Origin of the sequence: Neisseria bacilliformis (assembly GCF_014055025.1) — a bacterium.
In the GTDB taxonomy this organism is placed as follows: domain Bacteria; phylum Pseudomonadota; class Gammaproteobacteria; order Burkholderiales; family Neisseriaceae; genus Neisseria; species Neisseria bacilliformis.
The window spans coordinates 167,678-224,178 of sequence record NZ_CP059571.1 but is presented as its reverse complement, the minus strand read 5'-3'; the positions used below and the strand labels follow the sequence as shown (position 1 = coordinate 224,178).

General features: G+C 58.8%; 50 protein-coding genes, 2 tRNA genes and 3 rRNA genes (1 of these 55 cut by a window edge). 32 read left to right on the top strand and 23 right to left on the bottom strand.

What is annotated here, in order from left to right; genetic code table 11:
- A protein-coding gene (gene gap, locus H3L91_RS01150) for a type I glyceraldehyde-3-phosphate dehydrogenase (protein ID WP_007341561.1) crosses the window boundary here: on the top strand, positions 1-372 show its end. The gene continues 660 nt to the left of window position 1, outside the view; only the last 372 of its 1,032 coding nucleotides appear in the window; the start codon falls outside the window, past its left edge; it ends in the stop codon at positions 370-372.
- Between the two features lie 150 nt (positions 373-522).
- Here the strand turns inward: gap and H3L91_RS12540 are convergent, their stop codons facing one another.
- The 5 genes from H3L91_RS12540 to ppk1 form a co-directional block, all read right to left on the bottom strand.
- The gene (locus tag H3L91_RS12540; RefSeq protein ID WP_050783132.1) at positions 523-1,458 is read right to left on the bottom strand and encodes a uracil-DNA glycosylase family protein; all 936 of its coding nucleotides are present in this window, start codon (positions 1,456-1,458) and stop codon (positions 523-525) included.
- Positions 1,452-1,901 carry a ribosomal protein S18-alanine N-acetyltransferase gene (gene rimI / locus H3L91_RS01140; protein ID WP_007341559.1) on the bottom strand — a complete coding sequence of 150 codons (450 nt, stop codon included), beginning with the start codon at positions 1,899-1,901 and terminating at the stop codon, positions 1,452-1,454. The genes H3L91_RS12540 and rimI overlap by 7 nt, the downstream gene beginning before the upstream one ends.
- Positions 1,898-2,575 carry a tRNA (adenosine(37)-N6)-threonylcarbamoyltransferase complex dimerization subunit type 1 TsaB gene (gene tsaB / locus H3L91_RS01135; RefSeq protein WP_040658524.1) on the bottom strand — a complete coding sequence of 226 codons (678 nt, stop codon included), beginning with the start codon at positions 2,573-2,575 and terminating at the stop codon, positions 1,898-1,900. Before tsaB ends, rimI begins: the two co-directional genes overlap by 4 nt.
- A gap of 341 nt (positions 2,576-2,916) precedes the next feature.
- Positions 2,917-3,567: a fumarylacetoacetate hydrolase family protein gene (locus H3L91_RS01130; protein ID WP_040659283.1), complete on the bottom strand. Its 651-nt coding sequence runs from the start codon at positions 3,565-3,567 to the stop codon at positions 2,917-2,919.
- A gap of 282 nt (positions 3,568-3,849) precedes the next feature.
- Positions 3,850-5,904 (bottom strand): polyphosphate kinase 1, encoded by a 2,055-nt coding sequence (gene ppk1 / locus H3L91_RS01125; RefSeq protein WP_007341556.1) that lies wholly within the window; start codon positions 5,902-5,904, stop codon positions 3,850-3,852.
- 403 nt (positions 5,905-6,307) lie between these two features.
- On the opposite strand from ppk1, the gene H3L91_RS01120 reads away from it, so the two are divergent.
- On the top strand, positions 6,308-6,688 hold the full coding sequence (locus H3L91_RS01120; protein WP_007341553.1) for an A1S_2505 family phage non-structural protein: 381 nt from the start codon (positions 6,308-6,310) through the stop codon (positions 6,686-6,688).
- A gap of 92 nt (positions 6,689-6,780) precedes the next feature.
- On the opposite strand, the gene H3L91_RS01115 is transcribed toward H3L91_RS01120, so the two are convergent.
- The 3 genes from H3L91_RS01115 to cyaY form a co-directional block, all read right to left on the bottom strand.
- A complete protein-coding gene (locus H3L91_RS01115) occupies positions 6,781-7,056 on the bottom strand; it encodes an oxidative damage protection protein (RefSeq protein ID WP_007341552.1) in 276 nt (91 codons plus the stop codon).
- A 134-nt stretch (positions 7,057-7,190) separates the two neighbouring features.
- The gene (locus H3L91_RS01110) at positions 7,191-7,595 is read right to left on the bottom strand and encodes a hypothetical protein (RefSeq protein WP_007341551.1); all 405 of its coding nucleotides are present in this window, start codon (positions 7,593-7,595) and stop codon (positions 7,191-7,193) included.
- Positions 7,596-7,652: 57 nt separating this feature from the next.
- On the bottom strand, positions 7,653-7,991 hold the full coding sequence (gene cyaY / locus H3L91_RS01105) for an iron donor protein CyaY (RefSeq protein WP_007341550.1): 339 nt from the start codon (positions 7,989-7,991) through the stop codon (positions 7,653-7,655).
- A gap of 58 nt (positions 7,992-8,049) precedes the next feature.
- Here cyaY and lptM point away from each other — a divergent pair, with 58 nt between their 5' ends.
- The 5 genes from lptM to metE all read left to right on the top strand — a co-directional run bounded on the left by lptM (position 8,050) and on the right by metE (position 15,332).
- Positions 8,050-8,250 carry an LPS translocon maturation chaperone LptM gene (lptM, locus tag H3L91_RS01100; RefSeq protein WP_007341549.1) on the top strand — a complete coding sequence of 67 codons (201 nt, stop codon included), beginning with the start codon at positions 8,050-8,052 and terminating at the stop codon, positions 8,248-8,250.
- Positions 8,247-9,467, top strand: a complete 1,221-nt coding sequence (gene lysA / locus H3L91_RS01095; protein ID WP_007341548.1) for a diaminopimelate decarboxylase — start codon at positions 8,247-8,249, stop codon at positions 9,465-9,467. The genes lptM and lysA overlap by 4 nt, the downstream gene beginning before the upstream one ends.
- A 159-nt stretch (positions 9,468-9,626) precedes the next feature.
- Positions 9,627-10,367: an energy transducer TonB gene (locus tag H3L91_RS01090; RefSeq protein ID WP_081458558.1), complete on the top strand. Its 741-nt coding sequence runs from the start codon at positions 9,627-9,629 to the stop codon at positions 10,365-10,367.
- A gap of 173 nt (positions 10,368-10,540) precedes the next feature.
- Complete coding sequence (locus H3L91_RS01085) at positions 10,541-12,217, top strand: formate--tetrahydrofolate ligase (protein WP_007341544.1); 1,677 nt, start codon at positions 10,541-10,543, stop codon at positions 12,215-12,217.
- Between the two features lie 832 nt (positions 12,218-13,049).
- Positions 13,050-15,332 carry a 5-methyltetrahydropteroyltriglutamate--homocysteine S-methyltransferase gene (gene metE / locus H3L91_RS01080; protein ID WP_007341540.1) on the top strand — a complete coding sequence of 761 codons (2,283 nt, stop codon included), beginning with the start codon at positions 13,050-13,052 and terminating at the stop codon, positions 15,330-15,332.
- Between the two features lie 258 nt (positions 15,333-15,590).
- Here metE and H3L91_RS01075 read toward each other — a convergent pair whose 3' ends face one another.
- Positions 15,591-16,484, bottom strand: coding sequence for a LysR family transcriptional regulator (locus H3L91_RS01075; RefSeq protein WP_040659279.1), 894 nt, complete (start codon positions 16,482-16,484; stop codon positions 15,591-15,593).
- Between the two features lie 368 nt (positions 16,485-16,852).
- On the opposite strand from H3L91_RS01075, the gene H3L91_RS01070 reads away from it, so the two are divergent.
- From H3L91_RS01070 to H3L91_RS01050, 5 genes are all read left to right on the top strand, one after another.
- On the top strand, positions 16,853-17,203 hold the full coding sequence (locus H3L91_RS01070) for a DUF485 domain-containing protein (RefSeq protein ID WP_007341536.1): 351 nt from the start codon (positions 16,853-16,855) through the stop codon (positions 17,201-17,203).
- The gene (locus tag H3L91_RS01065) at positions 17,200-18,882 is read left to right on the top strand and encodes a cation acetate symporter (protein ID WP_007341535.1); all 1,683 of its coding nucleotides are present in this window, start codon (positions 17,200-17,202) and stop codon (positions 18,880-18,882) included. Before H3L91_RS01070 ends, H3L91_RS01065 begins: the two co-directional genes overlap by 4 nt.
- A gap of 169 nt (positions 18,883-19,051) precedes the next feature.
- Positions 19,052-19,783, top strand: coding sequence for an LOG family protein (locus H3L91_RS01060; RefSeq protein WP_007341533.1), 732 nt, complete (start codon positions 19,052-19,054; stop codon positions 19,781-19,783).
- Between the two features lie 143 nt (positions 19,784-19,926).
- Entirely contained in the window at positions 19,927-20,985 is a 1,059-nt protein-coding gene (locus H3L91_RS01055; protein ID WP_007341532.1) for a S49 family peptidase, read from the top strand.
- A 261-nt stretch (positions 20,986-21,246) separates the two neighbouring features.
- Positions 21,247-21,495, top strand: coding sequence for a CsbD family protein (locus H3L91_RS01050; protein ID WP_007341531.1), 249 nt, complete (start codon positions 21,247-21,249; stop codon positions 21,493-21,495).
- Positions 21,496-21,651: 156 nt separating this feature from the next.
- Here H3L91_RS01050 and H3L91_RS01045 read toward each other — a convergent pair whose 3' ends face one another.
- Entirely contained in the window at positions 21,652-22,215 is a 564-nt protein-coding gene (locus H3L91_RS01045) for an L-threonylcarbamoyladenylate synthase (protein ID WP_007341530.1), read from the bottom strand.
- A gap of 490 nt (positions 22,216-22,705) precedes the next feature.
- Here H3L91_RS01045 and H3L91_RS01040 point away from each other — a divergent pair, with 490 nt between their 5' ends.
- Positions 22,706-23,248 carry a pilin gene (locus H3L91_RS01040; protein ID WP_040659815.1) on the top strand — a complete coding sequence of 181 codons (543 nt, stop codon included), beginning with the start codon at positions 22,706-22,708 and terminating at the stop codon, positions 23,246-23,248.
- Between the two features lie 165 nt (positions 23,249-23,413).
- Here the strand turns inward: H3L91_RS01040 and H3L91_RS01035 are convergent, their stop codons facing one another.
- Positions 23,414-24,751, bottom strand: a complete 1,338-nt coding sequence (locus tag H3L91_RS01035) for an ABC transporter ATP-binding protein/permease (protein WP_081458604.1) — start codon at positions 24,749-24,751, stop codon at positions 23,414-23,416.
- A 77-nt stretch (positions 24,752-24,828) separates the two neighbouring features.
- On the opposite strand from H3L91_RS01035, the gene H3L91_RS01030 reads away from it, so the two are divergent.
- The gene (locus H3L91_RS01030; protein ID WP_182109823.1) at positions 24,829-25,836 is read left to right on the top strand and encodes an IS5 family transposase; all 1,008 of its coding nucleotides are present in this window, start codon (positions 24,829-24,831) and stop codon (positions 25,834-25,836) included.
- A 145-nt stretch (positions 25,837-25,981) separates the two neighbouring features.
- Here the strand turns inward: H3L91_RS01030 and H3L91_RS01025 are convergent, their stop codons facing one another.
- Together H3L91_RS01025 and H3L91_RS01020 are read right to left on the bottom strand one after the other, a co-directional pair.
- On the bottom strand, positions 25,982-26,419 hold the full coding sequence (locus H3L91_RS01025) for an ABC transporter family protein (RefSeq protein WP_007341528.1): 438 nt from the start codon (positions 26,417-26,419) through the stop codon (positions 25,982-25,984).
- A gap of 98 nt (positions 26,420-26,517) precedes the next feature.
- Positions 26,518-28,776: a TonB-dependent siderophore receptor gene (locus tag H3L91_RS01020; protein WP_007341527.1), complete on the bottom strand. Its 2,259-nt coding sequence runs from the start codon at positions 28,774-28,776 to the stop codon at positions 26,518-26,520.
- 223 nt (positions 28,777-28,999) lie between these two features.
- On the opposite strand from H3L91_RS01020, the gene gluQRS reads away from it, so the two are divergent.
- The 5 genes from gluQRS to H3L91_RS00995 all read left to right on the top strand — a co-directional run bounded on the left by gluQRS (position 29,000) and on the right by H3L91_RS00995 (position 32,910).
- A complete protein-coding gene (gene gluQRS / locus H3L91_RS01015) occupies positions 29,000-29,899 on the top strand; it encodes a tRNA glutamyl-Q(34) synthetase GluQRS (RefSeq protein WP_040659277.1) in 900 nt (299 codons plus the stop codon).
- Positions 29,900-30,059: 160 nt separating this feature from the next.
- Positions 30,060-31,277 carry a bifunctional glutamate N-acetyltransferase/amino-acid acetyltransferase ArgJ gene (gene argJ / locus H3L91_RS01010; protein ID WP_007341524.1) on the top strand — a complete coding sequence of 406 codons (1,218 nt, stop codon included), beginning with the start codon at positions 30,060-30,062 and terminating at the stop codon, positions 31,275-31,277.
- 190 nt (positions 31,278-31,467) lie between these two features.
- On the top strand, positions 31,468-31,998 hold the full coding sequence (locus H3L91_RS01005) for an isochorismatase family protein (RefSeq protein WP_007341523.1): 531 nt from the start codon (positions 31,468-31,470) through the stop codon (positions 31,996-31,998).
- A gap of 11 nt (positions 31,999-32,009) precedes the next feature.
- Positions 32,010-32,513: a GNAT family N-acetyltransferase gene (locus tag H3L91_RS01000; RefSeq protein ID WP_007341522.1), complete on the top strand. Its 504-nt coding sequence runs from the start codon at positions 32,010-32,012 to the stop codon at positions 32,511-32,513.
- A 46-nt stretch (positions 32,514-32,559) separates the two neighbouring features.
- Positions 32,560-32,910 carry a hypothetical protein gene (locus H3L91_RS00995; RefSeq protein WP_182109845.1) on the top strand — a complete coding sequence of 117 codons (351 nt, stop codon included), beginning with the start codon at positions 32,560-32,562 and terminating at the stop codon, positions 32,908-32,910.
- On the opposite strand, the gene H3L91_RS00990 is transcribed toward H3L91_RS00995, so the two are convergent.
- The 6 genes from H3L91_RS00990 to H3L91_RS00965 form a co-directional block, all read right to left on the bottom strand.
- Positions 32,876-33,202 carry a ComEA family DNA-binding protein gene (locus H3L91_RS00990; protein ID WP_007343959.1) on the bottom strand — a complete coding sequence of 109 codons (327 nt, stop codon included), beginning with the start codon at positions 33,200-33,202 and terminating at the stop codon, positions 32,876-32,878. The genes H3L91_RS00995 and H3L91_RS00990 overlap by 35 nt on opposite strands.
- A gap of 175 nt (positions 33,203-33,377) precedes the next feature.
- A 5S ribosomal RNA gene (gene rrf / locus H3L91_RS00985) occupies positions 33,378-33,490 on the bottom strand.
- Between the two features lie 132 nt (positions 33,491-33,622).
- Positions 33,623-36,507 (bottom strand): 23S ribosomal RNA (locus tag H3L91_RS00980).
- A gap of 360 nt (positions 36,508-36,867) precedes the next feature.
- Positions 36,868-36,943 (bottom strand) — tRNA-Ala (locus tag H3L91_RS00975).
- 10 nt (positions 36,944-36,953) lie between these two features.
- Positions 36,954-37,030: transfer RNA gene (locus tag H3L91_RS00970), tRNA-Ile, on the bottom strand.
- 56 nt (positions 37,031-37,086) lie between these two features.
- Positions 37,087-38,627: ribosomal RNA gene (locus H3L91_RS00965) — 16S ribosomal RNA — on the bottom strand.
- The 16S, 23S and 5S rRNA genes sit together here with 2 tRNA genes alongside, the layout of an rRNA operon.
- A 370-nt stretch (positions 38,628-38,997) precedes the next feature.
- Here H3L91_RS00965 and mutS point away from each other — a divergent pair.
- Both mutS and H3L91_RS00955 read left to right on the top strand, forming a co-directional pair.
- Positions 38,998-41,676, top strand: coding sequence for a DNA mismatch repair protein MutS (gene mutS, locus H3L91_RS00960; protein WP_040658521.1), 2,679 nt, complete (start codon positions 38,998-39,000; stop codon positions 41,674-41,676).
- 388 nt (positions 41,677-42,064) lie between these two features.
- Positions 42,065-42,454, top strand: coding sequence for a hypothetical protein (locus tag H3L91_RS00955; protein ID WP_244958473.1), 390 nt, complete (start codon positions 42,065-42,067; stop codon positions 42,452-42,454).
- Between the two features lie 170 nt (positions 42,455-42,624).
- Here the strand turns inward: H3L91_RS00955 and H3L91_RS00950 are convergent, their stop codons facing one another.
- From H3L91_RS00950 to lpxC, 3 genes are all read right to left on the bottom strand, one after another.
- Entirely contained in the window at positions 42,625-42,768 is a 144-nt protein-coding gene (locus H3L91_RS00950) for a hypothetical protein (RefSeq protein WP_154647166.1), read from the bottom strand.
- 143 nt (positions 42,769-42,911) lie between these two features.
- A complete protein-coding gene (gene gnd, locus H3L91_RS00945; protein WP_007341517.1) occupies positions 42,912-44,360 on the bottom strand; it encodes a decarboxylating NADP(+)-dependent phosphogluconate dehydrogenase in 1,449 nt (482 codons plus the stop codon).
- 370 nt (positions 44,361-44,730) lie between these two features.
- Complete coding sequence (gene lpxC, locus H3L91_RS00940; protein ID WP_007341515.1) at positions 44,731-45,651, bottom strand: UDP-3-O-acyl-N-acetylglucosamine deacetylase; 921 nt, start codon at positions 45,649-45,651, stop codon at positions 44,731-44,733.
- A 378-nt stretch (positions 45,652-46,029) separates the two neighbouring features.
- On the opposite strand from lpxC, the gene ubiG reads away from it, so the two are divergent.
- Positions 46,030-46,758, top strand: a complete 729-nt coding sequence (gene ubiG, locus H3L91_RS00935; RefSeq protein WP_007341513.1) for a bifunctional 2-polyprenyl-6-hydroxyphenol methylase/3-demethylubiquinol 3-O-methyltransferase UbiG — start codon at positions 46,030-46,032, stop codon at positions 46,756-46,758.
- An 88-nt stretch (positions 46,759-46,846) separates the two neighbouring features.
- Here the strand turns inward: ubiG and tsaA are convergent, their stop codons facing one another.
- Positions 46,847-47,518, bottom strand: a complete 672-nt coding sequence (gene tsaA / locus H3L91_RS00930) for a tRNA (N6-threonylcarbamoyladenosine(37)-N6)-methyltransferase TrmO (protein WP_007341512.1) — start codon at positions 47,516-47,518, stop codon at positions 46,847-46,849.
- A 99-nt stretch (positions 47,519-47,617) separates the two neighbouring features.
- Here tsaA and H3L91_RS00925 point away from each other — a divergent pair, with 99 nt between their 5' ends.
- The 10 genes from H3L91_RS00925 to trpC all read left to right on the top strand — a co-directional run bounded on the left by H3L91_RS00925 (position 47,618) and on the right by trpC (position 56,373).
- On the top strand, positions 47,618-48,256 hold the full coding sequence (locus H3L91_RS00925; protein ID WP_040658519.1) for an isochorismatase family protein: 639 nt from the start codon (positions 47,618-47,620) through the stop codon (positions 48,254-48,256).
- A gap of 40 nt (positions 48,257-48,296) precedes the next feature.
- A complete protein-coding gene (gene waaC / locus H3L91_RS00920; protein WP_040658517.1) occupies positions 48,297-49,289 on the top strand; it encodes a lipopolysaccharide heptosyltransferase I in 993 nt (330 codons plus the stop codon).
- The gene (locus H3L91_RS00915; RefSeq protein WP_007341509.1) at positions 49,286-50,032 is read left to right on the top strand and encodes an electron transfer flavoprotein subunit beta/FixA family protein; all 747 of its coding nucleotides are present in this window, start codon (positions 49,286-49,288) and stop codon (positions 50,030-50,032) included. The genes waaC and H3L91_RS00915 overlap by 4 nt, the downstream gene beginning before the upstream one ends.
- Positions 50,033-50,042: 10 nt before the next feature.
- Positions 50,043-50,975: an electron transfer flavoprotein subunit alpha/FixB family protein gene (locus tag H3L91_RS00910; RefSeq protein WP_040658512.1), complete on the top strand. Its 933-nt coding sequence runs from the start codon at positions 50,043-50,045 to the stop codon at positions 50,973-50,975.
- Positions 50,976-51,029: 54 nt separating this feature from the next.
- The gene (locus tag H3L91_RS00905) at positions 51,030-51,659 is read left to right on the top strand and encodes an IMPACT family protein (RefSeq protein WP_007341507.1); all 630 of its coding nucleotides are present in this window, start codon (positions 51,030-51,032) and stop codon (positions 51,657-51,659) included.
- On the top strand, positions 51,652-52,203 hold the full coding sequence (locus H3L91_RS00900; protein WP_081458557.1) for a methylated-DNA--[protein]-cysteine S-methyltransferase: 552 nt from the start codon (positions 51,652-51,654) through the stop codon (positions 52,201-52,203). The genes H3L91_RS00905 and H3L91_RS00900 overlap by 8 nt, the downstream gene beginning before the upstream one ends.
- Positions 52,204-52,298: 95 nt before the next feature.
- Positions 52,299-53,693, top strand: a complete 1,395-nt coding sequence (gene gltX, locus H3L91_RS00895; RefSeq protein WP_007341505.1) for a glutamate--tRNA ligase — start codon at positions 52,299-52,301, stop codon at positions 53,691-53,693.
- 101 nt (positions 53,694-53,794) lie between these two features.
- Positions 53,795-54,667, top strand: coding sequence for an endonuclease/exonuclease/phosphatase family protein (locus H3L91_RS00890; protein WP_007341504.1), 873 nt, complete (start codon positions 53,795-53,797; stop codon positions 54,665-54,667).
- A 533-nt stretch (positions 54,668-55,200) separates the two neighbouring features.
- Positions 55,201-55,467 (top strand): DUF3079 domain-containing protein, encoded by a 267-nt coding sequence (locus H3L91_RS00885; protein WP_040658511.1) that lies wholly within the window; start codon positions 55,201-55,203, stop codon positions 55,465-55,467.
- Between the two features lie 123 nt (positions 55,468-55,590).
- Positions 55,591-56,373, top strand: coding sequence for an indole-3-glycerol phosphate synthase TrpC (gene trpC / locus H3L91_RS00880; protein WP_040658509.1), 783 nt, complete (start codon positions 55,591-55,593; stop codon positions 56,371-56,373).
- Positions 56,374-56,501: the final 128 nt, after the last annotated feature.

The window sequence follows — 56,501 nt, the reverse complement described above, 5'->3', positions numbered from 1 at the left end:
CTCGTGCTGCCCGAACTCAAAGGCAAGCTCGACGGCCTCGCCATCCGCGTGCCCACCGTCAACGTCTCCCTCGTCGACCTGACCTTTGAAGCCGCGCGCGCCACCAGTGCCGACGAAATCAACGGCCTGATGCAGGCCGCCGCCGAAACAGGCCGTCTGAAAGGCGTGCTCGGCTACAACGCCCTGCCCTTGGTCTCCACCGATTTCAACCACACCACCGTCGCCGGCACCTTCGACGGCACGATTGCCAAAGTCGTGGACGGCAACATGGTCAAAGTGTTCGCCTGGTACGACAACGAATGGGGCTTCACCTGCCAAATGCTGCGCACCGCCCTGCGCATGTTTGGCCGGGAAGTCCGCCCCTTCGCCTGACCATCGCCGTAAAACAAGAGGCCGTCTGAAAACATTTTTCAGACGGCCTTTCCTATTGTTTTCCGCCACGCAGAAAGCACACGCCGTTTTGGGTGGTGTTCTGTTTGACCAATATTTATTGGCGGCACAAGCCGTCTGAAAACGCAATTTTCAGACGGCCTGCAACATGTCGCGCAGGCATTTGAGTTCTTCCCAGGCTTCGGTTTTGAGTTTGGGCAGGCGCAAGATGCGGGCGGGGTGGGGGAGGGTGAACAGGGGGGTGCCCGCGAAGGCGCGTTCGATGGCGGCGGCGTATTGCGGCTCTTGGGCGAAGCGGCCGAGCAGGACGACGGCCTGTGCGCCGCACAGTTCGCGCTCGGCCTGCATCCGCGCGGCGGCGGCTTCGAGCCGGGCGGCGGCGGGGGTGAATTCCACGCTGTGCAGCCAGCTGGTGCGGCGCACTTCGTTTTCGGCGAGGCCGGCGGCGGCGAACATTTTGCCGAGCAGCGCGCCATCTTCGCCGCTGAACACGTGTCCGGCGGCGAGGTCTTCGGGCGCGGGGCAGATGCTGACGGCCAGCACGCGGGCGGGGGCGACGCGGCCGGCGAGGGCGGCTTTGTGTTCGGCGGCGGATAGGGGGGTGTCGGCTTCGGCGGGGGGGGCGGGGGTTTTGGGCGGCGGGGTGTGGCGCAGCGCGTCGCGTTCGCGGCTTTTGTAGTAGCCGCCGATGCTGCTGCCGACGGCGGCCATGGTGGCAGCGCGGGCGTTTTCGGCGGCGGAGCTGTGGCGGGCTTGGCCGCGCGGGGCGGTTTGGGCGGGCGGGGCGGCGTTTGCCTGTGCGGCTTGGTTGAGGCCGTCTGAAAACCCGCCGTGTCCGTTTTGGCTGTGTGCAGACGCGCCGTGTTCGTTGCCGCGCTCGTTTGGGTCGCGCCCGAACCCGCTGCGCTCGTTTTCAGACGGCCTTTCGGGGGCAGGGGCGGCGTTGGCGGGCAGGCCGTCGGCGGGCGGGTTTGGTGTGGCGGCGGGCAGGATTTTCGCGCCGCGTTTGAGCCACATCGGGCCGAGGCCGAGGGCTTGGTGCAGGTGCAGGTAGCGGCTGCTTAACATGTTTTCTCCATGACAAGGGCGTCTTCGCGCCCGCCTTCGGGCAGGGGGTAGTAGGCGTGCCGCCGCGCGGTTTCGGTGAAGCCGTGTTTGCGGTAGAGGCTTTGCGCGGCGGTGTTGCCCGCACGCACTTCCAAAAACAGGCGGCCGGCGTTTTGCGCGGCACAGTCGGCGAACCAGCGGCGCAGCAGGGTGTCGGCGAAACCGCGCCGGCGGGCGGCGGGGGCGGTGGCGACGAGGTGCAGCTCGGATTCGCCGGCCACAGTCTGCCAGACGATGAAGGCGGCGGGGGCGTGTTCCGTTTCGTGTTCCGCCAAAAGCACGGTGCAAAAGCGGGCGGTTAAGGCCGTCTGAAACTGTTTGGCCGACCAGGGCGAGGGATTGCACGCGGCATCGAGGGCGGCGAGGGCGGGGCAGTCGGCAGCGAGGGCGGGGCGGATGTTCATGCCGCCCCCGCTTTGTGCGCGGCCTGCTCGGCGGCGGTGAGGGCGATTTTGTCGCGCACATACAATAAAGACGCGTCGGCGGCGTCGCAGGCGGGGTAGCCGCCCGTTTGCGCCAAGGCCAGATAGTCCGCCGCCGTGGGCATGGCGGGTGAGCCGGGAAAGGGCGGCGGCTCGTTCAGGGCGAAGGCGTTGCCGCTGCCGTGGGTGAATTCTACGCCCTCGGGCGGGGCGATGGCGGCCGCTTTGCCGACGCAGTAGGGCGAGAGGCGGCGGCAGTTTTCGGTGTCGAACCAGGCGTAAAACACTTCGCCCATGCGCGCGTCGGCCGCCGCGAGCACGCCGCGCCCGCGCACGAGAAAGGCCGCCGCGTCGAGGCAGGGCACGCCGATAAGCGGCGTGGCAAACGGCGCGGCCAGCCCCTGCGCCACGCCCAGGCCGATGCGCAGGCCGGTGAACGCGCCCGGCCCCTGCGCGTACACGACGGCGGCCAGGTCTGCCGCCGACACGCCCGCTTCGGCGAACAGTTCGGCAATCTGCGGCAGTATCAGCGCGCTTTGGCGGCTGCCCGCCTCGGTGTGCCGCGCAAACAGGCCGCCGCCGGCGCGCAGGGCGAGCGAGAGATGGGCGGTGGCGGTGTCGATGGCGAGGACGGGGCGGGAAAAATCGGGCTGCATGACGGCGGGTTCGGCGGCTGGTGAAAGGGCGCGGATTATAGCATTTGGGGCGGAGCCCGCTTGTGCGGGGATGATGTTTCTGAAAAAACCAAAGCCCCAAATCCGGTTTTCAGACGGCCTTTCCATGCCTGCCCATCCGTAGGGCGTGTCGCCCCGCGACGCACGCGTTCTCCGCCCGCAACAGATGCCTGCGCCCCGCAAGCCCGAAACCGCGTGCGCGGCTTGCGCCACACACCCTACCTTACGCGCCGCATCGGCGTTGTCGGTGCAATGCCTGTTTTGTGTTGTTTTGCCGGATGGCGGCTTAGCCGGGCCGAAGCCCGGCCCGCACTGCTGCCCGTTTACCGCGCAATCTCGAAACGCGCCGACACCAGTCCGGCCAGATCGAGTTCCAGCACGTCGCCTGCCGAGAGCGCGCCCACGCCTTCGGGGGTGCCGGTGAACACCAGGTCGCCCGCTTGCAGGCCGTAGTCGGCCGCGAGGGTGCACAGCAGGGTTTCGACGGGGAAAATCATGTTGCGCAGCTCCCCGCGCTGGCGTATCTGCCCGTTCAGGGTCAGGGTAAAGCCGTGTGCACGGATGGTGTCCAGCGCGTGTGCGCCGACGAAATCGGACACGCAGGCGGCTTGGCGGAAGCCTTTGCCCTTCGTCCACGGCAGACCCGCCGCCTGCGCCTGTTTCTGCCAGCTTCGTTCGGTGAGATCCAGCCCCACGGCGTATCCGGCCACGGCGTCCGCGGCGTTTTCGGGGGTGAGGGCGTCGGTGTCGCGGCCGATGAGCAGCACCAGCTCGGTTTCGTAATGCACGTTGTCCGCGCCCGGGGGCAGGCGCACGACGGGGGCGGTGTTCAGGGCACAATTGGGTTTTAAAAACACCAGCGGGGCGGCGGGCGCGGCGTTGCCCAGCTCGGCGGCGTGGGCGGCGTAGTTGCGGCCGATGCAGAAGATGTTGTTGGCGCGCACGGGGCGGCCTTCGAGGGAGACGGCGGTCATGGTTGTTCCTTTCATGGTTGACGTTTGAATGCGGGGCGCAGGATAAACGCGGGGCGGGGTGGGGGCAAGGCGTGTTCGGGGCGGGGATGCGTTAGGTAGGGTGGGTTAAGACCCGCCCTACGGCTTGATTTTGTCCGACGGCACAGACCGCGTGCGCGGCTTGCGCCACACACCCTACCTTACGCACCGCATTTGCGTTGTTTCGCCGTATTGATGCTTGAGGCCGTCTGAAAAACGGTTTTCAGACGGCCTCTTGCCTTTTGCGCGCCTGCGCGGGGCGGTTTACGCGCCGTATTCCTGCCACAGGGTTTCCTGCAAGCTGCGGGCTTCGCCGCCGCCGCTTTCGGCGCGGATGTAGCCGCCGTCGGGCTGCATCAGCCAGGCCTGGCGGTTGTCTTCAAGGGCGAGGGTGAGACCCTCGCGGATGACGCGCGCTTTAAGGGCGGGGTGTTCTATCGGGGTGCAGGTTTCGATGCGGCGGAAGAAGTTGCGCCCCATCCAGTCGGCACTGGATATGTAGGTGTCTTCCGCGCCGCCGTTGTAGAAGTAGTAGACGCGGGCGTGTTCGAGCTGGCGGCCGATGATGGAGCGCACGCGGATGTTGTCCGACAGGCCTTCAACCTGCGGGCGCAGGGCGCACATGCCGCGCACGATGAGGTCGGTTTGCACGCCGGCCGCGCTGGCTTCGTAGAGGGCTTCGATGATGTGCGGCTCGATGAGGGAGTTGAGTTTGGCGATGATGCGGGCGGGGCGGCCGGCTTTGGCGTGTCCGGTTTCGCGCCGGATGCTTTCGAGCAGCATTTTGTGCAGGGTGAAGGGGCTTTGGTAGAGTTTGTTGAGACGGCCGGGTTTGCCCAGGCCGGTGATTTCCATGAAGATGGTGTTGACGTCGGCGGTGGTTTGTTCGTCGGCGGTGATGAGGCCGAAGTCGGTGTAGATGCGGGAGGTGCCTTGATGATAATTGCCGGTGCCCAGGTGGGCGTAGCGTTTCAGACGGCCTTCTTCGCGGCGGATGACGAGTGCCATTTTGGCGTGGACTTTGTAGCCGAACACGCCGTACACGACGTGCGCGCCGGCATCTTCGAGCCGCTGCGCCCAGTTGACGTTGTTGGCTTCGTCGAAACGCGCCATCAGTTCGACGACGACGGTTACCTGTTTGCCCGAGAGCGCGGCGTTCATCAGGGCACTGGCCAGCTCGGAGGCGGTGCCGGTGCGGTAAATCGTCATTTTGACGGCGACTACGTCCGGGTCGGCGGCGGCTTCGCGGATGAAGCGGACGACCGGCTCGAAAGACTGGTAGGGGTGGTGCAGCAGGATGTCGCCGCGCGCGGCGGCGTCGAGCACGGATTCGTCTTTTTTGAGGAAGGGGGGCAGGCTGCCGCTGCGCGGGGCGTATTTGAGGTCGGGCCGGTCGAGCATGTCGGGCACGGCCATCAGGCGCACGAGGTTGACCGGGCCTTTGACCTGGTAAAGGTCGGAGGGGCGCAGCTTGAAGTGGCCGAGCAGAAAGCCGTAGATGTGCGGCGGGCAGGTGTCGGCCACTTCGAGGCGCACGCCGTCGCCGTATTCGCGGTCGTGCAGTTCGTTTTGGATGGCGGCGCGCAGGTTGGTGAGGTCTTCTTCGTCCACGGTGAGGTCGCTGTCGCGGGTGAGGCGGAACTGGTGGCAGCCTTTCACGTCCATGCCGGGAAAGAGCAGGTGGACGTATTCGTGCAGGATGGACGACAAAAACACGAAGCCGTCTTCTCCGCCGCACAGTTCGGACGGCAGTTTCACCACGCGCGGCAGGATGCGCGGGGCTTGGACAATGGCCATGCCGGAGGAGCGGCCGAAGGCGTCTTTGCCGTCGAGTTCCACCGCGAAATTGAGCGATTTGTTCAGCGGGCGCGGGAAGGGGTGGGCGGGATCGAGGCCGACGGGGGTGAGGATGGGCCACAGTTCGCGGTCGAAATAGCTTTTGATCCACTCGCGCTGCGCGTCGTTCCAGGTGTGGCGGCGGTAGAAATGGATGCCCGCCTGTCCCAGCGCTGGTTGCAGCTCGTTGTTGAACAGCGCGTACTGGTCGTGTATCAGCCGGTGTGCCTCGGCCGAAGCGGCGGCGAAGGTTTCGGCGGGGGTCATGCCGCTGTCGAGGATGCGGGCGGGGTTGCGCTTGTGTTCGCGCCGCAGCCAGGCCATGCGCACCTCGAAAAACTCGTCGATGTTCGATGACACGATGCACAAAAAGCGCAGCCGCTCCAACAGCGGCACGCGCACATCCTGCGCCTGCGCCAGCACGCGGCGGTTAAAGGCCAGCAGGCTGAGTTCGCGGCACAGAAGGCGGGGGGACTGGGGCATACGGTTCTCCTTAGGGTTTGTTGACAATCAGTCTTGCGGCGGTATTTTTGGTAAAAATCCACGTCTGCCGCGTCAAAAATGCTCACAAGGTGTCCAACCTTGCTGTGCTTTTTTCCTTGCATACGCGGATTTTTCCTCAAAAAACCGCTTCGCAAGCTGAATGTCAACAGACCCTATAATGTTTGAATATTCGCGCGGGCGGCAATCGCGGCGATTGTGAAAATTTGCAAGCAAGTATAATTCCGCCTATCCGTTTTGCCAACCGCAGAGGCCGTCTGAAAGCCTTTGCGGCAAAGGGGGAAGTTCTGACGCAGGTCAAACATTCCTTTTCCCCGCACCATTTAGAATAACGGCATCCGCACAAAAAGCGGCGCAAATTTAACCAAACAATACAAGGATAACCATGAGCGTCAAACACGAAATACGGGATAACGAGATTTTTGTCTTCGGCTCGAACAAAGCCGGCAAACACGGGCTGGGCACCGCGCTGATGGCGCGGATGAAATACGGCGCGCAGATGGGGCAGGGCTACGGCCTCTCGGGCAACTCGTTTGCCGTGCCGGTGAAAGACGAAGCCCTCAAACTGCTGCCCTTGGAGGAAATCGCCGGCTATGTGCAGATTTTCCTCGATTTTGCCAAAAGCAATTTCGACAAACGCTTTTTCGTTACCCCGCTGGGCACCGCGCTGGGCGAATACCACGCGGCGGACATCGCCCCGCTGTTCAAAGACGCGCCCGACAACTGTCGCCTGCCGCCCGAATGGGAGGAAGAACTCGGGCGGTAGGCCGTCTGACAAAGGCGCAAACACAATGAAAGAGGCCGTCTGAAAACCCGTGAAACGGTTTTTCAGACGGCCTTTTATGTTTTTCAGACGGCCTATTTGGGCTCTTGCGGCACATAGCCCTGGACGGCGTCCGCGCCGTCGCCGAAGAAGTAGTTTTCCATCTGCTGCGCGAGGTATTCGCGGGCGCGGGGGTCGGCGAGGCTGAGGCGGTTTTCGTTGATGAGCATGGTTTGGTGGCGCGTCCAAGCGTTCCATGCTTCTTGGGAGACGTTTTCAAAAATGCGTTTGCCCAACTCGTTGGGCAGCGGCGGGAATTTCAGGCCCTCGGCTTCTTTGCCGAGCTTGACGCAGTGAACCATGCGGGTCATGGCGTTTCCTTTTTGTGCGGGTTTGAGACGCGCGGATTCTAGCCGACGGGGCGGGCTTTGTACAGAAAGAGGCCGTCTGAAAACACAGCCGGAAACGGCTTTTCAGACGGCCTCCCGGCCTGCGGCGGCGGGGCTTATCCGAAGGACACGGGCGCAATCTGCCACTGCGCGAACAGGGCGTTGAGGGCTTTGATTTTGACGGCGCGCACAGGGCGTCCCATCCACGAGGGGGCGTTGATGGCGAAGCGGTTGATGCCGAAGATGTAGTTGACGCATTCGCGCACCTGCATCTCATTGCCTTCAAAGCGGATTTCGGTGGCACTGGTGAGCATGCCGGTGCCCTTCTGCCACAGGCCGCCGCCCTGCGCCTTGTAGCCGTTGTCCTGCGCCCAACGCTGCCATTCGGGGCTGCTTTCGGCGTTGTCGGGCACGGTGATGCGTAAAACGGGGTATTTGTCGGCGGCGGTTTTCGAGCCGTACCACAGCACGAAAAAGGCGATGGCAAGGCCGAAAAGCAGGGGGAACAAGGTAAACATCATGGGGAAGTCCTTTCGTTTCGGTTGTGGGGAAACCGGTGGAACGGGTCTTGGTGTTTTTCAGACGGCCTGCCGGATGAAGGGCGCGATGCGCACGCTCTGCCCCGCCGCTTCGGAGAGCACCTGCGAGAGCACGGCGAAAAACTCGCGCCCGTCGCGCGTGGCGAGCCACTGCCCGCCCTGTTCGGCGAAATGGTAGCCGCCGCTTTTGGCGGCAATCCACAGTTCGCGGTTGGGCGTGTGGCGGTTGACGACAACCTGCGTGCCGTCTTCTGCGTCTATCGTCAGCACGTTGCCCGCTGTTTGGCAGTCGAAATCCGCGTCTTGGTCGTCCAAAGCGTCTTCTATATGGGCGAAGAGGCCGTCTGAATGCTGCAAAAATTCGCTTTCGGTCATCATGGTTTGTCAGATTGCGTTAAAATGCCGCGCATCTTGCCACAACCTCCGGCGAAAAACCATGAAAACACCCGTTTGCGCCCTCGCCGCCGCCCTCGCGCTGGCCGCCTGCGGCTACAAGGGCGACCTCTATCTGCCCAAAGAACAAGACAAGGCAGGCTTCGGCGCGGTGCAGACCGGCCTGAAAAAACCCGTCCGCAAAAACGCCCCCGCCGCCCAAGCCCCCCAACCCGACGCCCCGCCCACGGAAACCCGCCCATGACCCTACGCTGCGAAAACCTCAGCTACACCGAGCTGGCCGAACGCTACGGCACGCCGCTGTACGTGTACAGCCAATCCGCCCTCGACGAAGCCTTTGCCGCCTACCAAACCGCCTTTGCCGCCCTCAACCCCCTCATCTGCTACGCCGTCAAAGCCAACGGCAACCTCTCCCTCATCCGCCGCTTCGCCGAACTGGGCAGCGGCTTCGACATCGTCTCCGGCGGCGAACTCGCCCGCGTGCTGGCCGCCGGCGGCAGCGCGGCCAAAACCATCTTCTCCGGCGTGGGCAAAAGCGCGGCGGAAATGGAATACGCCCTCAAAGCCGGCATCAAATGCTTCAACGTGGAAAGCCTGCCCGAACTCGAACGCCTCAACGGCATTGCAGGCCGTCTGAACACCCGCGCCCCCGTTTCCCTGCGCATCAACCCCGATGTGGACGCGCAAACCCACCCCTACATCTCCACCGGCCTGAAAGCCAACAAATTCGGCATCGCCATGCGCGACGCCGAAGCCGCCTACGCGCGCGCCGCCGAGCTGCCGCACCTGCGCATCGTCGGCATCGACTGCCACATCGGCTCGCAGCTCATCCGCCTCGACCCGCTCATCGAAGCCTGCGAACGCATCCTCGCCCTGGCCGACCGCCTCGCCGCGCAGGGCATAGAGCTGCAACACATCGACCTCGGCGGCGGCGTCGGCATCGTGTACCGCGACGAAGATACCCCCGACCTCTCCGCCTACGCCGCCGCCGTGCAGAAACTCATCGGCAGCCGCCCCCTCGGCCTCATCCTCGAACCCGGCCGCAGCCTCGTCGGCAACGCGGGCGACCTGCTCACCCGCGTCGAATACGTCAAACGCAACGAAGACAAAAACTTCGTCATCGTCGATGCCGCCATGAACGACCTGATGCGCCCCGCCCTCTACCAGGCCTACCACCGCATCGAACCGGCCGAACCCCCCGCCGCCGCGCCCTTCACCGCCGACATCGTCGGCCCCGTCTGCGAAACCGGCGACTTCCTCGCCAAAGACCGCCGCATCGCCGCACAGGCGGGCGACCTCCTGGTCGTGCGCGGTGCGGGCGCATACGCCGCCAGCATGGCCGGCAACTACAACGCCCGCCGCCGCGCCGCCGAAGTGCTGGTCAGCGGCAGCCAAGCCCGCCTCGTGCGCCGCCGCGAAACCGTGGAAGAAATGCTGGCCAACGAGCAAGCCTGTTTGTAAACAGCGCAGAGGCCGTCTGAAAACCGTTTCGGCGCAACCAAAACGGTTTTCAGACGGCCTCTAAATTCATAAGCACCGCGAAAAACAGACTCTGCGCCAACCACGCAGATGCGGCCTATAAGGTAGGGTGTGTGGCGCAAGCCACGCACGCGGTTTCGGATGCCTGCGCAGCCAAAACGCGAAACCGCTTGTTCAAAACGTCATACCGTCTCCGCCCGCCGTCAAACGAAAGCCCGCCATGCGCGCCCGACCCTCCCAATCCTCCTGCCCGTCCTGCTCTGCGCCGCCGCCCAAGCCGCGCCGCAAGCCGCGTCCGAAACAGTAAAACTGCCGCCCCTGATCCGCCCCGCCGACACAGACGCGGCGGGCTTCCCGCAAACCGGCCGCGCCGTGTTCCTGCTCGATGCCGACAAAAAAGGCAAAGTCCTGCGCCGCCGCCAGCAGAACGCCGATGCCGCCCTTGCCAAACCGGCCGCCGCCGTCCTGCCCGGCCGCGTCCCGCCGCACACATCCTGCACCGAAGGCACACCGCGCGGCGCGTCCGGACAAGTCTGCCGCGCAGTGCCCTACACCGCCGTGCAGGAAGTCTATTTCGTGCCGGAAAAATTCCCCGCCGAAGACGACGCGCAGTTTGTCCAAGCCGTAGAAACCGCCGCGCCGCAGCCCGACTATCCCGCCGCCGCACTGGAAAACGGCGAAGAAGGCACCGTAATCCTGCGGCTCGTCGTCGGCGCGGACGGGCGCGCATACGCCGCGCAACCCGTCCAATCCTCGGGTTCACCCAGCCTCGACCGTGCCGCCGTCAAAGCCATGGACGGCGCGCGCTTCACCCCCGCCCGCTTTCGCGGCAGGCCGGTGTGGGCCGCCGCCCGCAGAAGCATCAGATTTGCCATCAAATAAGCCGAAACAGGCGCAAAGGCCGTCTGAAAGTTGCGCGTTCAGACGGCCTTTGCATGAATCCCGTTCCCCTGCCGCAGCAATATTTTTCACACACGCGCCGCGCCCTTTTCAGACGGCCTCCCTTATAATCTGCCATCCCGCAATCCCTTGTATCAGTTGAAAAAGAAAACCCCATGACCCACAAAACCGACGCCCAGATCGCCCGCGAGGCAAACATCCGCCCCATCGCTGAAATCGCCGCCAAGCTCGGCATCACCGCCGACCAACTCGAACCCTACGGCCGCTACAAAGCCAAAATCAACCCCGCCGACGCATTCGGCCTGCCCGATAAAAAAGGCCGCCTCATTCTCGTAACCGCCATCAACCCCACCCCCGCCGGCGAAGGCAAAACCACCGTAACCATCGGCCTTGCGGACGCGCTCAACCGCATCGGCAAAAACGCCGCCGTCGCCCTGCGCGAACCCTCGCTCGGCCCCGTGTTCGGCATCAAAGGCGGTGCGGCCGGCGGCGGCTACGCCCAAGTGCTGCCCATGGAAGACATCAACCTGCACTTCACCGGCGACTTCCACGCCATCGGTGCGGCCAACAACCTCCTGGCCGCCATGCTCGACAACCACATCTACCAGGGCAACGCCCTCAACATCGACCCCAAACGCATCCTGTGGCGGCGCGCCGTCGACATGAACGACCGCCAGCTGCGCCACATCATCAGCGGCAACGGCAAACCCACCGACGGCGTACTGCGCCCCGACGGCTTCGACATCACCGTCGCCAGCGAAGTCATGGCCGTGTTCTGCCTCGCCCGCGACCTGGCCGACCTGAAACAACGCCTCGGCAACATGCTGATCGCCTACGCCAAAGACGGCAGCCCCGTCTTCGCCCGCGACCTCAACGCCCACGGCGCAATGGCCGCTCTCCTGAAAGACGCCCTCAAACCCAACCTCGTGCAAACCATCGGCGGCACCCCCGCCTTCGTCCACGGCGGCCCCTTCGCCAACATCGCCCACGGCTGCAACTCCGTAACCGCCACCCGCCTCGCCCTGCACCTGGCCGACTACGCCGTAACCGAAGCCGGCTTCGGCGCGGATCTGGGCGCGGAAAAATTCTGCGACATCAAATGCCGCCTCTCCGGCCTCCAACCCGACGCCGCCGTCGTCGTCGCCACCGTCCGCGCCCTCAAATACAACGGCGGCGCCGCCAAAGAAGACCTCGGAAGCGAAAACCTCGAAGCCCTCAAACGCGGCCTGCCCAACCTGCTCAAACACATCGCCAACCTCAAAACCGTCTTCGGCCTGCCCGTCGTCGTCGCCGTCAACCGCTTCGTGTCCGACACCGACGCCGAACTCGCCCTGATTCAGACGGCCTGCGCCGAACACGGCGCGGAAGTGTCGCTTACCGAAGTGTGGGCGCACGGCGGCGCAGGCGGCGAAGACCTCGCCCGCAAAGTCGTTGCCGCCATCGACACCCGGCCCAACAACTTCGCCTACGCCTACGACGCAAACGACAGCATCCGCGACAAACTCCGCACCATCGCCACCCGCATCTACGGCGCATCCGGCGTCGAATTCAGCGCGGAAGCCCAAGCTGAAGCCGCCTCGCTGGAAAAACTCGGCCTCGACAAACTGCCCGTGTGCGTCGCCAAAACCCAATACTCGTTCAGCGACAACCCCAAACTGCTCGGCTGCCCCGAAGGCTTCACCATCACCGTGCGCAGCCTCACCCTCTCCGCCGGCGCAGGCTTCATCGTCGCCGTCTGCGGCAGCATCATGAAAATGCCCGGCCTGCCCAAAGTGCCTTCCGCCGAGAAAATCGACGTGGACGCCGAAGGCAACATCACCGGCCTGTTCTGATTGACCCTAAGGCCGTCTGAAAAACAGGAAAACGGGGTTTTAACTTCGTTGAAGCTTCGCTTTCAGACGGCCTTTTAGCAGCAGGTCGAGCATTTATGCCCGACATTTTCCAAATTCGCCGGTGTTTGTCGGGCATGAATGCCCGACCTGCTCTGTTTCCAAACGGCGTCATTCCCGCGCAGGCAGGAATCTTGGTTGGTATTCAGCAGTTTTTGAACAAACAAACTATTGCTTGAATCCCGATAAGATTCCCGCCTGCGTGGGAATGACGATGTTCGTTCAGAGAGATTCGGGGTGGCACAAAGCCGATGTAGGGTGTGTGGCGCAGCCACGCACGCGGTTTGGGAGCGGAGGAAAGAATAAGAGGCCGTCTGAAAGCGCAACTTCGGCGCAGCCGAAACCCGTTTTACGGTTTTTCAGACGGCCTCTTTATGTTTTCGGAATACCGTTTATCGCGCAAACGCAACGCCCGATAAAAAAATTTGACAAACAAGGTTTGCCAAAATCCGTTTTCCCGTGCATAATCCGCGCCCATACCGACAGCAAAACCCGCAGCAGGCTTTTAAGCCCTTAATCCCTTGGTGCAAGCCGTCTTTCCCGCTGCGGGAAACCTTTTGTTTTTGTGTATTCTCTCTGTATTTGCGCCCTCCTTCCCGAGGGCGTTTTTTTTGCCCGCGGGCACGGTTCCAGACGTGCCTCCCCTGTTTTCAGACGGCCTATTAAATCCGTTCATGCGCAAGGCCAAAATAACTCGTTTGCCTATTGCCGCCAAACAAGGCAAGATGGCATCATTACGTTTTTTCACATTCTCAAAACCAATCAGGAGACAACCATGACCACATTCCACCTCTCCGGCTACCCGCGCATCGGCGCGAAGCGCGAGCTGAAATTTGCCGTCGAAGCCTTTTGGAAAGGCGCGAAATCCGAAGCCGAGCTGCGCGAAACCGCCGCAGAAATCCGCCGTCTGAACTGGGCGGCGCAGAAAGCCGCCGGCGCAGACCTCGTGCCCGTCGGCGATTTTTCCTTCTACGACCACGTGCTCGACACCCTGTGCACCCTGGGTGCGCTTCCCAAACGCTTCGGCTTCGACGCATCCAAACTCACCCTGCCGGAATATTTCCAGCTGGCACGCGGCAACGCCACCCAGTTTGCCATGGAAATGACCAAATGGTTCGACACCAACTACCACTACATCGTGCCCGAATGGCATGCCGATACCGAATTTTCGGTCAACGCCGCCAACCTTATCGCGCAGATTAAAGAAGCCAAAGCGCAGGGCTGCGACATCAAGCCCACGCTGGTCGGCCCGCTGACTTTGCTGTGGCTGGGCAAGAAAAAAGAAGAATTCGGCTGCCGCGTCAAAACCCTGCTGCCCAAACTCTTGCCCGCCTATGCGCAACTGTTGCGCGAACTGGCTGCCGCAGGCGCGGACTGGATTCAGATCGACGAGCCGATTCTGGCCGCAGACGCCCCGCAGCCCTATCTCGACGCCTTCCCGAACGTCTATAAAGAGCTGGCCGCCACCGGCGTGCGCATCATCATCGGCACCTATTTCGCCACCGTGGCCGAGCATCTGAACCTGCTCAAATCCCTGCCCGTGCACGGCGTGCACATCGACTGCGTGCGCGCCCCCGAGCAGCTGGCCGTGTTTGCCGAAGGCTGGCCGCAGGAGCGCGTTCTGTCCGTCGGCCTGATCGACGGCCGCAACGTGTGGCGCGCCAACCTGAGCAAAGTCATCGACACCCTCGCCCCGCTGAACGCCAAATTCGGCAGCAACCTGTGGATCGCCCCCAGCTGCTCGCTCTTGCACAGCCCGCAGGACTTGGCCGTTGAAGAAAAACTCGACGCCGAAATCAAATCCTGGATGGCCTTTGCCGCGCAGAAACTGGTCGAGCTGGGCATCGTCAAACGCGCCCTCGAACACGGCAAAGACAGCGTGAAAGCTGAGCTGGCCGCCTCCGATGCCGCCGCCGCCGACCGCGCCACCAACAAAAAAATCCACAATCCCGCCGTGCAGGAACGCGTAGGCAGCCTGAAAGCCGGCGAAGACCAGCGCAAATCGCCCTTCCCCGTGCGCATCCAAGCCCAACAGGCATGGATGAAACTGCCGCTGCTGCCCACCACCACCATCGGCTCTTTCCCGCAGACCACCGAAATCCGCCAGGCCCGCGCCGCCTTCAAAAAAGGCGAACTCTCCGCCGCCGACTACGATGCCGCGATGAAAAAAGAAATCGCCTACTGCGTCGAAGTGCAGGAAAAACTGGAAATCGACGTGCCCGTCCACGGCGAAGCCGAGCGCAACGACATGGTCGAATACTTCGGCGAACAGCTGGCCGGCTACTGCTTCACCCAGTTCGGCTGGGTGCAGAGCTACGGCAGCCGCTGCGTCAAACCGCCCGTGATTTTCGGCGACGTCTCCCGCCCCGAGCCGATGACCGTGTATTGGTCGTCCTACGCCCAAAGCCTCACCAAACGCCCGATGAAAGGCATGCTCACCGGCCCCGTTACCATGTTCAAATGGTCGTTCGTGCGCGACGACGTGCCGCTTAGCACCGTGGCCAAACAAATCGCCCTCGCCCTCAACGACGAAGTGCTGGATTTGGAAAAGGCCGGCATCAAAGTCATCCAGATCGACGAGCCCGCCATCCGCGAAGCCATGCCGCTGAAAAAAGCCCAGTGGGACGAGTACCTGGCCTGGGCGTGCGAAGCCTTCCGCCTCTCCTCCACCGGCGCCGAAGACAGCACCCAAATCCACACCCACATGTGCTACTCCGAGTTCAACGACATCCTGCCCGCCATCGCCAGCATGGACGCCGACGTCATCACCATCGAAACTTCGCGCTCCGACATGGAACTCTTAACCGCGTTCGGCGACTTCAAATACCCCAACGACATCGGCCCGGGCGTGTACGACATCCACAGCCCGCGCGTGCCGGCCGAAGTCGAAGTGGAACACCTGCTGCGCAAAGCGATGGAAGTCGTCCCCGTCGAGCGCCTGTGGGTCAACCCCGACTGCGGCCTGAAAACCCGCGGCTGGAAAGAAACGCTCGAACAGCTCGAAGTGATGATGGCCGTTACCAAAAAACTGCGCGGCGAACTGGACAACAAACGTTAAACGCTGTTTGAACAAACCGATTAAGGTTTGAACAAGAGGCCGTCTGAAAACCCTAACCAGGATTTTCAGACGGCCTCTTGTTTAACGGCAAAGAACGCGTGCGTCGCCTTGGGGCGACACATCCTGCGGCAGATTCGACACAGTGGAATTCGGCCTCTGTGGCAGGGTGTCGCTCTGCACGCACGCGGTTTTGGGTTTGCGGCGGTTGTTTGGGCGTTGGAAAAACGGCAGGCCGTCTGAAAACCGAAACACAGGTTTTCAGACGGCCTCTGCGGTTTCCCACACTTCCAGCACCGCGTCGCGTATGAGTTGCAGGGCAGGGTCTTGGCCGTATTCGTCGAGATAGACGAAGTGTAAGGGCAGCTGCTGCTCGAATTCGCCGATCAGGGCGATGGGGCTGCCCTGCCGCTGCGCGGCTTCCGCGCTGTGCTTGGGCACCATCGCCAGCCCGATGCCGTCGGCGGCCAGGCCGATGATGGCCTGCGGGTAGTCGCAGATAATCTGTTTTTTCGGGGTGAGCTTGTGGCGGTGCCAGAACTGTTGCAGGTTTTTGTGGCTGCCGGAAACGCCGGACATTTCGATCCAGGTGTAGCCGTTGAGGCTGCGCGGCAGGCCGGCGCGCAGTTTTTTTTCGTCGTCGGTGTGGCAGACAAGCGAGTAGGCGATGTTTTGCAGCGGGATGCTTTGCAGGGTGCGTTGCTCGATTTTGCCGAGAAAGAAGCCGCCGTGCAGGCGTTTGGCGAGGAGGCGGCTGAGGATTTCGCCGCTCATGCCGTATTGGATGTGGAGCTGGACTGCGGGTTCGCGGCGGATGATGCTGCGGGTGAGGCGGCTGACTTTGCCGGAGGCGATGGGGTGGATGAGGCCGAGGAGCGCGTGGCGGACGTAGTCTTCGCGCAGGGTTTGCGCGAAGGCTTCGAGACGGTGTTTGTGCTGCATCAGCGCTTCGGCTTCGGGCAGCAGCACTTCGCCGGCGCGGGTGAGGCTCATGCCGCTATTGGTGCGGGTGAACAGCGTGGTGCCGACGTCGGCTTCGAGGGCTTTGATATGTGCGGACACGGCGGGCTGGGAGAGAAACAGTTTCTCGGCGGCGCGGGTGAGGTTCCGGGTGTGGGCGACGGTGATGAAGGCGCGCAGCTGGTTGATGTCCATGGTGGTTTCCTTTGCAGCTTGGTTTGTTGTTGTCATGGTCTGTCTGAAAGGCTTTCAGACGGCCTTTATGCGGTCTTGCTTTTCGTTTTTTAACACGGAGCAGGGCGGTCGGTAAAGCGGTTTGCACACAAAACCCTTTGGAATCAGGGGGTGGGACGCGTGTTATTTGCGACGCGGATACAGGGCATCAAAAAATAATATTAGCCCGCACCCTTCGGGCTTGTTTATAAACCGCAACGGAGCGGGGCTGCGCCGTTTGCCGAACATTTTTTCAGACGGCTCGACGAAAGGCTGCCTGGAAACGGAAACAGGCCGCGCAGACCACCCCGGCTTCACCATCCGAATAATATTTTGAAGAGGAGCAAATTATGAAACAAAACGAAACCCACAGCCGTGAAGCGGAAAAGGCGCGTGCGGCGCGGGTGCTGGCGCATCCGGCCTTCCGTTCGATGGCGCGGCAGAAAGCCTGGCTGGGCTGGAGTTTTTCCGCGATTGTGTTCGCGGTGTATGTGGCCTATATCTGGGTAATCGGTACGTCGCCGCAAACGCTGGCGGCGAAAGTGTCTTCAGACGGCATCACCACTTGGGGCATCTGGGTGGGGATGTTTGTGATTGTGTTTTCGTTTGTGATTACGCTGGTTTATGTATGGCTGGCCAACGGCAAATTTGAAGAGATGACGCAAAAAGCGGTACGCGAAACGCAAGAAGGAGAAAAATGATGGGAAAACATAAGTTTTTGTTTGCCGCCTGGGCGGCGGGCTTTTCAGGCTGCCTGTGGGCGGATGCGTTTACCGGCGAGGTGGAGAAGCAGGCGACCAACTGGACAGCCGTCGTCATGTTTTTTATTTTCGTGGGTGCAACGCTGTGGATTACCAAGTGGGCGGCGAAGAAAAACCGCTCGTCCAAAGACTTCTACACCGCCGGCGGCGGCATCACCGGCTTTCAGAACGGGCTGGCGATTGCGGGCGACTTTATGTCGGCCGCGTCGTTTCTCGGCATCTCGGCAATGGTGTTCACCTCCGGCTACGACGGCCTGATTTATTCCACCGGCTTTCTGGTGGGCTGGCCGCTGGTGCTGTTTCTCGTTGCCGAGCGGCTGCGCAACCTCGGGCAGTTCACCTTTGCCGACGTGGCGGCCTACCGCCTGAAACAAACGCCGGTGCGGCTGTTTGCCGCTTCGGGTTCGCTGTTGGTGGTGATGCTGTATCTCATCGCGCAGGTGGTGGGCGCGGGCAAACTGATCCAGCTTTTGTTCGGCATGGACTATATTTGGGCGGTGCTGATCGTCGGCGTGCTGATGGTGGCCTACGTGCTGTTCGGCGGCATGCTGGCGACCACTTGGGTGCAGATGATTAAAGCGGTTTTGCTGCTGGGCGGGGCAACGTTTATGTCGTTTATGGTGCTGTATGCCAGCGGTTTCAGCATGGAAACGATGTTCCAAAAAGCCGTCGATACCCATACGCTCGGCGAGGCGATTTTGGCGCCCGGCGGCCTGGTGAAAAATCCGGTGGACGCGCTCTCGCTCGGCCTGGCGCTGATGTTCGGTACCGCCGGCCTGCCGCATATCCTGATGCGTTTCTTCACCGTGCCCGACGCCCGCGAAGCGCGCAAATCGGTGGTCGTCGCCACCGGCTTTATCGGCTATTTCTACCTGCTCACCTTTATCATCGGTTTTGGAGCGATTATTTTCCTGACCAATAATCCCGAGTTTTTCAAAGCCGTAGTCAAAGACGGCAAAACCGTGTACGAAATGATCGGCGGCACCAACATGGCGGCGGTTCACCTGTCGGCAGCCGTCGGCGGCAACCTGCTGTTGGGCTTTATCTCCGCCGTGGCCTTTGCCACCATTTTGGCGGTGGTGGCCGGGCTGACCCTGTCGGGCGCATCGGCGGTGAGCCACGACATTTATTCGTCGGTGATCCGCAAAGGACGGGCGCAGCCGAAAGAAGAAATGCGCGTCTCCCGCGCCGCCACTTTGGGCTTGGGCGTGCTGGCCATCATCTTCGGCGTAGCCTTTGAAAACCAAAACGTCGCTTTTATGGTGGGCTTGGCCTTTGCCGTTGCCGCGTCTGCCAACTTCCCCGTGCTGATGTTGAGCATGTTCTGGAAAGGGCTGACCACGCGCGGCGCCGTTGCCGGCGGCTTCGCCGGACTCATTGGCGCGCTGGTGCTCATCGTGCTCGGCCCGACCGTGTGGGTGAGCGTGCTGCACAACGACAGCCCCATTTTCCCCTACGGCAACCCCGCCCTGTTCACCATCCCGCTGGCCTTCGCCGTATCGTGGATCGTGTCGCTGCTCGACAAATCCGAACAGGCGGCACAGGACAAAGCCGGCTTCGACGCCCAATACGTCCGCTCCATGACCGGCATCGGTGCGGCCGGGGCTTCCGACCACTAAACAATGCCGGACAAAAAGGCCGTCTGAAAACCGGAAAACAGGTTTTCAGACGGCTTTGCGTTTTTTCCCGCCCGCCGCCGCTGCGGCAAGGCTTTTCAAACGGCCTGCATATTTGCCGAACGCGGCGAAACGGTTTATAACCCCTATCCCTGTTTTAGGAGACCCCGCCATGCCCCTGCGCAACAAACTGCCCGACCCCATCCTGCCCGAAGCCGTGCGCCGCGACGTGTACGCCCGCGAAAGCTACCACCTCCTGAAAATCATGTCCGAATTTCTCGAAGCCGGCGAAGAGCTGCGCGCCGTGCAGCCCGCCGTCAGCATCTACGGCAGTGCGCGCACCCCGCAAAACCACCCCGACTGCCTGCTGGCCGAAACCATCGCCCGCAAACTCTCCGACGCCGGCTTCGCCGTCATCTCCGGCGGCGGCCCCGGCATCATGGAAGCCGCCAACAAAGGCGCGTTTGCCGGCCACAGCCCCGCCGTCGGCCTCAACATCGTCCTGCCGCACGAGCAGCACGCCAACCCCTATCAGGATTTGTCGGTCAAATTCCAGCATTTTTTCCCGCGCAAAGTCATGTTCGTCAAACACGCTGTCGCCTACATCGTCATGCCCGGCGGCTTCGGCACACTTGACGAACTGTTTGAAAGCCTCACCCTCGTGCAAACCGGCAAAACCCCCCACCGCCCCGTCATCCTCGTCGGCCGCAGCTTCTGGCAGGGCCTGGCCGACTGGATACACAGCCAGCTCCTCGCACGCGGCTTCATCGCCCCGTCCGACACACAACTCTTTGAAATCATCGACGACGCCGACGCCGTTACCGAACGCGTCTTCCGCCACTACGAAAACTGCACCGACGGCTTCTGCGTCAACCCCAAAACCGACTGGGAACTCGGCCTGTAAACCGGAAAGGCCGTCTGAAAGCACAGCCAAAAACCGCCTCCCCCGCCAAACCCTTGCACAACACCCCCGACATCGGTATCTTGCCCACCCCGCACCCGCCTCCCGCAGAGGCCGTCTGAAACCCCAACCCACCGGAAAACACCATGAGCTTCAAAATCCAACGCGAAGAAGAACAACGCGACCAAACCCAGCCGCAGCAAACCCGGGCGCAACACAGCCCGCAAAACGAAAGCTGGGAGCGCGACACCCTCTACAAACTCCTCCTGAGCGTCCACAAAGAACAACGCGCCGGCCGCTTCTGGCGCAACGTCTGGCGCGGCGTCGGCGCCATGCTCTTCGCCGGCACCCTCTTCACCTTCCACAGCTGCGCCAGCGGCCGCTTTGAAGCCGACAACGGCGGCGGCCTCAACAAAATCCTCGGCGCGAAAAACAAAGAACACACCGCCGTCATCAAACTCAACGGCGTCATCGGCGGCGGCTACCAAGACCAAGTCGCCCTGCTGCGCGACGGCCTCGAAGCCGCCTACGCCGACAAAAACGTCAAAGGCATCATCATCCGCGCCAACTCCCCCGGCGGCTCCCCCGTCGTCTCCAACACCGCCTTCAACGAAATCCGCCGCCTCAAAGAACAACACAAAGACATCCCCCTCTACCTCGTCGCCGAAGACATGTGCGCCTCCGGCTGCTACTACATCGCCGCCGCCGCCGACAAAATCTACGCCGACCCCTCCAGCCTCGTCGGCAGCATCGGCGTCATCGGCGGCAGCTTCGACTTCACCGGCATCATGGACAAACTCGGCATCAAACGCCGCCTGCGCACCGCCGGCAGCAACAAAGGCATGGGCGACCCCTTCTCCCCCGAAACCCCCGAACAAACCGCCATCTGGCAGCAAATGCTCGACGACATCCACGGCGAATTCATCAACGCCGTCAAAACCGGACGCGGCAGCCGCCTCAAAACCAACGACCCGCAGATATTCAGCGGCCGCATCTACACCGGCCTCGAAGCGCAAAAAAACGGCCTCATCGACGGCTTCGGCAACATATACAGCGTCGCCCGCGACCAAATCAAAGCCCCCGACCTCGTCGACTATACCCCCGACGAAGACGACCTCGCCCGCGCCATCAGCCGCCGCCTCAACAGCGAAGTGCAAAACCAAGTGCGCCAAAGCCTCGAAAACCTCGACACAAAAGGCTGGTAAACCCGTCTGAAAAACACCTTTCAGACGGCCTCTGCCTTATAGTGAAACAAATAAACATAAAGCAGGGCATGCCGCCCCAAGCGGCACACGCGGATTCGGAACCCGCAAAACAAAGAACGCATACCTCATTTGACCCGCACGCGCCCCGAACAACGGAAGCTTTTGCCGACAAACGGCTTTTCCCCGTCGCCGCCCTTGCCCCCAACAGCAGACACAGATATAGTGCGCCCTCCCACCAACAAACCGAAAAGGAAACCCGACATGAACGGCAAACTCGACGAAATCAGCGGCAAAGTGAAAGAAGCCGCCGGCGACGCCCTCAACGACACCAAACTCAAAGCCGAAGGCCTGCTGCAACAAGGCGTAGGCAAAGCCAAAGAAGCCGCCGCCGAACTCGAAGGCAAAGCCGCCGAAGCCCTCGAAAAAGGCAAAGCCGAAGCCGAACGCCTCGCCGACGAAGCCAAAGAAAAAGCCGAAGGCTTCCTCAACGACCTCAAAAACAAATTCTAAACCCCGCCAAAACGCCAAAGGCCGTCTGAAAACTGTTTTTCAGACGGCCTTTATTGTTTAAAGCAGAGCATGTACCGCAGCCGTGCATACGTTTTCCACAATGCCGAATATCGAAAGCGAACAAAAGGCCGTCTGAAACGGATTTTCAGACGGCCGCTAACGCAGCCGCTCCCCCGTTGCCCAATCGCTAATCCGGCTGGGCGTCTTACTCCCCCCGCAACGCCCCCCGACCACATACACATCACGGCCAAACTGCCGCCGCACCTCCCGCGCGCTGCGGCACGGGCGTTTGCCCGCACGGTTGCACGACGTGGACACCAGCGGCGTGCCCAGCAGATAGCACACATCCCGCGCCGCCGCATGGGCGGGCACGCGCACCGCCAGCTTGCCGCGCCCCCTGCCGCGCAGCAGCACCGGCACATTGCGCGCCGCAGGCAGCAGAAAAGTCTGCCGCGCCGGCCAAATCCCGTCCAGCGCGGCGGCATCCGCCGCAAACAAAGGGCGCAGCAGCGGGCGCAGGCGCGAAAGCGAGTCGCCGACCACAATCATCCCCTTGTGCTGCGGCCGCCGTTTCAGCCGTACCAAGGATTTGAGCGCACCGGCATGGCGCGGCAGACAGCCGATGCCGTAGCACGACTCAGTGGGATAGGCAATCAGCCCGCCACGCCGCAAACGGTTTTTCAGACGGCCTGTTTCGGCAGCGGAAAGGATGCGTTTCATGGTTTGGCTCTATAAAGCAAAAAAGCGATTGTACGCCGCACGGAAGAGCTTGCGGGCAAAGGCCGTCTGAAACCACCCTTTTGCCCCCGCCTTGGTACGCCTGCACTTAAAAACCGACTGACAAAAACCGTCAATTGCCGCAGCACGGCCTTATGCCGTTTCGCTAAAAAGCCAAAACTGACGCAAAAATACAGTATGCCGCCATGCCGCCATCCTCACCCATGCGCAAAATAGGAAAATTAAATCCTATTGCAAACAGTGCATTAAATAAAAAATACCCAAAAAATGCCTGCTGGCACATGCATTGCTTCACACTTTTCATCCGCAACACTGCGAGGCACAAGCCAAACGGGATGCGTATAGAAAGTTTCAAGATGTGCCAGGCACATTATGGGTAGATTGATTTAAAGCGACGCCGCATGGGGCGGCAATGCTTGATTTTTTAAAAACGGCAATTTCGCCGAACAACTAAACCAAACGGAGTTTGAACATGAAAGCAATGCAAAAAGGTTTCACCCTGATCGAGTTGATGATCGTTGTCGCCATTATCGGTATTTTGGCTGCCATCGCCCTGCCGGCTTACCAGGACTACACTGTCCGCAGCCGTATCACTGAGGGTCTGAACCTGGCCGAATCCGCCAAAACCATGCTCGGTACCGACGCTACTTCCGTAAACGACTTGGACATCGCTGTTGCCGCTTGGAACCGTCAGGCTAACGGTACTGGTGCTACTTCCAAATACGTGAAAAGCGTGCTGATGAACACTACCGGCGACACTCGCGGCGAACTGACTGTTACATTCGACGGTGCTGCCGTTGGTGTGAAAACCGGTGAAGACACTCTGGTTCTGACTCCTTGGATCAACGACGGTACCAACAAAACCCGTCTGGCCAAAGCCCTGACTGACGGCGTTGCCGGTAACCTCGACTGGTCTTGCCAATCCGCTACCAACGCTACTGCTACCAAACAAATCGGCGCAGCTGGTACTGCCGGTACTGTTCTGGAAAAATACGCTCCTTCGCAATGCCGCTAATCGCATAGCCTAGCGAGTTCAGCCGGAAGCCTGCTTTTGCGGGCTTCCGGTGTTTTTACGTCTGCTGCGCGCAGAGGCCGTCTGAGAAACAGTTTTTGGCTGTGCCGAAACAGCGTTTTCAGACGGCCTCTGCGTATTCGCGCCATCGGAATGGATGGCGTGCGTTCAGTTTTGCGCGGCAAACGCGCCCAGGTCTTCGTGGCGGTCGAACAGAGCTTTGACCGGCGGCTGGTGGCTGATGCCGATGACCAGGGTGTCGGGCAGTTCGCGTTTGAGCAGGGACAAAAGCTCGGTGGCGGAAGCGTCGTCGAGCTGGTTGGTGGCTTCGTCGAGAAACAGGATTTCGGGGCGGGCAATCAGGGCGCGGGCGAGGCTGACGCGCTGCTGTTCGCCGCCGGAGAGGATTTTGTGCCATGCTTCTTCGCTGTGCAGGCGGCTGTTCAGACGGCCTAAGCCAACTTTTTCCAGCGCGGCGCGGATGTCGTTGTCGTTTTGCGGCGCGGATGCGGGGTAGCAGACGAGTTTGGCCAGCGTGTCTTGCGGCAGGTAGGGGCGTTGCGGCAGGAACAGCACGCGTTTGCTGTTCACTTGGAAATGGCCGCGATGATAAGGCCACAATCCGGCGAGCGTGCGCATGAGTGTGGTTTTGCCGATGCCGCTGCGGCCGTCGAGCAGCAGCCATTGGCGCGAGGCGGCGGCAAGGGTGAGGTTGTGCAGCAGCGGGCTGCCTTCGGCAGTGTGGATGCTGAGGTTTTCGGCGAGTAAGGTGGGTCTTGACCCACCATTTGTGCCGGGTTGGTGGGTCGAGACCCACCCTACGTCAGGCGTTTCTTGTGCGGTGGAGATTTTGTCGGATTCGAGAATCCGACCTACGGGGGTGTCGGTAAGGTTTTCAGACGACCTTGCCGCTTTATCCGCCTCGTCCAATGCCGTCTGAAAACCGACCAAACGTTCGACCACGGCCGCCCATTCGATGATGCGTTTGTAGTAGTCCATAAACCAGCCGAAGCCGTCCTGCACGTTGGAAAACGCGCTGCGGGCTTTCATCATGTCGCCGAAGCTCATGCTGTGGGCGAGGTACATCGGCAGGGTGGCGATGATGGGGATAAACATGGAAAGGCGCAAATAGGCGGCGGAGAAACTTTCCAGATAAAACTCGCGCCGTATCAAGCCGCGCCAGTTGCTTTTGACGGCGGCAAAACGGCTGTTCAGACGGCCTTCTTCGGCGGTTTCGCCGCGATAAAAGGCGATTTGTTCGGCAGATTCGCGCACGCGCAGCAGCGTGGCGCGGTAGTCGGCCTCGCGGTGCTGGCGTTCCACATTCAGGGGTTGGAGTTTGCGGCCGATGAGGTGGGTGAGCAGGGTGCAGGCGGCGGAGTAGGCCAGCGCGATCCACACGAGATAGCCTTTCACCGTGATGCTCTGCCCGAACAGGGTGAAGGTCTGCACGCCGGAGAGCTGCCACAGGATTTCGACAAACGCGCCGAGTTTGGCGGCGTTCATGATGAAATATTTGGAGACCTTTGCAAAATCCCCCCCAAATCCCCTAAATTCCCACCAAGACATTTAGGGGATTTCTCATGGGCACCTTCTTTCAGCAAACCGCACAAGCCATGATTGCCAAACACATCGATCGCTTCCCACTATTAAAGCTGGATCAAGTGATTGATTGGCAACCGATCGAACAGTACCTGAATCGTCAAAGAACCCGTTACCTCCGAGACCACCGCGGCCGTCCCGCCTATCCCCTGCTGTCCATGTTCAAAGCCGTCCTGCTCGGACAATGGCACAGCCTCTCCGATCCCGAACTCGAACACAGCCTCATCACCCGCATCGACTTCAACCTGTTTTGCCGTTTTGACGAACTGAGCATCCCCGATTACAGCACCTTATGCCGCTACCGCAACTGGCTGGCGCAAGACGACACCCTGTCCGAACTGCTGGAACTGATCAACCGCCAACTGGCCGAGAAAAACCTAAAAGTAGAGAAGGCATCCGCCGCCGTCATTGACGCCACCATTATTCAGACCGCCGGCAGCAAACAGCGTCAGGCCATAGAAGTCGATGAAGAAGGACAAGTCAGCGGCCAAACCACACCGAGTAAAGATAAAGATGCCCGTTGGACAAAGAAAAACGGCCTCTACAAACTCGGTTACAAACAACATACCCGCACCGATGAGGAAGGCTATATCGAGAAACTGCACATTACCCCCGCCAATACCCATGAGTGCAACCATCTGTCGCCTTTGCTGGAAGGGATAGCCGAAGGCACGACCGTCTATGCCGATAAAGGCTACGACAGTGCGGAAAACCGGCAACATCTGGAAGAGCATCGGTTGCTGGACGGCATTATGCGCAAAGCCCACCGCAACCGTCCGCTGACGGAAGCGCAAACCAAACGTAACCGATATTTGTCGAAGACCCGTTATGTGGTCGAACAAAGCTTTGGTACGCTGCACCGTAAATTCCGCTACGCCCGGGCAGCCTATTTTGGGCTGATTAAAGTGAGTGCGCAAAGCCATCTGAAGGCGATGTGTTTAAACCTGTTGAAAGCGGCTAATAGGCTAAGTGTGCCTGTTGCTGCCTAAAAGGCGGCTCGGATGCCTGATTATCAGGTATCCGGGGAGGATTAAGGGGGTATTGGGGTAGAATCAGTGGATATTTGAAACAAAAACAGCCAAAAATCTTTATTTAGGTTTCGGCTGTCGGGGAAAAAGGAATTTTGCAAAGGTCTCATTTGAAGAGGTCGATGCTTTTTTCCGACAGCATGGCGACGTCTTCGGCGATGCGCTGGTCGGGGTTGTCCGGCTCGCCCGTGAGTTGCAGGCGGTAGTGTTTGTGGCCGCCGAGCCAGTTTTGCTGGAACTGCCGCGTAAGGTGTTCGCGCCAGCGGAACAGCAAAACTTTGCGCAGCCAGTTGCCGCAGGCGATAAAGCCGGTAACGAGGGCGATATAGACGAGAAATTCCACAATCAGCGCGGGCATGGCCTTGCCGTCAAACGCGGCAAGCGCGTCGTAAAAGGTTTTGTTCCAGTCGGTAATCAGCACGCCCACGCGCACGATGGCGAGCGAAAAGCCGACTACGGCGGCGAGAATCAGCCAGTTGAACCAGGAGTTGTTGCGCCACCAGAACGGCGCGGCGAGGGAGAGGAAACGGCGGATGGTTTTCATAGACGGATTGGGGAAAGGGGAGAGAGCGGATGCGGAACGGATGCAAAGGGGAAAAGGCCGTCTGAAAATCGGTTTTCAGACGGCCTGTTTGCTGCGGGTTAGAATTTGTAGTTGAATTTCAAAGTAACATTACGCGGTTCGCCGAAGAAGTTGTTGATACCTCTGGAACGGGTGCGGTTGTTTTCAAAGTAGCGTTTGTCGGTCAAGTTACTGCCGATCAGGCTCAGCTTGGCATTTTTGCTGATGTCGTATTGGACGTTGGCATTCCAGACGGCATAGCCGCGCTGCTCGGTATTCATATAGAGATTGCCCGATTTGCTTTGCGCACTCACGCCGCCACCAACTGTCCATTTTTTACCGGCAAAAGACAGGCGGTAGCTGGTGTAGAGGCGCAGCATGTGTTTAGGTGTCCAGCTATTGAAATTCGCACCTTCCTGATAATAGGCGCGCGAGCCTTCGGTTGCACGGTATCGGCTGGTGTTGAACGTGTATCCGGCGAAGATTTTCCAGGCTTCATTCAAGCTTCCGGAAATCTCGGCGTCAAAACCGTGGCTTTGTACACGTCCCAGCGGAATGCTGAAATAGCGGCCGGTAATCGGGCTGCGGTCTGCCGAAGATACCGAACGGTTTTTCTGGATAATGTGAAACAGCGCAAGTGAGGTGTTCAGTTTGCCATCGTTAAACCAGTCGGCTTTCCAGCCAAGCTCAAAGTTGGTGCCGGTCATCGGGGTAAGCGGTTTACCTTCGGCATCTTTCGCGCTCAGATGCGGGTTGAAAATCTGGGTGTAGCTGGCATACAGGCTGTGGGTTTTATTCAGGTCGAACGTCAGGCCGGCATACGGCACGAAACGGCTTTTGGTTTTCAGGTTTTCGTCATAAGTCGGCGCATTACCATTGGCGGAATAAATATCGTGGTAATCGCTTTTCCAATGCGTCCAACGCGTACCGGCAATCAGGTGGAGGTTATCCAGAATATGGAAGCGCGTACCCGCCGCCACGCCTTGAGAAGTCAAGGTGTAGTCTTCGGTTTCCAAGAAACGGTAAGGGCCGGTTTCAAAATCGGGGCGGACGATATCGTGCTTGAAGTTATATGCATCGTATACCGTGGTATCAGCATGCTGCCGCCAATGGGCATGGAGGGTTTCACGGGTGTGGTTCAGTGTCAGGAACAGATCGTGCTTACGGTTGAAAACATTATATTTTCCAACCAAATTCGCCTGTATACCGAATTGCGAACCGTAGTTGTCCATGCGTGTGGCACGTCCGCTCACGGCCATCAGGCCGTTGGCAGGCAAACCGGCGTAATTGAGGTTGGTGTTGCCCAAGGCAGCCCATTCGGTCATATAGTCGGATTTGGTGTAATTGATTTTTCCGCTCAGCTTCCAGTCGTCGTTGAAATAATGTTCCACTTCGGCAAACAGATTGCGTTTTCTGGCTTTTTCTACGTTCCAGCTTGCGCCAAGAAAGGTTTTGCGTGAAAAACCGGCATCGCCGCCGCCTTCGGCCATCGGCACGCCGTAGCGGTCGGGGGTGGAATTTTCGTTCTGCCACAGCATACCTGCCGAAATTTTGGTATTTTCGCCCGCATCAGCTTCCAAAATGCCGTAGAAAACCTGTTTTTTACCGTCTACGACGTCTTTAAACGAATTGCTGCGCTCGCCGACAACGACTGCGCGCCCGCGTACCGTTTGAGCTGCATTAAGCGAACCGGAAACATCGCCGACACCGCGGACAGTACCGAAACGATCAGTGCTCACGTCAATATTAGCTTGGGTTTTGGCGGTAGGATGCTTGCGTACCACATTGATTGTTCCGCCTGGCTCGCCCGTGCCTTGGGTCAGGCCAGTAGCACCGCGCACAACTTCGATATGGTCGTAAATGGCTAGATCTGTTTGGCTGTGCGGGTCGGCATTGGTATTGAGCATAGAACCACTAACGGTTACAGCCATACCGTCTTCTTCAATGCGGTTGATATAGAAACCGCGCGATTGGAAACGGTAGCGGTTGCTGTCTCGGAAAACATTAACACCCGTGGTTGTTTTCAGCGCGTCTTCAATACGGCTGATATTTTGATCGTCCAGCTGTGTTTTGGTAATCACGCTCACCGACTGCGGGGTTTCTTTCGGGCTTAACGCCAGACCGGTGGTGGTGCGCATGGCGGAGGTGGTGTAGCTGTTTTTGTTTTCGGTGCGCGTCGAGCGGCTGGCTCCCGAGACGGTAACGGACTGGATGGCGGTGGAAGTGCCGGCATTATCTGCTTCGAATCGGTGGGGGGCGGTATTTTCTTGCGCGTAAACGGCGTTTGCCGCAATGAGGAGCGCGGCGAGGGTGCTGAGTTTGAAATTCGGGCGGGACATCGTGTTTGTCCTGAATGTGTACGGTTGTAAAGGAAGGGTTAAAATGCGGGGTCGGATTATACGCTGTGCAAGCCGTTCTCATTTCATACCGGCATGAAATGAATGGTTTGCGGCGGGTTTGCGTTGCGCGGATGTAACATTCTTTCATTTGTTTGCCTGTTAACAAGGATGGTTTTCCGCCTGCCGGATTTGTTTGTCGTTTATTTGTTTACGGATGGTTTTGATGGCTTATGTCGGACGTTTCGCGCCCAGCCCGACGGGGCTGCTGCACATCGGTTCGCTGCTGGCCGCGCTGGCTTCTTATGCCGACGCGCGCGCAGCGGGCGGGATTTGGCTGCTGCGGATGGAGGATTTGGATCCGCCGCGCGAGATGGCGGGGGCGGCGGATGCGATTTTGCGCACGCTCGAAGCGTTCGGCTTCGAGTGGGACGGTGCGGTGGCCTATCAGAGCCGACGTTACGATGTTTACGAAGCGGCTTTGGCTCGGCTGCGGGCGGCGGATTTGGTGTATCCGTGTTTTTGCAGCCGCAAGGCGTGGCAGACGGGGGCGAGGCAGGGGGCGGACGGCTTTGTTTACGGCGGACGCTGCCGCGACGCGGCTCTGAGGCCGTCTGAAAAAGCGGGGAAAACGCCGGCTTGGCGGCTGCGCGTGCCGGACGGGGAAATCGGTTTTGCCGACCGCGTGGTCGGGTTTTACGCGCAGAATCTGGCGCGGGACATCGGCGATTTTGTGCTGCGCCGCTCGGACGGTTTGTGGGCCTACCAGCTGGCGGTGGTGGCCGATGACGCGGCGCAGGGGATAACGCATGTGGTGCGCGGGCAGGATTTGCTGGTGTCCGCGCCGCGCCAGATTTGGCTGCAACGCTGTCTGGGCGTGCCGACGCCGCAATACGCGCATCTGCCGCTGCTGGTGAACGCGCAGGGGCAGAAGTGGTCGAAACAGACGCTCGCGCCCGCGCTGGATTTGGCGCGGCGGGAGGTGCTGCTGCGGCAGGTGATGGCCTATCTGAACCTGCCCGCCGCACCGGCTGTGGACAGGCCGCGCGATTTGTTGGACTGGGCGGCGGCGCATTGGGGTATAGGCCGCGTGCCGCGTGCGGCAATATGCACGGAGGCCGTCTGAAAGCGCAGCTTCGGCGCAGCCAAAACCCGTTTTCACCGAAACCGCGTTTTGGCTGCGCCGAAGCTGCGCTTTCAGACGGCCTCAGAAGCTGTTTCGCCGCGCCGCAAAAGCGTTCATAATCGCCGGCAGAATTTCTCCAACCGATACAAAGGAAAACAAAATGGCCGTGAATTATCAGGAAACGAATGCCGCCAGCCTGCTGCCCATCGGCGGCGTTCAAATTTTCGTTGGTCAGGCGGGCGTGAAAAAGCCGCAGCACGACGATTTGACGCTGCTGACGCTCTCGGAGGGCTGCACCATCGGCGCGGTGTTCACGCAAAACCGCTTCTGCGCCGCGCCGGTGCGCGTCTGCAAGCGGCATTTGGCGCAGGCGGCACACATCCGCGCGCTGGTGGTGAACACGGGCAACGCCAACGCGGGCACGGGCGAGGAGGGCTACGAACGCGCCGTGGCGGTGTGCGCGGCGGCGGCGAAGCAGGCAGGCTGCAAAACGGAGGAGGTGCTGCCGTTTTCCACCGGCGTGATTCTCGAACCGCTGCCGTCCGACAAAATCACCGCCGCGCTGCCGAAAGTGAAGCCCGCCGACTGGCTTGCCGCCGCCCGCGCCATCATGACCACCGATACGGTGGCCAAGGCCGCGTCCCGCGCGGGGCAGGTCGGCGGCAGCCACACCGTCCGCGCCACCGGCATCGCCAAAGGCTCGGGCATGATTCATCCGAACATGGCCACCATGCTCGGCTTCATCGCCACCGATGCGAACATCGCCCAGCCGGTGTTGCAGCTTCTGACGCAGGAAATCGCCGATATGTCGTTCAACTGCATCACGGTGGACGGCGATACCAGCACCAACGACAGCTTCGTCATCATCGCCAGCGGCAAATGCGGCCAAAGCGAAATCGACAACATTGCCGACCCGCGCTACGGCCAGCTCAAAGAGCTGCTCGGCGGCCTCGCACTGGAACTGGCGCAGGCAATTGTGCGCGACGGCGAAGGCGCGGGAAAATTCGTTACCGTAGAAGTGGTTAACGCCGAAAGCCGCGACGAAGCCAAACAGGTGGCCCATGCCGTCGCCCGCTCGCCGCTGGTGAAAACCGCCTTTTCCGCTTCCGACCCCAACCTCGGCCGCCTGCTCGCCGCCGCAGGCTACGCGGGCGTGCCCTTTGACGAAACCAAGCTGAAAATGTGGCTCGGCGGCGTGCTCGTGGCCGAAAACGGCGGCCGCGCCGCAAGCTACACCGAAGAAGCGGGGCAGCGCGTGATGGACGAAGCGGAAATCACCGTGCGCATCGACTTGCAGCGCGGCCGCGAATCGGCCACCGTCTACACTTGCGACCTGACGCACGAATATGTGCGCATCAATGCGGAATACCGTTCGTAAACATGGGATTGAGGCCGTCTGAAAGCGAAGCTTCAACGAAGTTGAAACTTTTGGCTGCGCCGGAACTTCGTTTTCAGACGGCCTCTGGAAAACGGCCGCGCCGTTACCGATTACATCAAGCACCATGTTTTCAGACGGCCTAAAAACCGGAGAGGCCGTCTGAAAACAAACAAACCGGAAGAGAACCAATATGAACGCCGAAAACACCGTCTGCCTCGTTATCGACATCCAGGAACGCCTTACCCCATCGCTGCACGAAGCCGAAACCTTCACCGCCGCCTGCCGCCTGCTGATACAGGGTTTACAGGCTTTAAACGTGCCGATGATGCTCACCGAACAATACCCGAAAGGCTTGGGCGCAACCCTGCCCGCCGTACGCCTGCTGCTGCCCGACGCGCCGCTGGCCGAAAAAACCCGCTTTTCCGCCGCTCAAGCCGCCGAAGGCTTCATCCGCGAAAAACAGGCGCGCAACGTCGTCCTTATCGGTGCGGAAACCCACATCTGCATCTTGCAGACCGCGCTTGATCTGCGCGCGCAGGGCTTGGGCGTCTATCTGCCTGCCGAATGCCTTACCTCGCGCAATCCTGCCAACAAAACCAACGGTTTGGAACAGATGCGCACCGCCGACGCAACCGTGGGCAACAGCGAAAGCCTGCTGTTTTCCCTGCTGGGCGATGCGAAACACCCCGCCTTCAAAACCATCTCCAAGCTCGTCAGATAGGCCGTCTGAACATGCACAACTACCGGATTTCCGAAGCGCGGCAGGAAGACCTTGCCGCCATCGTCGACATCTACAACAGCACCATAGACAGCCGCCAGTCCACCGCCGACCTCGCCCATGTTACCGCCGAAAGCCGGCAGGGCTGGCTGGATGCCCACGGCGGCAACCGTCCGCTTTATGTATTAAAAGACGAAACCGACACGCTGCTTGCCTGGGGCGGCTTCTCCGACTATTACCCGCGCGAAGCCTACCGTATTACCGCCGAAACCAGCATCTACGTGCGCCACGACATGCGCGGCGTCGGCGTCGGCAAAATCCTGTTGCGCTACATGCTGGAAAAAGCCCCGTCGCTGGGCATCCGCAACATCATCGCCGTCGTCTTCGGCCACAACCACGCCAGCATCCGCCTGTTCCGTACTTTTGGTTTCCAAGAGTGGGGGCGGCTACCGCAAGTATGCGATTTGGACGGGCTGGCGGCGGATATTGTGCTGCTGGGGAAGAAGGTAAGGGATTGACAGGTAGTGAACCCCCAATCGATCCGCCTGCGCAAACGCTACCTGAGTGAACTGGAACGCCGCCGCCATTTTAAAAAACTGGATTAAAGCTGTGCTGCGTCCGCATACGGGAATAAAAGCGGCATCCGAACAGTATTTTTTGGAAACAGCTTACCTGAAAGGCCGTCTGCAAAACAGACGGCCTTTTACCTACCGGTCTTTCCACGGTTTTAGACGGCCTGTATTGTACCGCAAGCCTGGGAAGGACACGACCCGCCCGCAGGCGGACAAGCCCGCACCGGGCAAAAGCGAAGCCGGCATACCGCCGGCCTTTGTCTTGCAGCCCCACCCGTCTGCGGACGGGGCATCCTCCGTTTTGCGCCCTACTTTTTCACTGCTGCTGCGGGCGCGGCTGTAGTTGGCACGGCCGGTTTGACCGGTTTGGCATTGGCGGCACCGCCGACCGTCGCCTGGTCTTTCAGCTTGCCCAGGATACCGTCGCCGATACCCTTGACCTTCTTCAAATCGTCCACCGACTTGAACGCGCCGTTCTCCTTACGGTAGTCCACAATCGCCTGCGCCTTCGCCTGGCCGATACCCGGCAGCGCTTTGAGCTCTTCGGCCGTCGCCGTATTGATATTCACCGCAGCCGCCACCCAGGCCGCCACACCGTAAGCCAAAAGGCCGAACAAAGATTTCTTCAAATCCATAGTGTCCCTTCCGTTAAAAATAAAGGATTAAATATAAAGAGCAGGTATCATAATCAAGAATGACATAACAGGCAAGCCGGTTACGCCGCAACATACCGTACAACGGCATCCGAGATACAGATCCGTTTTCCGGCCAAACAAAAACCCCGCCACTTTGGCGGGGTTTGCAATAGGTGTCTGGCAGTGACCTACTTTCGCATGGGAATCCACACTATCATCGGCGCTGGTTCGTTTCACTGTCCTGTTCGGGATGGGAAGGAGTGGGACCAAACCGCTGTGGCCGCCAGACTGAAACTGTCAAATCGGCAAAGCCGGCCGCAGCAAGACATCCGTCTTTTGCGGCGTATCAACTGTGATGAACATATCGGAACAAGTCCTATGCAAGCATTATCTTCAAAGAAGCAAAGTCCTTCAAATGATAGAGTCAAGCCTCACGAGCAATTAGTACAGGTCAGCTTCACGCGTTACCGCGCTTCCACACCCTGCCTATCAACGTCCTGGTCTCGAACGGCTCTTTAGGAGGATTAAATCCCCAGGGAAGTCTCATCTTCAGGCGAGTTTCGCGCTTAGATGCTTTCAGCGCTTATCTCTTCCGAACTTAGCTACCCGGCGATGCGACTGGCGTCACAACCGGTACACCAGAGGTTCGTCCACTCCGGTCCTCTCGTACTAGGAGCAGCCCCCGTCAAACTTCCAACGCCCACTGCAGATAGGGACCAAACTGTCTCACGACGTTTTAAACCCAGCTCACGTACCACTTTAAATGGCGAACAGCCATACCCTTGGGACCGACTACAGCCCCAGGATGTGATGAGCCGACATCGAGGTGCCAAACTCCGCCGTCGATATGGACTCTTGGGCGGAATCAGCCTGTTATCCCCGGAGTACCTTTTATCCGTTGAGCGATGGCCCTTCCATACAGAACCACCGGATCACTATGTCCTGCTTTCGCACCTGCTCGACTTGTCGGTCTCGCAGTTAAGCTACCTTTTGCCATTGCACTATCAGTCCGATTTCCGACCGGACCTAGGTAACCTTCGAACTCCTCCGTTACTCTTTGGGAGGAGACCGCCCCAGTCAAACTGCCTACCATGCACGGTCCCCGACCCGGATCACGGGTCTGGGTTAGAACCTCAAAGCCACCAGGGTGGTATTTCAAGGACGGCTCCGCAGAAACTGGCGTTTCTGCTTCCAAGCCTCCCACCTATCCTACACAAGTGACTTCAAAGTCCAATGCAAAGCTACAGTAAAGGTTCACGGGGTCTTTCCGTCTAGCAGCGGGTAGATTGCATCTTCACAACCACTTCAACTTCGCTGAGTCTCGGGAGGAGACAGTGTGGCCATCGTTACGCCATTCGTGCGGGTCGGAACTTACCCGACAAGGAATTTCGCTACCTTAGGACCGTTATAGTTACGGCCGCCGTTTACTGGGGCTTCGATCCGATGCTCTCACATCTTCAATTAACCTTCCAGCACCGGGCAGGCGTCACACCCTATACGTCCACTTTCGTGTTAGCAGAGTGCTGTGTTTTTAATAAACAGTCGCAGCCACCGATTCTCTGCGACCCTCCTATGCTTACAGAGCAAGTCTTTCACATTAGAGGGCATACCTTCTCCCGAAGTTACGGTATCAATTTGCCGAGTTCCTTCTCCCGAGTTCTCTCAAGCGCCTTAGAATTCTCATCCTGCCCACCTGTGTCGGTTTGCGGTACGGTTCTGATCCAACTGAAGCTTAGTGGCTTTTCCTGGAAGCGTGGTATCGGTCACTTCGCATCCGTAGATGCTCGTTATCACTTCTCGGTGTTATGAAGACCCGGATTTGCCTGAGTCTTCCACCTACCGGCTTGAACAAACTATTCCAACAGTTTGCTGACCTAACCTTCTCCGTCCCCACATCGCATTGAATCAAAGTACGGGAATATTAACCCGTTTCCCATCGACTACGCATTTCTGCCTCGCCTTAGGGGCCGACTCACCCTACGCCGATGAACGTTGCGTAGGAAACCTTGGGCTTTCGGCGAGCGGGCTTTTCACCCGCTTTATCGCTACTCATGTCAACATTCGCACTTCTGATACCTCCAGCATACCTTACGATACACCTTCTCAGGCCTACAGAACGCTCCCCTACCATGCCTTGCGGCATCCGCGGCTTCGGTTACAGATTTGAGCCCCGTTACATCTTCCGCGCAGGACGACTCGACCAGTGAGCTATTACGCTTTCTTTAAATGATGGCTGCTTCTAAGCCAACATCCTGGCTGTCTGGGCCTTCCCACTTCGTTTACCACTTAATCTGTCATTTGGGACCTTAGCCGGCGGTCTGGGTTGTTTCCCTCTTGACAACGGACGTTAGCACCCGCTGTCTGTCTCCCGAGGAACCACTTGATGGTATTCTTAGTTTGCCATGGGTTGGTAAGTCGCAATGACCCCCTAGCCATAACAGTGCTTTACCCCCATCAGTGTCTAGCTCGAGGCACTACCTAAATAGTTTTCGGGGAGAACCAGCTATCTCCGAGTTTGTTTAGCCTTTCACCCCTATCCACAGCTCATCCCCGCATTTTGCAACATGCGTGGGTTCGGACCTCCAGTACCTGTTACGGCACCTTCATCCTGGCCATGGATAGATCACTCGGTTTCGGGTCTACACCCAGCAACTGATCGCCCTATTAAGACTCGGTTTCCCTGCGCCTCCCCTATCCGGTTAAGCTCGCTACTGAATGTAAGTCGTTGACCCATTATACAAAAGGTACGCAGTCACGGAATTATTCCGCTCCCACTGTTTGTATGCATCAGGTTTCAGGTTCTATTTCACTCCCCTCCCGGGGTTCTTTTCGCCTTTCCCTCACGGTACTGGTTCACTATCGGTCGATGATGAGTATTTAGCCTTGGAGGATGGTCCCCCCATCTTCAGACAGGATTTCACGTGTCCCGCCCTACTTGTCGTATACCTAGTACCACCAATCTGTTTTCGAATACGGGGCTATCACCCGCTATGGCAGAAGTTTCCAATTCTTTCTTCTAACAGTTCGGCTATCGTATACAGGCTCCTCCGCGTTCGCTCGCCACTACTTGCGGAATCTCGGTTGATTTCTTTTCCTCCGGGTACTTAGATGGTTCAGTTCTCCGGGTTCGCTTCTCTTGCCCTATGTATTCGGACAAGGATACCTCCTAAGAGGTGGGTTTCCCCATTCGGACATCACCGGATCATAGCTTTATTGCCAGCTCCCCGATGCTTTTCGCAGGCTTACACGTCCTTCGTCGCCTATCATCGCCAAGGCATCCACCTGATGCACTTATTCACTTGACTCTATCATTTGAAGTACCTTTCTGACTTCGGTACTTTGCCGTTGACTAGCTTGGCACCTTAAGGCCTCTACTTTGATAAAGCTTACTGCTTGTTGTGTCTTAATCCCGCCTTTTGTGTCTCGGGATTAAGTCGATACAATCATCACCCAAATTACTGGGCTTTATTTCGAACTGTTTGGTAGTTCTGATAAAACCTCAGTGTCTTTGTTTGTTGATTTCGGCTTTCCAATTTGTTAAAGATCGATGCGTTTTGATTCGCAAATTAAAATAAACTATTTAGAATGTTTCTCTTGCAAATTGCCGGTATGTTTTACTTTCCAACAATTTGCTTTCTGTTTAATTCGCTTTAATTTGAAAATCTTGGTGGAGGCAAACGGGATCGAACCGATGACCCCCTGCTTGCAAAGCAGGTGCTCTACCAACTGAGCTATGCCCCCGGATGTTCGCTGGTGGGTCTGGTAGGACTTGAACCTACGACCCCACGCTTATCAAGCGTGTGCTCTAACCACCTGAGCTACAAACCCTTTGTAACGCTCTGTCCGATTACCGATAAGTGTGGGTGCCAAGCCCTTTTCTCTAGAAAGGAGGTGATCCAGCCGCAGGTTCCCCTACGGCTACCTTGTTACGACTTCACCCCAGTCATGAAGCATACCGTGGCAAGCGGCCCCCTTGCGGTTAGCCTACCTGCTTCTGGTATCCCCCACTCCCATGGTGTGACGGGCGGTGTGTACAAGACCCGGGAACGTATTCACCGCAGTATGCTGACCTGCGATTACTAGCGATTCCGACTTCATGCACTCGAGTTGCAGAGTGCAATCCGGACTACGATCGGTTTTCTGGGATTGGCTCCGCCTCGCGGCTTGGCTACCCTCTGTACCGACCATTGTATGACGTGTGAAGCCCTGGTCATAAGGGCCATGAGGACTTGACGTCATCCCCACCTTCCTCCGGTTTGTCACCGGCAGTCTCATTAGAGTGCCCAACCAAATGATGGCAACTAATGACAAGGGTTGCGCTCGTTGCGGGACTTAACCCAACATCTCACGACACGAGCTGACGACAGCCATGCAGCACCTGTGTTACGGCTCCCGAAGGCACCCTTCCGTCTCTGGAAGGTTCCGTACATGTCAAGACCAGGTAAGGTTCTTCGCGTTGCATCGAATTAATCCACATCATCCACCGCTTGTGCGGGTCCCCGTCAATTCCTTTGAGTTTTAATCTTGCGACCGTACTCCCCAGGCGGTCGATTTCACGCGTTAGCTACGCTACTAAGGCATCAAGTGCCCCAACAGCTAATCGACATCGTTTAGGGCGTGGACTACCAGGGTATCTAATCCTGTTTGCTACCCACGCTTTCGGGCATGAACGTCAGTGTTATCCCAGGGGGCTGCCTTCGCCATCGGTATTCCTCCACATCTCTACGCATTTCACTGCTACACGTGGAATTCTACCCCCCTCTGACACACTCTAGCCACCCAGTTCGGAACGCAGTTCCCGGGTTGAGCCCGGGGATTTCACATCCCGCTTAAGTAACCGTCTGCGCCCGCTTTACGCCCAGTAATTCCGATTAACGCTCGCACCCTACGTATTACCGCGGCTGCTGGCACGTAGTTAGCCGGTGCTTATTCTTCAGGTACCGTCATCAGAGCACGGTATTAACATGCCCCTTTTCTTCCCTGACAAAAGTCCTTTACAACCCGAAGGCCTTCTTCAGACACGCGGCATGGCTGGATCAGGCTTGCGCCCATTGTCCAAAATTCCCCACTGCTGCCTCCCGTAGGAGTCTGGGCCGTGTCTCAGTCCCAGTGTGGCGGATCATCCTCTCAGACCCGCTACTGATCGTCGCCTTGGTGGGCCTTTACCCCGCCAACCAGCTAATCAGACATCGGCCGCTCGAATAACGCGAGGTCCTAAGATCCCCCGCTTTCCCCCTCAGGGCGTATGCGGTATTAGCTGTCCTTTCGGACAGTTATCCCCCATTACTCGGTACGTTCCGATGCGTTACTCACCCGTTCGCCACTCGCCACCCAAGAAGCAAGCTTCTCTGTGCTGCCGTCCGACTTGCATGTGTAAAGCATGCCGCCAGCGTTCAATCTGAGCCAGGATCAAACTCTTATGTTCAATCTCTAACTTATTCAACTTCTGGTCCGCTTCAAAGAAACCGACAGGAAACAAATGTTTGTCTCTGTCTGTTTTTTGTCGCAGTGTGGGGCTCGCGCACCCACACTTATCGGTAATCGTTTTGTTAAAGAACTGTGCCGCCGAAGCAGCGAAGACGCGAACTATACGGGAACGGGAATTTCAGGTCAAGCACCTTAATGGGAAAAATCTGACATAATCTGTCATATCGATGTTTAACAAGATTTTTTATTTTGCAGATTTTTGCAGAATCTTTCCAAAACCGCCGAGGCCGTCTGAAAAAGCGGCAGGCTGTTACAATATCCGTTTTCTGATATGTTCACATATTCAAAGTACGAAAGGCCGTCTGAAAATGAGCAAACCCGCCGTTTCCCCGATGATGCAGCAGTATCTCGGCATTAAAGCCGACCATCCCGACAAGCTGGTTTTTTACCGTATGGGGGATTTTTACGAGATGTTTTTTGACGATGCGGTGGAGGCGGCGAAACTTTTGGACATCACGCTGACATCGCGCGGGCAGGTGAACGGCGAGCCGGTGAAGATGGCGGGCGTGCCCTACCATGCGGCGGAGCAGTATCTGGCGCGGCTGGTGAAGATGGGCAAAAGCGTGGCGGTTTGTGAGCAGGTGGGCGAAGTGGGGGCGGCGAAAGGGCCGGTGGCGCGCAAGGTGGTGCGGATTGTTACGCCCGGCACGCTGACCGATTCGGCTTTGCTGGAAGACAAGGAAGCGAACCGCATTGCGGCGGTGTGCGCCGACAAAAAAAGGCTGGGTTTGGCCTGGGCGTCACTGCAAAGCGGCGAATTCAAGGTGAAGATGACCACGCCCGAGCGGCTGGCCGACGAACTGGCGCGTTTGCAGGCGGCGGAAATCCTGCTGCCGGACGGGAAATCCGCGCCGCAAAACCTGCCGCGCGAAACCAATATCACGCGGCTGAACAGTTGGCAGTTTGCCGCCGACAGCGGGTTTGATCTGCTGACGCGCTATTTTGGCGCGCAGGATTTGCGCGGCTTCGGGCTTGATCCGGAGGAACATGCGCCGGCAATCGGGGCGGCGGGCGCACTGCTCAACTACATCAAGCTCACCCAATCCGAGCTGCCGCGCCATCTCGACGGCCTGTCGCTCGAATCGGAGAGCCAGTATGTCGGCATGGACGCGACGACGCGGCGCAACCTCGAAATCACGCAAACCATATCCGGCAAAAAGTCGCCGACCCTGTTTTCCGTGCTCGACCGCTGCCAAACCCACATGGGCAGCCGCCTGCTGGCCCTGTGGCTGCACAACCCGCTGCGCAACCGCGACCACATCGCCGCCCGTCAGGACGCCGTGGCCGCGCTGCTGGCGGAGGGCGCAGCGGACATTGCAGGCCGTCTGAAAAACCTGTCCGACATCGAACGCATCGCCGCCCGCATTGCCGTGGGCACCGCCCGCCCGCGCGATTTGGCCGGCCTGCGCGAGAGCCTCGCCATCCTGCCGTCCATCCCGCTGCCCGCCTCCGCGCTTTTGGACACGCTGAAAAACATCTTTCCCGAAGGAGAACGGATTGCGGAAAAAATCCGCGCCGCCATCCTGCCCGAGCCCGCCGTGTGGCTGCGCGAAGGCGGCGTCATCAACCACGGCCACTGCCCCGAACTCGACGAGTTGCGCCACATCCAAAACCACGGCGGCGAATTCCTGCTCGATCTCGAAGCCCGCGAGCGCGAGCGCACCGGCCTGACCACCCTCAAAGTGGAATACAACCGCGTCCACGGCTTCTATATAGAGTTGTCCAAAGCGCAGGCTGCCCAAGCCCCCGCCGACTACCAACGCCGCCAAACCCTGAAAAACGCCGAACGCTTCATCACCCCCGAGCTGAAAACCTTTGAAGACAAAGTGTTGGGTGCGCAGGAAGCCGCCCTCGCCCTCGAAAAAAAACTCTACGACCAACTGCTCAAAGACCTGCAAAACGAACTGCCCCTGCTGCAAAAAACCGCCAAAGCCGCCGCCGCCCTCGATGTGCTCGCCGCCTTTGCCGCCCAAGCCGCCGAGCGCGGCTACTGCCGGCCGCAGTTTGCCGCCTACCCCTGCATCGACATTTCAGACGGCCGCCACCCCGTTATCGAACAACAAGTGCGCCACTTCACCGCCAACCACACCCGCCTCGACGACAAACACCGCCTGATGCTGCTCACCGGCCCCAACATGGGCGGCAAATCCACCTACATGCGGCAAACCGCCCTCATCGTCCTCATGGCGCACACCGGCAGCTTCGTCCCCGCCGCCGCCGCCCTCATCGGCCCCACCGACCGCATCTTCACCCGCATCGGCGCGTCCGACGACCTCTCCGCCAACCGCTCCACCTTCATGGTGGAAATGAGCGAAACCGCCTGCATCCTGCGCCACGCCACCGCCCAGTCGCTGGTGCTGATGGACGAAATCGGGCGCGGCACCTCCACCTTCGACGGCCTCGCCCTCGCCCAGGCCACAGCCTGCCACCTTGCCCAGAAAAACCGCGCCTTCGCCCTGTTTGCCACCCACTATTTCGAGCTCACCGCCCTGCCCGAAACCCTGCCTTCCGCCTTCAACATGCACCTTTCCGCCCTCGAAGAAGGGCGCGACATCGTCTTCCTCCACCGCGTCGAACCCGGCCCCACCGGCAAAAGCTACGGCATCGCCGTGGCCAAACTCGCCGGCCTGCCCGCCGCCGCCCTCAACGCCGCGCAAAAACAGCTCGAACGGCTCGAAGCCCAAGCCGCCGCCGCCCGCCCCCAGCTCGACATCTTCTCCCTGCTGCCCGAAGAGAGGCCGTCTGAAAAAGAACACGGCCAAACCGATTTGTCCGACGGGGCAAACAGCCTTTCAGACGGCCTCCATACCCCTGCAGCCGAAAATCCCGAAAATACAAAAAGGCCGTCTGAAAACACACCGCCAAACCCAAACAGCGAAACCCTCATCCGCACCCTCGCCGACATCCGCCCCGACGAACTCACCCCCCGCCAAGCCCTCGACCTTATCTACCGCCTCAAAGCCCTCAGCAGCGAAAAGGCCGTCTGAAAACCGCGTAAGGTGCCGCCCCAAGGCGACACACACGTTCCATACAACACCCGTCACCTGCCAAAGGCCGTCTGAAAGCTCAGTAAGATATGGTTTCAAACGGCCTTTTATTTTTCCGCACAACTTCCCGCAACAACCCAAAACCGCGTGCGTCGCGGGGCGACACACCCTACACGGCGACAAAAAAGCCCGCCGGATGCGGGGCAGGGCAGGATAATTTCAATCTTTACAAAAATTTGTATGCAGTATGCAGTATGCAGTATGCAGTATGCAGTATGCAGTATGCAGTATGCAGTATGCAGTATGCAGTATGCAGTATGCAGTATAATTTTAACACTTTTCATTGATTTGAAAGGTATTTTTTAACAACTTTTTTATGGATAAAAACATGAAAACCAACAAAATCTTACAAATCGCAATGATGACAACCTTGCTCGCAGCACCGCTGGCGGCATCCGCGTATGAATTGGGGGAGAAAGGCATAAGCGCAGCGGATGCCAAGTTGTACAGCCAAATAGGTTATGACAGCACGGGACGTTATGAGTATTTGAATGGCAGGGCACAGGACTCTTTGGTTGAAGTTAGTGGTAAAAGTGCTGCTAGAAATGGAGTAAGACAAAGTGGGAAACAGGTTGCGAAACAGGCTAAGGGAAAAAAATCTGAATACGTTGGTAGTAAAAAGTGGAAAGCCGACATAAGACGTGATGCTCTTGAAGCAGCAAGAAAACATGAAGCTAACCGTAAAGCTGGACGTAGCATTTTTGATGAATACCTATAATTTAAACATATATCAATAAAAACAGTGCCCATAGGGCACTGTTTTTACATCTGATATTGCTGAGAGTTTCTTTGATTTTCTTCAACTGTATCTTGCTGGCTACGAACATCTGACAAATTTGGTGTGGGTTGTAGTTTTTTGTGTTCCATATTACTAGGGGCTGTTGACAATCAGCCTTGCGGCGGTGTTTTTGGCAAAAAATACCCGCCTGCCACATCAAAAATGCCCGCAGGTGTCCAAGCTTGCTGCGCTTTTTTCCTTGCATTCGGGCATTTTTTACGCAAAAAACCGCTTCGCAAGCCGAGTACCGCCACCCCCTTCCTGCATTCTGCGGGAGATTTTCAGGGGCGCTGCGCGGGGTGCCGCCGGTTTTATTGATAAAACGGGCAAAAGGCCGTCTGAAAAGAGTTTCAGACGGCCTCTGTTTATTGAAGCTGCGCTTTCAGACAGCCTTGTTTTACACGTCGTAAGTGGTAGACGCGGTATCGCCGCCGCTGCCCGTCCAATCGGTGTGGAAAAACACGCCGCGCGGTTTGTCGGTGCGCTCGTAGGTGTGTGCGCCGAAATAATCGCGCTGCGCCTGCAACAGGTTGGCGGGCAGCCGCTCGGTGGTGTAGCCGTCCAAAAAGGTAATCGCGGCGGCCATACACGGCATGGCGATACCTGATTCGACGGCTTTGGCCACCACTTTGCGCCAAGCGGGCAGGCAGCTTTCCAACACGCCTTTGAAATAGGGGTCTGCGCCCAAAAACACCAAATCGGGATCGTTTTCGTAAGCATCACGGATGTTACCCAAAAACGCGCTGCGGATGATGCAGCCCTCGCGCCACAGCAGGGCGGTGTTGCCGTAGTCCAGCCCCCAATCGTTGGCCTCGCCCGCTTCGCGGATGAGCATAAAACCCTGTGCGTAGGAAATAATTTTCGAGGCCAGCAGGGCTTGGCGCAGGGCTTCCACCCATTCGTCTTTGTCGCCCCCAACAGGCGCAATGCGGCTGGAAAACAGTTTGGCGTTTGCCACGCGCTGTTGTTTCAACGCCGACACGCAGCGGGCGAACACGGCTTCGGTAATCAGCGTCAGCGGAATGCCCAAATCGAGCGCGTTGATGCCCGTCCATTTGCCGGTGCCTTTCTGGCCGGCGGTGTCGAGGATTTTTTTCACCAGCGGCGCGCCGTCTTCGTCTGTGTAGGCCAAAATGGCCGCTGTGATTTCAATCAGATAGGAATCAAGCTCGGTTTTGTTCCACTCGCTGAAAATCCGGTGCATTTCGTCGTAGGAAAGGCCAAGGCCGTCTTTCATAAACTGGTAGGCTTCGCAGATGAGCTGCATGTCGCCGTATTCGATGCCGTTGTGCACCATTTTGACAAAATGCCCCGCGCCGTCGCGGCCGACCCAGTCGCAGCAGGGTTCGCCCTGCGGCGTTTTGGCGGCAATGGCCTGGAAAATGGGTTTGACTTGCGGCCACGCGCGCCCGTCGCCGCCCGGCATGATGGATGGGCCGAAACGCGCGCCCTCTTCGCCGCCCGACACGCCCGCGCCGATAAAGCGGATGCCTTTGGCCGCCAGCTCGTGTGTGCGGCGGGTGGTGTCGGCGTAGTTGGCGTTGCCGCCGTCGATGATGATGTCGCCTTCGTCCAACAGCGGCACAAGTTGCGCGATAAAGTCGTCCACCACTTGCCCCGCGCGTACCATCATCATGATTTTACGCGGCTTTTCCAGCTTGTTTACCAAATCCGGCAGGGAATGCGCGCCAATGATGTTTGTGCCTTTGGCCGCGCCGTTTAAAAAGTCGTCCACTTTCTGTGTTGTGCGGTTGTAGGCCACCACTTTGAAGCCGTGATCGTTCATGTTCAGAATCAGGTTCTGACCCATGACCGCCAAACCGATTACGCCTATATCGCCTTTCATTGTCTGCCTTTCGGAGCCGTGGTGGTAAACCGCGCCACTTTACCGCAAGGGCGGACGGTATGCCAATGTTTGATGGGGCGGGTTTTGTTTCTGTTAAGATTTTTATGAAATTTTATAACGGGGATGCCGCGCCGCCGCAGAAGCGGTGCGGGTTTTCCCTTATTTGAAAATACAAAATATAAAAAGATGATTTTGATGAAGGCTGCGTATACCTGTGGAAAAACATTGTTCCATGATGTTTTTCAAACGGTTGTGGCCGTCTGAAAACTGTGGGCAGCGGCCTTTGGGCGGCGGGATTGCCGTGGACGGTTTTCAGACGGCCTGTCTGCCTTGTGGACAAAGGGCGGGTTTTCCCGTTTGTTTCCCCGGTTTAGGGCAATTGCCCGTCCACCGTGAAAAAGGCGGGCGGCAAATCGGCGTTGTCGGGAAATTCCGCCCATTCGTAAGCGGTGTCGTCATCGAGGATTTTGCGCAGCAGGGCGTTGTTGACGGCATGGCCGGATTTGTAGCCCTCGAACGCGCCGATGAAGGGGTGGCCGGCGATGTAGAGGTCGCCGATGGCGTCGAGGATTTTGTGGCGGACGAATTCGTCGGGGTAGCGCAGCCCTTCGGGGTTGAGCACGTCGGTTTCGTCGATCACCACGGCATTGGACAGGTTGCCGCCGAGGCCGAGGTTGTGCGAGCGCATCAGTTCCACTTCCTGCATGAAGCCGAAGGTGCGGGCGCGGGCGATTTCTTCGATGTAGGAGCTGCCGGAAAAATCGATGGAAAAGGTGGGCGCGCTGCGGTTGAACACCGGATGGTCGAATTCGATGGTGAGGGTGGCTTTGAAGCCGTTATAGGGGGTGAAGCGCACCCATTTGTCCTTTTCGCGCACTTCCACCGTTTTCAATATGCGCAAAAAGCGTTTTTCCGCCTGCTGGTCGGCGATGCCCGCGTCTTGCAGCAGATAGACGAACGGCAGGGCGGAGCCGTCCATAATCGGGATTTCCGGCGCGTTCAATTCGATGAGCACGTTGTCCACGCCGTAGGCCGCCAGCGCGGACATAATGTGTTCGATGGTGCCGACGCGCACGCCGTTTTCCGTTACCACGGTGGAAGAAAGGCGGGTGTCGTTGATCAGATAGGGCGTGAGCCGGAAGGCCTCGCCCTGCGCGCCGGAGAGGTCGGTGCGGCGGAACATAATGCCGCTGTCTGCCGCCGCCGGACGCAGGGTGAGGGCGACGCGCTCGCCCGAATGCAGCCCCACGCCGGTGGCGGAAACGGGTTTGGCCAGGGTTCTCTGCAACATGGTTTGTCCTTGTCTTTGTCAAACAGCGGCGCATGATACGGGAATCCGCGCCTCTGCTGCGGGTAATTTTCAAACGGCCTGTTGAAAAAATGCCATTGTCCACAGCAGCGTGCGGCCGTCTGAAAAAGCATCCTCGCCCGCGCAGCGGCAAAACAGCCGCCGCCAACAGCCTTATCTGTTTCCCAAGCCTTTGAAACGGAAAACGGAAAACGCCTTATCCACAGAACAGCCGCCGCTTCATCAAAATCATCTTTTTATATTTTCATTTAAGGTTTGTTTTCAGATGGCCTTCATCACGCAACAGGCCGTCTGAAAACGTGAAAGTGTTTCGGGTACAATACGCCGCATTTGAGCGACAGTGAAACAAAGGAAACGGATATGGACGGCACGGCGCAGCAGGCCAATGTGGATCGCGGCGAAATCGACAAATTCAGTCGCTTGGCGGAAAAATGGTGGGATACCGAAGGCGAGTTCAAACCGCTGCACGACATCAACCCCTTCCGCCTAGACTATATCGACGCCAAAGCGGATTTGGCGGGCAAAACCGTGCTGGATGTGGGCTGCGGCGGCGGCATCCTCGCCGAGAGCATGGCGTGGCGCGGCGCGGCGGCGGTAACCGGCATCGATCTGGCGGAAAAATCGCTGCAAACGGCCGAGGCGCACGCGCGGATGGGCGGCGTGGACAATGTGCGCTACCGCTGCGTCAGCGTGGAGGATTTGGCGGCGGAAAACCCGCATGGCTACGATGTGGTAACCTGCATGGAAATGATGGAGCACGTTCCCGACCCCACCTCGGTCATCCGCGCCTGCGCCAAGCTGGCCAAGCCTGACGGCATGGTGTTTTTCTCCACCATCAACCGCAACGCCAAATCCTATCTGCACGCCATCCTCGGCGCGGAATATGTATTGAACCTGGTGCCCAAAGGCACGCACGACTGGCAGAAATTCATCACCCCGTCCGAACTGGCGCGCATGTGCCGCCAGGCGGGGCTGGACATCGCCGATATCAAAGGTTTGGGCTACAAGCCGTTTTTGAAACGCTATTTTTTAAGCGGCGACACAAGCGTCAACTACATGGCCGCCTGCCGCCCCGCAGAGGCCGTCTGAAAAGCGCAAAACGGGCTGCTGCTGCGGATTTTGTCAAAAAGGCCGTCTGAAAACTTTTCAGACGGCCTTTCGAGCTGTTTTCTCTTTTTCAGACGGCCTCAACCGCCAAAATCACCGCCGTGCCCCCTTCGATACGGAATCTCACCGACCATCCGCCGATTTCCATCACATACACCCGTTCGGGAATGTCCTGATACGCGGGGCGCGGGTCTTGCGCGACGGATTGGGCAATCAGCCGTTTGAGGCCGTCTGAAAGCCGCGTCTCCCCGGCCTGCCACACCACATCGAGCAGCGGCGGGGCTGCGCCGGCAAAACCCGCCGCTGCCTCGGGCTTGGCTTCCACAAAGGGGATATAGGGTTTGATGTCCACAACCGGCGTGCCATCGAGCAAATCTGCGCCGCTGCACCGGATGATTACCCCGCCGCCCGTGCAGTCTATGCCTTCCAGTTTCAGCAGCGACAGGCCCAGATGGTTGGGGCGGTGCGGGCTGCGGGTGGCGAACACGCCCACTTTCCGTTTGCCGCCCAAACGCGGCGGCCGCACCAGCGGCGACCAGCCTTCGTCCAACACGCCGTGGAAAATAAAATGCAGCCAGATGTAGCCGAAGTTTTCCAAACCGCGCACCGCGTCTTCATTGAAACGCGCATCAAGCACGATGGAAACTTCGGCGGCGGGCACCAGCCCGGGCTGGCGGGCGATACCGAACTTCTGCGTGTAGGGGGAAACGACGCGGCCTATGCTTTCTATGGTGTGGCGCATTGTGGATAACTTTGTTGAAAAGGTGTGCGGATTGTAGCACGGGGCAGGGGCGGTTTTGCTATAATGCCGCCCTGTTTACAGGCACGAAAGGCCGGGCGCGTGATTGTTTCGATCGATGTGGACGCACAAAAAACCTTTACCCCGCTTTGTCCGGCGGAGCTTCCCGTTGTCGGCGGCGACACCATCGCGGCCGAGCTGAACGCGCAGGCGGCCTTGGCGGATCTGCGGGTAATGACCAAAGACGCGCACAGCCAAAAAGCGGCCTGGCTTGTGGATAATTCTGTGGATATGTTGAAGCCGACCGGTTTGAAGAACGCCGATCTGACTTGGGTTGCCCACGCGATGATCGGCAGCGAAGGCTACGGCCTGCTCGACGGCCTGCCGGATTTGGACGGCTACGACTATTGCGTGTGGAAAGGCGTCGATCCCGCGCTGCACCCCTACGGCGCGTGCTACCACGACATTGAAGAGCGGCTGAGCACCGGACTAATCGAATGGCTGGCGGCAAAACAGGCGCGTTTTGTGCTGGTGGGTGGCCTGGCCACGGATTACTGCGTCAAACACACCGTATTGCAGCTTTGCCGGGGTGGAAACTGGCAGGTGATTGTCAATCGCGCCGCTTGTCGGGGCATCGCGCCGGAAACCGTCGCGAAGGCGTGGCAGGAAATGGAAGCGGCGGGCGCATTGTTGCTTTCCGATGCGGCAGAAATTGAAAAATATTTCAAATCAAACGGTTGATTGTGTTTCACGTGAAACAGGCTTGCGGATTGGCGTAAAAATGAAAGTGTTACTGGTGCGTTTGTCGAGCATGGGCGATCTGATACACACGCTGCCCGCCGTCAGCGATTTGGCTCGTATGCGCCCCGATGTGGAATTGCACTGGTTGTGCGAAGAAAGTTTTGCCGACATCGCCCGCCTTCATCCTTTTGTGAAAAAAATCCATATCCTGCGCTGGCGGCAGTGGCGCAAAAAACTGTTTGCAAGGGAAACCCGGCAGGCAATAGGCCGTCTGAAAACCGCATTGCGGCAGGAAAAATTCGATTGTGTTTTGGACAGCCAGGGGCTGATAAAAAGCGCGTTGCCGGCGAAAATGACCGGTACGCCGGTGATGGGTTTGGACAGAAAAAGCGCGCGGGAAGGTTTGGCCGCGCTTTTCTATGCAAAGACGTTTGCCGTGAAAAAAGGACAGAATGCCGTGTTGCGCAACCGCCTGTTGTTCGCCCAAGCCTTTGCCTATGAGATGCCGTCTGAAATGCTGTTCGGCGCAGCCGTGCCGGAAAACACCGGCTTGGCAATCCCGCAAAAACCTTATTATGTCGCCCTTCACGCCACCAGCCGCGACAGCAAATTGTGGCGGCCTGAAAACTGGCAGGAACTGGCGCAAATGCTGCACCGCTTTAACGGCGGCACGGTTTGGCTGCCGTGGGGCAATGAGGCGGAAAAGGCGCGGGCGGAAGAACTGGCGCGTGCCGCCCCCTATATAGCCGTGTGCGGAAAAATGAATTTGTTGCAGGCAGCCGCCCTGCTGGACGGAGCGGCCGGCGTAGCCGGCGTGGATACCGGCCTTTTGCATTTGGCCAACGCTTTGGACAGGCCGCTGGTGGGGATTTATACCGACACCGACCCGCAAAAAACCGGTGTGCAGCAGTCGGCGAGGGCAAAAAACTGCGGCGGCATCGGACAAATACCGACGGCGGCGGAAGTTTACCGTTTATTGTTGGAATGTATGGCGGCGGCACAGGCCGGCCGCAAAGGAGACGAACGAATATGAAAGCACTGGTTGCCGTAAAACGCGTGGTGGATTACAACGTGAAAGTGCGGGTGAAGGCCGACGGTTCGGATGTGGACATCGGCAACGTCAAAATGGCGATGAACCCGTTTGACGAAATCGCCGTGGAAGAAGCCGTGCGTTTGAAAGAGGCGGGAAAAATCAATGAAATCGTCGCTGTATCGCTCGGCGGCAAAAAATGCGAAGACACTTTGCGTACCGCGCTGGCGATGGGTGCCGACCGCGCCGTCCATGTCGAAACCGAAGCGGTTTTGGAGCCACTGGCCGTGGCCAAACTGCTCAAAGCGGTGGCCGACAGGGAGCAGCCGCAAATCCTGCTGCTGGGCAAACAGGCGATTGACGACGATGCCAACCAAACCGCGCAAATGCTGGCCGCGCTGCTGAACGCTCCGCAGGGAACGTTTGCCGGAAAAATTGAATTGTTGGAAAACGAAGCCGTCGTTACCCGCGAAATCGACGGCGGATCGGAAACGCTGGCTTTGAAACTGCCCGCCGTCATCAGCACGGATTTGCGCCTGAACGAGCCGCGCTATGTCAAACTGCCGCAAATCATGCAGGCGAAAAAGAAACCTTTGGAAAAACTGACGCCCGAAGCCTTGAATGTGAACACCGCCGCGCGGGTGCAGGCCGTGCGTTATGCTGAGCCGCAAACCAGGCGGGCGGGCGTAAAAGCCGCCGATGCCGCCGATTTGGCGGCCAAACTGAAAGCCGCGAAAGTGATTTGAGGAGGATATGATGAGCGTTTTAGTAATTGCCGAACACAACAACCAAACCTTGAATCCCGCCACGCTGCATGCCGTGTCCGCCGCCGCCCGACTCGGCGTGGTGCATGTTTTGGTGGCGGGCAGCGGCGCACAGGCCGTTGCGGCGCAGGCGGCGCGTCTTGTTGGTGTGGAAAAGGTGCTGTTAGCCGACGCGCCGCATTATGCCGAGGGTTTGGCGGAGGAACTCGCGCCTCTGGCCGTATCTCTGGCCGCCGATTACCGTTATCTCACCGTCGCCGCCGATGCTTTCGGCAAAAACCTGATGCCGCGCATCGCCGCGCTGCTGGATTGCCCTCAGATTTCCGATTTGGTGGAAATTGTGGATGCTGATACTTTCGTGCGTCCGATTTATGCGGGCAATGCGCTGGTTACACTGAAATGTGGTGAACCGAAACTGGTGCTGACCTTCCGCACAACCGCCTTTGCGGCAGCGGAAGAAGGCGGCAATGCGCAAGTAGTGCAAGTGCCCGTTGTGCCCGCGCAAAACCTCAGCCGTTTCATCAGCCGCGAACTGCCGCAGTTGGAACGTCCCGAGCTGACGCAGGCAAAAGTGGTGGTTTCCGGCGGTAAGGGTTTGGGAAGCAAAGAAAATTTCGACAAACTGATTTTTCCTTTGGCCGACGCGCTTGGCGCGGCGGTGGGTGCGTCGCGGGCGGCGGTGGATGCCGAATACGCGCCGAACGATTACCAGGTCGGACAGACTGGCAAAGTGGTTGCGCCCGAGCTGTATATTGCCGTCGGCATTTCCGGCGCAATCCAGCACGTCGCCGGTATGCAGGACAGCAAAACCATTGTTGCCATCAATAAAGATCCCGATGCGGCGATTTTCAATGTCGCCGATTACGGCATTGTCGGCGATTTGTTTGAAATTGTGCCGCAGCTTACCGCCGCATTAAAAAATTGAGTTTCACGTGAAACAGGCCGTCTGAAAACTTTTCAGACGGCCTTCCGCAAGCGAATGTCTCCCACCGTTTACCAAACCCTCGCCGCGTCCGCCGAAGCCGAGTTCAAAGACAAAGGCAGCCGCTTCATCGCCTATGCCTATCCCGTGCGCACTGTTGATGAAGTGAAAACATTGGTGGATACGCAGCGGCAGGCGCACCACAAGGCGCGGCATTGGTGCTATGCCTACCGGCTTGGTACGGACGGCCTGCAATTTCGCGCCAACGACGACGGCGAACCTGCGGGCAGCGCGGGGCGGCCGATACTCGGGCAAATCGATTCTTTCGGTCTGACTGATGTGCTGATTATTGTCGTGCGTTATTTCGGCGGCACGCTGCTCGGCGTTCCCGGGCTGATTCATGCCTACAAAACCGCCGCATCCGAAGCCTTGAAAACGGCGGAAATCATCGAAAAAAACATCGAAAAAACCGTTTCTCTGCGCTGCGCCTATCCGAATTTGAACGATGCCGTAAGAATCGCCAAACAGCACCGCGCCGAAATCGTGGCGCAGGATTTGCAGCTTGACTGCCTCCTGACTGTACGCGTGCCGCTGTCGGTTTACGAAAACTGTATCGCGGCCTGGCGACAGACGCGGGCGATAGAAATACAGGAAGACTTTGCGCCGGAAGGGCAAATTGATGACTAAAAACGCTGTGAGGCCGTCTGAAAAAAACTGTTTGAACCGCGTCGGCGTTGAAACGCCCTTGGGTCGGATGACGGCTGTTTTTTCACCGCAAGGCTTGTGTCTGCTCGAATTTGACGGCCAGCAACATTTGGATCGTGAATTGAAAGCGGTGTGCCTGCACCATCACGCCTATGGTTTTGCAACGGAAGAAACCGATGAAACGCAGAACCTGCGTCGCCAGCTGGGCGAATATTTCGTCGGACAACGGCAGAAGTTCGATCTGCCGCTGGATTTGGTCGGCACATCGTTTCAAAAACAGGTATGGCACATCCTGCAAACCATCCCTTACGGCGAAACGCGCAGCTACAAACAGCAGTCGGAAACGCTCGGCAATCCGAAAGCGATACGCGCCGTTGCCGCCGCCAACGGCGCAAACAAAATCTCCATCATCGTTCCCTGCCACCGTATTATCGGCAGCAATGGCAGCCTCACCGGCTATGCCGGCGGCCTGCCGCGCAAACAGGCATTGCTGGCATTGGAAAGCGGCAATGCCTCTTTATTCTGAACAGGCCGTCTGAAAGTATCACTTCGGCGCAGCCAAAACCGGAAAATGTTTTCAGACGGCCTCAAACCGTTTTAAAACCGATTGGAAAGACAACAATGACCGTCAAAACCCGTTTCGCCCCCAGCCCCACCGGCTATCTGCACATCGGCGGCGTGCGCACCGCCCTGTTTTCATGGGCGTATGCCCGCCACCACAAAGGCGAGTTTTTACTGCGTATCGAAGACACCGACCTTGCCCGCTCCACCGCTGAATCTGTCAACATCATTCTCGAGGGCATGAACTGGGTCGGCCTCAACTACGACAACGCCGATCATGTAGTTTACCAAACCCGCCGCTTTGATCGCTATAAACAAGTGATCGCCGAGCTGCTCGAAAAAGGCCACGCCTACTACTGCTATTGCAGCAAAGAAGAACTCGAAGCCATGCGCGATCAGGCCGAAAAAGAAGGCACGGCCACTTACGACCGCCGCTGGCGGCCGGAAGAGGGCAAAACCCTGCCCGAAATCCCCGCAGGCCGCGAGCCGGTGGTGCGTTTCAAAATGCCGCTGGAAGGCATTACCCGCTGGCAGGACTTGGTAAAAGGCGAAATCGCCATCCCCAACGAAGCCCTCGACGACCTCATCATCGCCCGCGCCGATGGCACGCCCACTTACAACTTCTGCGTGGTGGTGGACGATTTCGACATGGGCATCACCCATGTGATTCGCGGCGACGACCATGTGAACAACACACCCAAACAAATCAACATCTTAAAAGCCGTCGGCGCGACCCTGCCCGAATACGGCCACCTGCCGATGATTCTCAACGAACAAGGCCGCAAAATCTCCAAACGCAGCGGTGACACCGTCGCCATCACCGAGTTTGACGCGATGGGCATTCTGCCCGAAGCCATGCTCAACTACCTCGCCCGCCTCGGCTGGGCGCACGGCGACGACGAATTTTTCACCATGGCGCAGTTTACCGAGTGGTTTGATCTGAAAGACGTGTCCCCCTCGCCCAGCCGCATGGATTTGAAAAAACTCTATTGGATCAACGGCGAACACATCAAAGCCACGCCCAACGACAAACTGGCCGCGCTCTTGAAAGACCGCCTCGCCATACGCGGTATCCGCGACACCGCCCGCCCCGCGCTGGAAGACGTGCTCGCGCTGGTGAAAGACCGAGCCCAAGATTTGAACGCGCTCGCCGACGAATGCCTGTATTTCTACGAAAAACAAACGCCCGCCGAGGCTGATGTCGCCAAACACTGGGACGAAGAAGCCTCCGCGCGTATGCTGCGTTTTGCCGAACGCCTCGAAGCTGTGGACAACTGGAATGCCGAAGCCATCCACGAACTCTTCAAACCATTCTGCGAAGAAGAGGGCATCAAAATGGGCAAACTCGGCATGCCGCTGCGCCTTGTCGTGTGCGGCACCGCCAAAACCCCGTCGGTGGATGCCGTGCTGGCACTGATCGGCAAAGAAGAAGTCTTGCGCCGCATCCGCTCGTAAGAAGGGAATGCAACAGGCCGTCTGAAAACATTATTGCGGTTTTCAGACGGCCTTTCCTATATCATCGGACGGCAGTGTTTTCAGGCAAACGGAACATATAAATGAAGAACACTTTTTCATGGCGGGAATTTTTTATCAGACGGCTGAACGCATTGGCTATTTTGTCGCTGGCTGCCGCCATTGCCGGACAGCTCGGCGCGGCGCATTGGTTTGCCGAACTGTTCGCCCATTTCATGCCCTATTATGCGGCGGTTTTTCTACTCGCCGCCCTGTTTCGCGGTGGCAGGCGGCGTTGGCTGTGGGCGGCCTGCGTCTTTGTTTGCGCATTTTGGCTGATGCAGCCTTTCGAGATACACAGGCCGTCTGAAACGCGGCACAGCCTGGTTTGGTACAACGTCAATCTCGACAACCCGCAGCCGCAGGCCGAAACCGCCGCCTTGCTTGATGCGGATGCCAACATACTGGCTTTGGCGGAAATCGATTTGGCCGATACGGGCTGGGTGCAGCTGCGCCGGCATTATCCTTACGGCTGCGAACGCGAATCCGACAGCCCCTTTGCGCTGGCCGTGTGGAGCAGGCAGCCCTTATCGGCCTGCGAAGTGCGCTTTTCCGACGGTTATCCCTATATCCGCGCCGTTTCCGGCGATACCGCCGTTTACGCCCTCCATCCGCCGCCGCCCGTCAGCGGTACGCTGGCGCAGCACCGTGCCGACTATTTGCGCGACACCGCCCGCGCCGTTGCGGCGGAAAACAAAGCCGTGGTGGCCGGTGACATGAACAGCAGCCCGTTCTCGCCGCTGTACCGCCGTTTTGCCGCCGAAGCGGGCGTAAGGGCGCAAACCCGTTTTTATCTGCCGACGTGGAAACCGTTTTTTCTCAATATCGACCATGTGTTCGCCAAAAACACGCATGTGCGGGTGCGGCCTCTGCCGTGGATACATTCCGATCACCGCGCTTTGTCGGCAACATGGTAAAAATGCGCCATATGCCGCCCGATGCTCTGTATTGCCTTGATTTGTCTTGCGTTGGTTCATTTAATATGCTAACGGTCTGCCGCAAATCGGCATAAACCTGCCCATTTTGCCGAAAGGGCGGCTGTCGGAATGCGGCGCAAAATGTACGGGGTGCTGCCGTTGTGGTTAAGCGGTAAAAAAAACCGATTAAATTATTTCCTTTTATATCAGTAATCTGCCAACGTGTTTGAAGCACGGTTAAGTTTGGCACATGCGTTGCTTAAAATATTTTACCGGCGCACAGCGTGCCGGTCGTTCTTAACGGATGCGCAAGCATCAGAAAACAAATACATTACGGAAAACGCGAACCCTGACGACGGCCTGCCGTCGGCTCTGCTCGGGAAGGCAGAGTTGGGGATTAGCCGCTGCATATTGTGGGAATGTGCAGTGGCTGTTTTTTTGCCCGCAGTCTGCTGCCGCCGGTTTTCAGACGGCCGCACTGTAAAACATTCATAAAAGGTGTATCATTTTCCGACTTTACACAAGGAAGCGTGATGGCCAAGAAATTTCCCATTTTCCCCAAGCATCCCGAGCGCATCTGCTGGGGTTGCGAGAAATACTGTTCCGCCGAAGACCTGCAATGCGGCAACGGCTGCGAGCGCATCCAGCATCCGTGCGAACTCGACGGGGCCCAGTGGTATAAAAAAGGCGATTGGAGCAATCTGCTGAGCGAGCAGCAGCAGCGCGAACTCGGCCTGTTGCCTGCCGAAAGCGCGGCGAAAAAGGCCAAACCGCACATCAAGCTGCCGCTCAAACACTAAAACAGGCCGTCTGAAAACCGTATTTTGGCTACGCCGAAGCTGCGCTTTCAGACGGCCTGTCCGTTTTCCAAACCCGTCCCCGCCGATATAATCGGCCGTTTCCCCCTTCCTTTGCGAGCAACCATGACCGACATCCTCGAAAAAATCCTCGCCACCAAAGCCGTCGAAGCCGCCGCCGCCGAAGCCGCCGTGCCGTTCGCCGAAATCCGCCGCCGCGCCGAAGCCGCCGCGCCGCCGCGCGGGTTTGTCCGTGCGATTCATGCCAAACACGCGGCCGGTTTGCCCGCTGTGATTGCCGAAATCAAAAAAGCCAGCCCCTCGAAAGGGCTGATCCGCGCCGATTTCCGCCCGGCCGAACACGCCGCCGACTACGAACGCGCCGGCGCAGCCTGTCTGTCGGTACTTACCGACGAAACCTATTTCCAAGGTTCGCCTGCCTACCTGCAAGAAGCCCGCGCCGCCGTGTCGCTGCCTGTGCTGCGCAAAGACTTCATCATCGGCGAGTATCAGGTGTATCAGGCGCGCGCATGGGGCGCGGATGCCGTACTGCTGATTGCCGCCGCACTCGATGCCGGTATGCTGGAACGCTGCGAACAGGCGGCGCACGCCCTGGGCATGGATGTGCTGCTCGAACTGCACGACGAATCCGAGTTGGAAAAATGCGCCCGCCTCACCACGCCGCTGGTGGGCGTGAACAACCGCAACCTGCGTACCTTTGAAGTCAGCCTCGGCCAAACCCTGCGCCTGCTGCCGCATCTGGCGGGCAAAACCGTGGTAACCGAAAGCGGCATCCGCAGCCGCGAAGACATCGAATTCATGCGCGCGCACGGCGTGCATACCTTCCTTATCGGCGAAACCTTCATGCGTGCCGACGACATCGCCGCCGAAGTGGCCAAACTGTTCTAGGGTCTGTTTGGGGGCTGCCGCCAATCAGCCTTGCGGCGGGTGTTTTTGACAAAAACACCTGCCTGCCGCGTCAAAAATGCCCGCAGGTGTCCAACCCGGCCACGCTTTTTTCTTAAAAAACCGTTTGT

Bases quoted from the DNA above. Each gene is read 5' to 3' on its own strand.
- H3L91_RS12540 (WP_050783132.1), bottom strand. From the start codon at position 1,458: ATGTTAAGCAGCCGCTACCTGCACCTGCACCAAGCCCTCGGCCTCGGC.
- gltX (WP_007341505.1), top strand. From the start codon at position 52,299: ATGACCGTCAAAACCCGTTTCGCCCCCAGCCCCACCGGCTATCTGCAC.
- H3L91_RS01075 (WP_040659279.1), bottom strand. From the start codon at position 16,484: ATGGACATCAACCAGCTGCGCGCCTTCATCACCGTCGCCCACACCCGG.
- H3L91_RS01085 (WP_007341544.1), top strand. From the start codon at position 10,541: ATGACCCACAAAACCGACGCCCAGATCGCCCGCGAGGCAAACATCCGC.
- tsaB (WP_040658524.1), bottom strand. From the start codon at position 2,575: ATGCAGCCCGATTTTTCCCGCCCCGTCCTCGCCATCGACACCGCCACC.
- H3L91_RS01000 (WP_007341522.1), top strand. From the start codon at position 32,010: ATGCACAACTACCGGATTTCCGAAGCGCGGCAGGAAGACCTTGCCGCC.
- waaC (WP_040658517.1), top strand. From the start codon at position 48,297: ATGAAAGTGTTACTGGTGCGTTTGTCGAGCATGGGCGATCTGATACAC.
- ubiG (WP_007341513.1), top strand. From the start codon at position 46,030: ATGGACGGCACGGCGCAGCAGGCCAATGTGGATCGCGGCGAAATCGAC.
- H3L91_RS01040 (WP_040659815.1), top strand. From the start codon at position 22,706: ATGAAAGCAATGCAAAAAGGTTTCACCCTGATCGAGTTGATGATCGTT.
- H3L91_RS01115 (WP_007341552.1), bottom strand. From the start codon at position 7,056: ATGACCCGCATGGTTCACTGCGTCAAGCTCGGCAAAGAAGCCGAGGGC.
- H3L91_RS01060 (WP_007341533.1), top strand. From the start codon at position 19,052: ATGCCCCTGCGCAACAAACTGCCCGACCCCATCCTGCCCGAAGCCGTG.
- H3L91_RS01055 (WP_007341532.1), top strand. From the start codon at position 19,927: ATGAGCTTCAAAATCCAACGCGAAGAAGAACAACGCGACCAAACCCAG.
- H3L91_RS01120 (WP_007341553.1), top strand. From the start codon at position 6,308: ATGAGCGTCAAACACGAAATACGGGATAACGAGATTTTTGTCTTCGGC.
- H3L91_RS01035 (WP_081458604.1), bottom strand. From the start codon at position 24,751: ATGAACGCCGCCAAACTCGGCGCGTTTGTCGAAATCCTGTGGCAGCTC.
- H3L91_RS01030 (WP_182109823.1), top strand. From the start codon at position 24,829: ATGGGCACCTTCTTTCAGCAAACCGCACAAGCCATGATTGCCAAACAC.
- argJ (WP_007341524.1), top strand. From the start codon at position 30,060: ATGGCCGTGAATTATCAGGAAACGAATGCCGCCAGCCTGCTGCCCATC.
- metE (WP_007341540.1), top strand. From the start codon at position 13,050: ATGACCACATTCCACCTCTCCGGCTACCCGCGCATCGGCGCGAAGCGC.
- cyaY (WP_007341550.1), bottom strand. From the start codon at position 7,991: ATGATGACCGAAAGCGAATTTTTGCAGCATTCAGACGGCCTCTTCGCC.
- H3L91_RS00915 (WP_007341509.1), top strand. From the start codon at position 49,286: ATGAAAGCACTGGTTGCCGTAAAACGCGTGGTGGATTACAACGTGAAA.
- H3L91_RS01050 (WP_007341531.1), top strand. From the start codon at position 21,247: ATGAACGGCAAACTCGACGAAATCAGCGGCAAAGTGAAAGAAGCCGCC.
- tsaA (WP_007341512.1), bottom strand. From the start codon at position 47,518: ATGCGCCACACCATAGAAAGCATAGGCCGCGTCGTTTCCCCCTACACG.
- mutS (WP_040658521.1), top strand. From the start codon at position 38,998: ATGAGCAAACCCGCCGTTTCCCCGATGATGCAGCAGTATCTCGGCATT.
- gluQRS (WP_040659277.1), top strand. From the start codon at position 29,000: ATGGCTTATGTCGGACGTTTCGCGCCCAGCCCGACGGGGCTGCTGCAC.
- H3L91_RS00885 (WP_040658511.1), top strand. From the start codon at position 55,201: ATGGCCAAGAAATTTCCCATTTTCCCCAAGCATCCCGAGCGCATCTGC.
- H3L91_RS01070 (WP_007341536.1), top strand. From the start codon at position 16,853: ATGAAACAAAACGAAACCCACAGCCGTGAAGCGGAAAAGGCGCGTGCG.
- H3L91_RS01045 (WP_007341530.1), bottom strand. From the start codon at position 22,215: ATGAAACGCATCCTTTCCGCTGCCGAAACAGGCCGTCTGAAAAACCGT.
- H3L91_RS00990 (WP_007343959.1), bottom strand. From the start codon at position 33,202: ATGGATTTGAAGAAATCTTTGTTCGGCCTTTTGGCTTACGGTGTGGCG.
- H3L91_RS00905 (WP_007341507.1), top strand. From the start codon at position 51,030: ATGTCTCCCACCGTTTACCAAACCCTCGCCGCGTCCGCCGAAGCCGAG.
- H3L91_RS01065 (WP_007341535.1), top strand. From the start codon at position 17,200: ATGATGGGAAAACATAAGTTTTTGTTTGCCGCCTGGGCGGCGGGCTTT.
- H3L91_RS01025 (WP_007341528.1), bottom strand. From the start codon at position 26,419: ATGAAAACCATCCGCCGTTTCCTCTCCCTCGCCGCGCCGTTCTGGTGG.
- H3L91_RS00900 (WP_081458557.1), top strand. From the start codon at position 51,652: ATGACTAAAAACGCTGTGAGGCCGTCTGAAAAAAACTGTTTGAACCGC.
- lptM (WP_007341549.1), top strand. From the start codon at position 8,050: ATGAAAACACCCGTTTGCGCCCTCGCCGCCGCCCTCGCGCTGGCCGCC.
- H3L91_RS01110 (WP_007341551.1), bottom strand. From the start codon at position 7,595: ATGATGTTTACCTTGTTCCCCCTGCTTTTCGGCCTTGCCATCGCCTTT.
- lysA (WP_007341548.1), top strand. From the start codon at position 8,247: ATGACCCTACGCTGCGAAAACCTCAGCTACACCGAGCTGGCCGAACGC.
- gnd (WP_007341517.1), bottom strand. From the start codon at position 44,360: ATGAAAGGCGATATAGGCGTAATCGGTTTGGCGGTCATGGGTCAGAAC.
- H3L91_RS01020 (WP_007341527.1), bottom strand. From the start codon at position 28,776: ATGTCCCGCCCGAATTTCAAACTCAGCACCCTCGCCGCGCTCCTCATT.
- rimI (WP_007341559.1), bottom strand. From the start codon at position 1,901: ATGAACATCCGCCCCGCCCTCGCTGCCGACTGCCCCGCCCTCGCCGCC.
- H3L91_RS00910 (WP_040658512.1), top strand. From the start codon at position 50,043: ATGAGCGTTTTAGTAATTGCCGAACACAACAACCAAACCTTGAATCCC.
- H3L91_RS00955 (WP_244958473.1), top strand. From the start codon at position 42,065: ATGAAAACCAACAAAATCTTACAAATCGCAATGATGACAACCTTGCTC.
- lpxC (WP_007341515.1), bottom strand. From the start codon at position 45,651: ATGTTGCAGAGAACCCTGGCCAAACCCGTTTCCGCCACCGGCGTGGGG.
- ppk1 (WP_007341556.1), bottom strand. From the start codon at position 5,904: ATGCCCCAGTCCCCCCGCCTTCTGTGCCGCGAACTCAGCCTGCTGGCC.
- H3L91_RS01005 (WP_007341523.1), top strand. From the start codon at position 31,468: ATGAACGCCGAAAACACCGTCTGCCTCGTTATCGACATCCAGGAACGC.
- H3L91_RS01130 (WP_040659283.1), bottom strand. From the start codon at position 3,567: ATGACCGCCGTCTCCCTCGAAGGCCGCCCCGTGCGCGCCAACAACATC.
- H3L91_RS01090 (WP_081458558.1), top strand. From the start codon at position 9,627: ATGCCTGCGCAGCCAAAACGCGAAACCGCTTGTTCAAAACGTCATACC.
- H3L91_RS00890 (WP_007341504.1), top strand. From the start codon at position 53,795: ATGAAGAACACTTTTTCATGGCGGGAATTTTTTATCAGACGGCTGAAC.
- trpC (WP_040658509.1), top strand. From the start codon at position 55,591: ATGACCGACATCCTCGAAAAAATCCTCGCCACCAAAGCCGTCGAAGCC.